Below are 56,611 nucleotides of genomic sequence, written 5' to 3'. Positions count from 1 at the left end.
TCATCAGCACAATTGCTTGCCGCTATGGGCATCAGTTAAGAAGGTTGTTTATGCCTGTGACATAGGTGTGGGGAAACCCCAAGTCGGTACTGGCACCATATGGTAGACGCCCACTGATAGGTACACAGCTAACAGCGGAAAGTAGACCGAAGTACGAACTTCTCCTCCCACAGTCGGATCACCTTGTTGTTTTGCCAGTGCGAAGACGACGAAAAGCAGCGCAAAGATTTGAATAGATACCCATCGCCCCCAATCCGCGCCTAGCAGATACAAAGGCAGCGAAGCTCAACGCCAGGGCAAATACCGCACTGGAGTTAGAAACGTGCTTACGCAAAAGCCAAATCAGCGACCCGAAAAGAAATGAAACCCACAGTGCCGCAAGTCCAAAATTCTTAACTCCACCAAATATTGCTACGAGATTCTGTCCTTCATTGACAACGGATCGAAAGTCCAGTTCCAGCCAGGCGATTGCGCCCCCGCAAATTTCTTGTTTCACACCGGTTGCCACTAAACGCTGGCATATCGGGCTCACATCCGAAACGCTCACATTGAGAAGCGAAAAGATTGTTACGGCGGCGGTTATTAGCCCCAATGTGCCAATCCAGACATAAGCCTTACCACGCTCAAGAAGTAACCAAAGAACGACTGCCGCAGGAACAACAAAGGCGGCGTTGGCTTCGTGGAATGAGATAGCAATGCCAAGCAGCAAGGCTGAGGATGCCAGGCAAATATTTGATGGTGGAGCTCTTCTTGGGAGCAGCAATGGTAAGAAAACCAGGTAACCGAGCCACTCCTTTCGAAACGGTGCATCCGGGTCGGTTACCCAAAAACGACAAGCGCCGGGCTTAGCAACGCAAGCGTTAAGCCATCAGTCAAGCCTCTTGAAACTGCGAGGTAGAGGAGCCCGCACAAAGTAAGACAAGCATTCCGAATTGAGCGAAGCCGAGCAGATAAACGGGACCGATGCCTGTGAGTTCACTAAGAAACAGAAAGGTCTCACCCGAAATACCGCGTCTGACTGGACCAGCGGCAAAGTTTATCAGCCAATCCCCTTGCAGGTAGTAGTGACCACCATCTCGAATAGTTTTGTAGTGCCGCCACGCAATGTAAACAAAGGATGAGATATATACGCCAAACAGTAGCAGGGCATTGAGTGCTGGCTTTTTCATCTCACACCTTAAAAGGCTTTTCGCCAAGCGCATTTGGGAAAAACCTAAACCAAATCAAACTGGACGTAACAAAAGCTTGGCTAGTCAAATTGTCAAGTTAGGTCGGATAGTCTGGGGCATTCGAAGTTCGTTGAGACAACAACAGCTTAGATAGTGCATCATTGTTCAAGGAAGTGCGGTATTTCCCGGTATTGATCGGCTTCCAGAAACTCAGATTTGGGCATGACTCCCTGCTAAATCCACTCGATGGAGTTTGGCATGAAGCTCCGTGTGAGGTGGTCAAAATTGACGTGCAATAGAACTGAGAAACATGTTGCCGATGACCGAAGAAGCTCAATCTGGTACCGTATCGACAGGAATCTTTGGTTAATCGATGGACTATTGGACAGATACAATGGAACAGTGGGCTGGAGCCACAATAGGTTTGATTTCAGTTCTTGGCTTGGCATCAACTTCACTCGCGGAAAATGTAACGCTAGACCAACTGCATGTGTCGGACCTGCCCTTGTATCGTATTCTTGGGGTCCCATGCTGGCCCGATGCCCGAGGGAAATAGTGTTCTGAGCTTATCTGATATGATGGTCCGCTCAGTTGGCGTCGATGTTTGGTATGGGCAATCCCATGACTTGGTCATTATTTCGGGCAGAATAAATTCACAAACTGATAGCGCAATAGAATTTAGCGTCCCCCTTGATACAGGCGAAGACTTCTCCACTCATTTGACGGCGTCAACGTCCAGATTGATATCAACGAAGAAACTCGAACTTGCGGGCCGAGTATTGACCCAAAATTACTTGAACCCAGTGATTTCGAGTTTGCAACGGCCCGAGTTACGACAGACACAGGAATAGCAACAGATTTGCGTATTGGTCCACTGTTGGTTGCGCCATTGGGTTCAAGCATCGATCCGGCTTGTAGTCCCTAGCTGTGCACGGTCATCTCGACTTCTATTCTGGATACGCGGGAACTGGCATCGATATTGTTGGGTATTCAGGGGCTAACTACACTCTGCCAGATTCACGCCCCTGCATGCTCCACTTGCCGTGCCAGTGCTATCAGCCGCTTACGCTCAGCCAATAGTGCTTTTGCACCCTCAGATTACCGAGCATAAGAACCGCAGAGGCAAGGTGATCAAGCGCACGCACTCGATCCCTAACTCGTTGCCCGAAGTCCAAAATAACAATTTAGTGGATTAAGGCTTCAACTGGCATAGTCCACACAAATCTGAACTGGAACCCTTGCTCTAAGCGCATGATGCATACCTTCTACATCTTTGAAACTTGCCCGTTCTGTGTGCGTACCCGCATTTTGGCTGGCTGGAAACGGCTGTCGCCTGAGCTCATCTATGTTTCACCGGGCCGTATTCCGCCCGAACTGGAGGGCCGAGTCGATAGGCTGACTGTTCCCATTCTGGTCGATGGTGAAACGCTGATCCAGGACAGCAACGAAATCATTCGTCACTTTGACACGATGGGAACCCGGATACTGCCCTCATATGGCACAAGTCCGGAACTGGAAGAATGGCGCGCATCCTTTGCTGCGCCACTCAACGCGCTCTGTTATCCACGGATGCCACACTTGAACCTGCCGGAGCTGACATCCCCTGAAGTTAAGGCCTTCTTTGAAAGAGCTATGCCAGAGCGGATTGGAATGACGTTTTCGGATGCGTTCGCGGAGACACAGCGGTTCGTGTGTGAAGTCGAGACCGCATTGCCAGAGGCAGAATCTTTTTTGACAGGCATCAACATAAGTTTTGACACTGTGGGGTCGACTCCGGCTCAGTGCAGAATAGGGCGCTAAGAGCTTCTAGCCCCGTTGACCCTTCGCTGCACGATGCTCGAACTTGTGAGATGCGGACAAAGGGTGCTTTCGCGATTGCGGCCCAAAAGGCTGCTTTGAGTTTTCTGGCACTCAGAGATGAGAGTCAGAACGTTCCTTTAACCAAGTCATAACTTCGGCAACGGCCCGGTTCGTTCTCACGGTTCGCGGCATGAGGACGTAGAAGTCTCTTCCACCGGCTTCCCATGTCTTGCCCACCTCTACGAGGCGACTGGTTTCGAGGTCATGAGCCACCAGAAAGCGGCTTACCAACGCTACACCTTGCCCGGCGATGGCCGCATCAACTGCGAGTGACGTCTGGCTCAGGCGAAGGCTACGCGGTGCCTGTTCACTCATCCCCAAATACTCAAGATACCTCGGCCAAAGATGATGGGTGTCATGTATTTTCGGCAGCTTGGGCAGAGCTTCTGGATCGGGAGGGTTGCGTCCATCGCCTGCGAGTGATGGCGCAGCCACTGCGACCAGAGATTGCTTGAACAACAATGTAGCGTCCAGCGACGCGCCAAATGGCGGCGATCCTTGACGCACCGCAAGGTCGATCCCGTCGCTGTGGAAGCTGGACACCTTCTCCGTGGCCAATATCCGCAAATCAATGCTCGGATGAGTTTCAGTGAAGTCCGGAAGATTGGGGATCAGCCATTTCGCCGCAAAGGTAGGGGTGACACTGATGATAACCTTGTGCGGCTCCGGCTTCAGTTCGGCTGTTGCGGATCTCAGGTCCGCGAACACTGCCGCAATCCGGCTGTGAAAGCTGCGCCCGACCGACGTGAACGCCAGACCCTTCGGCACCCGCTCAAACAGGGTTAGTTCCAGATGCGCTTCGAGCTGGCGAACATGCTGCGCAACAGCCCCTTGCGTCACGCCCAACTCATCGGCGGCAGCACGAAAGCTAAGACGACGGCCAGCAGCATCAAAGGCACGTAAACCATTGAGAGGAGGGAGTTCGGTCATATCGCAATAGTATTTCTATTGTCATAAAGCATCAATTCTCAATCGCACTCCAGCCAGTTGTCCACAATAATGGCTCCAAACATAGAAGGATTCCAGAGATGTCAGTAGAAAAAGTAGCTCTCATTACGGCAGGTGGCAGCGGCATGGGAGCAGATGCAGCACGCAAATTGGCGCAGGACGGGTTTAAGGTCGGTATCTTGTCGTCTTCCGGAAAGGGGGAGGCTCTCGGCGTTGAACTCGGCGGCTTTGGCGTTACGGGTTCCAATCTCGACAGCGATGCGCTGACTGCGTTGGTCGAGGGGCGACGGATCGCTGGGGCCGCGTCGACGTCTTGGTGAACTCTGCTGGTCACGGACCAAAGGTCCGGTCCTGGAGATAAGCGACGAGGATTGGCACCAAGGCATGGAAGTCTACCTTATGAATGTGATCCGCCCGACCAGGCTGGTCACACCCGTGATGCAAGCGCAGGGCAGCGGGGCAATCATCAACATTTCGACCTTTGCGGCGTTCGAACCTGATCCGCTCTTTCCTACATCTGGTGTCTTCAGGGCCGGGCTTGCTGCATTCACCAAGCTGTATTCTGACAAATATGCGGCAGAAAACATCCGTATAAACAATGTTCTTCCAGGCTTCATCGACAGCCTGCCGGAAACCGAAGATCGCAAAGCGCGTATCCCAATGGGGCGCTATGGATATGCCGCTGAAGTTTCCTCCCTGATTTCATGGCTCGCCTCGGAACAAGGCGGTTACATGACCGGTCAAAACCTGCGCGTCGATGGAGGATTGACCCGTGCCGTCTGACACCATTGTCATTGCGACATCCCGTGAACGCCTCATCTTTGCGGTCAAATGGGGCGCATCGGCCATTCAAATCCTGGGATATACCGCCACAGGATTTGGATGGACGCCTTGGAACCTTTACCTTTTCCTTGTCGGTGTTCTGGGATGGTTTGCCGTTGGCGCACTATGGAATGACAAGGCATTGATGTTGGTTCACCTTGTGGCTCTTGGCGCAATGTTTGCGGGCATGACAAGCAGCTGACGTAGCATAGCGGCCATTGGTTCCCGGCGCAGCATCGGTAAAATGGCTCTCTGGCCGATTTCGCCGCATGCTGGATGAATGTCCGGTGTTGCCGCCGCGCCAGGTTTCATGGGTTTTCCGCTTTCATCTTCCGCCATCTGTATTCGCCGGTCAGGATAATATGCGCCCATCCAAGGGGTGAGATGTGCGCAAGGAGATAGGCGGGTGTTTCCAATCCGGCTTTTTCCCGTGCGATGACCGCAGACCCGAGTTGCTTGGTGTTCCAGTAGATGATGATGGCGGTGAGCAGGTTCAATCCGGCGATCCGGAAGTGTTGGCCCTCTGTGGTGCGATCTCTGATTTCTCCCTGCCTGCCGATCCGAAGAGCACTTTTCAAGGCATGATGCGCCTCGCCTTTGTTAAGGCCAATATTGGCGCGACGCTGCATATCGGTATCGAGCGACCATTCGATGATGAACAGTGTGCGCTCGATACGCCCGATCTCCCGAAGGGCGATGGCCAGATCATGTTGCCGTGGCCGTGCCGCCAGTTTCTTCAAAAGTTGGCTTGGCTGCATCCTGCCAGAGAGCATGGTCGCAATGCAGCGCAGCACATCTGGCCAGTTTGCGATAATCGTATTTTCTCGGATTTTGTCGCCCACCAAGCCCTTCAGCTCAGTCGGGACACTGCGCCGATCAAAGACATGCAACCGTTTAGACGGTAAATCCCTGATGCGCGGGATAAACAGATACCCGAGAAGCGAGGTCGCAGCAAAAACAAGATCTGTGAAGCCGCCCGTGTCGGCATATTGCTCTTTGATCTGTTTTCCCGTTGGGTTCATCAGCAAGCCATCCAGGATGTAGGGTGCTTCGTTCACCGTTGCCGGGATGACCTGCGTGGCGAAGGGGCCATATTGATCTGATACATGGGTATAGGCTTTCAGGCCAGGTTCGTGACCGTACTTCGCATTGATCAGATTCATCGCTTCGCCCTGTCGCGTGGTGGGGAAGAATTGCCCATCACTGGAAGCGGTTTCACCGGCACCCCAGTATTTGGCCATTGGCAACTGTGCCTGCGCTTCGATCACAATGGCCAATGCCCGATTGATGGCCTCGCTTTCCACATGCCAGTTCGAGAGCCGTGCCAACTGAGTAAAGCTGTGCGTGCTGCTGGCCCCGGCCATTTTGCTCAAGCCGAGATTCAGGCCCTCTGCCAGAATGACATTCAAAAGGCCAAGCCTGTCTTTGCACGGTGCCCCGGTGCGCAGATGGGTGAAGGCATCAGTGAACCCGTGTCATTGTCCACGTCCATAAGGATGTCCGTGATCCGCACCTCCGGCAGGCGGCGATAAAGATCAAGGATGAGGCTATCGGCCTCAGCGGGTACATCAGCTTCAAGCCGGTCAACGCGCAATCTGCCATCCTCGATAACACCGCCGGGAAGGCTTCCGTTTTTGACTGCCATCGCAAGCCTGTGCAGCCCGTCTTCCAGGCGTTGTTTTCGATCTGCGATCCAGACTTCCGGTTCCAATGGCATCGACAAGCCCATGGTCTGCGCGGCCTCGACCGGAACCAAAGCCTGTTTCATATCAGAATAGCGGCGCGAGTGGGCAAGCCAAACATCCCCGGATCTGAAGGCTTCGCGCAGATGGAACAATACCGCAACGACCCATAGTCGGTCTCGATTGCTTTCTGGATTCCGCAAGTGACTTCGCCATTTCGACTGTGGCTGAAGAAAGGGCGCAGAGCGGCTTGGAATATCGCGCTTGGCGCGGATCACATCGGTCGCCGCCAGCAACGGCTCAGCCACACTGGCCCCCGCGATGTCCAATGCTGCCAGCATGCGTGGGGCATAGAGCTTGAACCGATGATAGCCCTGCTCGACATAGCCCAGTGCATCCGCCTTGACGGTCTTACCGAGTGCCCCCGCCGTTGCGACGAGGCGTTCCAGAGCATCCCAGCCACAGGATGCATCTACGGCACTGGCGACAGCCACCTCATCACCTTTGGTCAACAACAATGTCGTGCCCAAAGCCTCAAACCCGGCCAAGGTCGCTGCGATCTCCGATTGCGCGTCGGTAACACGGGCGTCGCAAATTCTCTTTGCTTCCCGCCAGATTGATCCAACGATCCGGTCATGGGTTTCGACTACGGTATCAGCGATGGCGGCTGACCATTCCACAATGCAGGTGGCAAGAATGGCCAAACGGCGATCACTGGTGATGTCCCGCAGCCCATCTGTAAAATAGCGCTCCCCCTGACGACGCAATTGCGCGACCCGGTGCGCCGGAATGTCGTCCAGGACAGCTGGTGGCAACCCAATCCGTTGAAGAAACTCCAGCCGGTCAAGCTGACGGTTGATGTCGGCAGAATTTTTTCCGACCTCGAACTGCCGCAGCCAGATGAAACGGCTGACTCGCGCATCCACCTCTTCGCTGAGCAAACAATCAAGGCGTGCGCGCATTTCTGCGTCGAGCTGAGCCGTAATGCGAGCCTCTACCCTGCGTTCAGCTGCAACCAACGCATCCGCGCAGTAACGCTCTATGACCGATATACCGGGCAGAATGATCTGCCGTCTGCGGCATTCTTCCACGAACTCTCTCACCAGAAACTCGCTGGACTGCGCCGCTTCAGCATTCTGATCCAGCCATTTCCGCATTTTCTTGGCGCGCTTGCCGGAGAACATCTTGAACCCGTACATCTTGCGCAGAGCTTCCAGATGTTCCCGGCGGGTCTTCTCCCGTGCGGCATATGGCAGGAGATCATCCGGCTTCAGTCCGAGTTGCGCGGCCACAAAACGGGAAACCGGCTCCGGGATCACCTCGCCAGACTTGAGCAAGCGACCTGGATACCGGAAGGCACAAAGTTGAAGCGCAAAGCCAACTTGGTTTTCTGGCCGTCGCCGTGTGCGGATGTGCTCAATGTCTTCATCATCCAGGGTGTAATGCCGAAGCAACGCCATCTCGTCTGTTGGAAGATCAAAAAGCGCCGCGCGTTGTCGCGCGGTCAGAACCGCTCGGTGTGCCATCGGATTGTACTTTCTTTATGAAATGGGGTCTTTGAAAGTAGACATATTGAGACCGTCCGCTTGCCATGTCTTTTTCAATGTCTCAATATGGCGGTCGCACAATTCCTTAACTTATATGAGACCCAATGGCCAAAGTCGGATATGCCCGTGTCAGCTCAGTCGGACAATCCCTGGACGTGCAGCGGGAAAAGCTGAGTGACTGCGACAAACTGTTTGAAGAAAAGCGCAGCGGCACCACCGACGCCCGACCTCAGCTCAAAGAATGCCTGAATTACGTCCGCGATGGTGACCAGCTCATCGTGACCCGGATCGACCGTCTGGCTCGATCCACCTTGCATCTCTGCCAGATTGCCGAGACCTTGCGGGATAAAGGCGTCGATCTCGTCGTCCTTGATCAGAACATCGACACATCCGATGCCACTGGACGGCTTTTGTTCAATATGCTTGGGGCCATCGGCCAGTTTGAGACCGAGATCCGCGCAGAGCGGCAAATGGACGGGATCAAGAAGGCGAAGGATCGAGGTGTTCAGTTCGGAAAGCGCCCCGCGCTTACTGATGATCAGATCATAGAACTGCGCGACAAACGCGCAAGTGGCACTCTGATCAAGGACCTCATGGCGGAATACAGCCTCTCGAAGGCCACCATCTACCGCTATCTCACCGAAAACGAAGGCTGAGCGCGACGACAGTACCCCGATCCGGGTTTTTCGCCTGTGAGCAAGATGTGCGCCCACCCGAGCGGCGAGATGTGGGCTAGAAGCTCTTAGCGCCCTATTCTGCACTGAGCCGGAGTCGACCCCAACTTGGGTGCAACCGCGATCAAAGATTGCGGATCAGGTATCTCTGAATTGGCTAAAACGTGCTGCTTCGTCTTTGACAAGACCTCAGGCGTAAGTTTCACATAATTTCAACTACGCGCCATTTGGTGGCTGACTTGCAAGCTTCAAGTTAGGTTGAAGCGGATGCGAGTTTCGAAATTGTTTTGCATGTGTGCCGCAAAACAGGATTATGCATGATTTATTTGAAAGGCTGCCACTTCTCGAAAAAAGCGGTTTTTACGCTGTCTACTTCCAATTCCGATATACGGTGTCTTACTGAAGCCTAGAGGAGATTAAAGAATCCAATTCTCAGTATCTCAGCAAAAGCTACCCAATCTTTGATCTAGACTTTGCTCGCCACAAATGCCTGGGCGATGGTGCACATCTTTTCCCTGGCCGCCATTCGGTCCATGTCATTTGGAAAGCTTTGTTCAATCACAGTTTCAATCTGAGTCATTGCTTCGTCCCGGTTGAGCCCGCCAATCTGCAAACCGCAGCGCATCCATAACCCGTCAATCAGCAAGCTGACTGTATGCGCGGTAACATGGGCCTTTGCCGCTTCTGCCCCGGTCTCCTTCAGCGCTGAATAGAGGTTGCTGTGCAGGCGGTGATAAATCGCGTTTTGCAGGCGTTGAAATTGGGGGTTGTGCGGAACCTCGGCACACATGGCAATCCATCCATGCGCGACCTCTGGTCTGAAGGTGGTAGGAGAGAAATTCGCTTCGATAATTGCATAGAAGCGTTCCCAGGGCGTCGCTGCCAAAGACAGGAAGGCGACCGCCTCTTTGCGCAGCGTAGCATTAGCACGGCGCATGGCGGTTTCGATGAGGGCCTGTTTGTTCGAAAAATAGTGCAGCACGCTGGCCTTGGAGGCGCCGGTATGTTCGGCGACACGCTGCAAGGTCGTGCCTTGCATACCGTGTAAGGACAGCACTTCGAATGCTGCGGCAGCGAATTCTTCACGGCGAATTTCGGCAATGCTTTTACGTCCCATTGGGCCCTCTTTTTGACCGAGAATAGATTTAGTTGACTCTGCGGTCAATTTAAACGTATGGTCTGTTTATTGACTATAGGGTCAGTATAAAGACCACTGGGAGGAATTACGAATGCAAATGACACTCCGCAGCGCAACCATGGCCTCCGTACTGGCCGTTTGCGCCCATCAAGCCGCCGCCAATTGTGACACTGTGCGTATGGCCGAGCCAGGCTGGACCGATCTGGCCCTGACAACCGGTGTCGCGAGTACCGTGCTGGAGGGTTTGGGATATACGCCGGAAAGCGATGTTCTGGGTATTCCAGTGATCTATGAATCAATGGTCGGCAAGGATCTGGATGTATTCCTGGGCTACTGGGACCCGGCGATGGAAACCTATTATCAGGCCTATCGCGATACCGGCGACATCGAGACGGTGCACCAGAATCTGGAAGGCGCGAAATTCACCTTTGCGGTACCGAAATACGTCTACGAAGCGGGCGTGACCGATTTTTCACATCTGGTGGAAAACGCCGACAAGTTCGACAGCCAGATGTACGGGATCGAACCCGGTTCGAACGACATCATGCTGGACATCGTAGGCAAGGACGCCTTCGGTCTGGGCAGCTGGAAAGTCGTCGAAAGCTCGGAACAGGGCATGCTGGCACAGGTCAAGAAGAACCAGCGCAAAGAAGACTGGATCGTGTTCCTGGCATGGGCGCCGCACCCGATGAACACCCAGTTTGAAATCGAGTACCTGACCGGTGGCGACGAATTCTATGGCCCGAACTTCGGTGGCGCAACCGTGCATACCCAAGTGCGTAAGGGCTATCTGGAAGAGTGCCCGAATATCGGCAAGCTGGTAACCCAGATGACCTTCGACATCCCGATGGAAAGCGAAGGCATGGGCTATATCCTGGAAGATGGCATGGACCCGAACGAGGCTGGTGCCGCGCTTCTGAAGGCGCATCCCGAGTATCTGGACGCTTGGCTTGATGGCGTGACCACCTTGGATGGCAGCAGCGGTCTGGACGCAGTCCGGGCGCATCTGGGCCTGTAATCAAAGCGGGGTGAGCGATGCCTATCCAACAGACAATCGCCGGAAACTGCCCCATCTATGTCGAGATGCACGGCGACAAAGCCGCGCCGTGCATCGTGATGATCCTCGGGCTGGGAATGCAGCTGCCGGAATGGCCCCAGGGCCTGATTGACAGCCTGGCCCGGGACTTTCACGTCGTTTGCGTCGAAAACCGCGATATGGGGCGGTCTGGTCGGGCAGGGCCGGATATCGACCCCGAAGCCTTCAGACTGCTGGAATCGCAGCCAACCGTACACCGCTCCCCCTACACGCTGTTCGACATGCGCGACGATGTCCTGCGCTGCGTCGATGCCCTGGGCGTTGATCAATTTGCCGCGGTTGGGTTTTCCATGGGGGGCATGATCGCCCAGCTGGTCGCAGCCAAGCTTGGTTCGCGCGTCACCGGGTTGGCACAGATCTGCAGCAGCGCAGGCGAGGCAGAAATCCCAGCGCCGCCCGGTGCATGGGACCGTTTTAAGCGCACCGCGCGCCCGTTCGTATCTGAAACCGAATTTGTCGATTGGCTGACCGATGACCTCATCTGGTGGTCCGATCCGACACCGCTGACCAAAGAAGACGCCCGCGCGACGGCGCTGGACATGATCCAGGGCGGGTTCTCGTCCGGGGGATATGCCCGGCAGTTGCTTGCGCTCAATGGGTCCGGCGACCGGACGCCCGAACTAAAGTCGATCACGGCACCAACCCTGATCGTCGCCGGTGCGCAGGACCGCTGCGTGATGCCCGAAAGCTCGTATCAGGCGCATGCGCTTATCGCCAATTCCGAATTCGTACTGTGCGAAGACATGGGCCATGCCCTGGATCCGCAGGCCATCAAATATCTCGAAAACTGGCTGAGGAAGACACTTGACCCTCAGGACCAGCAAACAACGGCACATGCAGGAGGGAGGACCTGAAATGGAGTGGTTGGAATCCTATAAAATTCCGATTGGGAAATGGGCAAAGATCTTTGTCGAATGGCTGACCGATAACTTTTTCTGGTTTTTCGATGGCCTTTCCGCAGTTCTTGAGGGGATCATCCTCGCCCTGCTCTGGTTGCTGCAAGCACCAAACACCTTTGTGGTGATCGCGGTTATAACCGCGCTGTCCTGGCTGGTTCGGAAATCCATCGGCTTTACCCTGTTCACGGCGCTTGGGCTGCTGCTGATCGTCAACCAGGGATACTGGGTCGAAACGACTGAAACTCTGGCGTTGGTCTTTGCTGCTGCCGTGGTCTGCATGGGGCTGGGCGTGCCGCTTGGCATTGCCGCCGCTCGCAAACCCTGGCTGTACCGGATCATGGAACCCATCCTGGACCTGATGCAGACGATCCCCACATTCGTCTACCTGATCCCGGCGCTGATCCTGTTCGGTCTGGGTATGGTGCCCGGCCTGATCGCCACGGTGATCTTTGCCATACCCGCTCCGATCCGTCTGACCCATCTGGGGATCACCTCGACGCCCACGTCACTGATCGAAGCCGGCAAGGCCTTTGGGTCGACCCCGCTGCAGCTGATGTGGAAGGTGGAACTGCCTTATGCGCTGCCACAGATCATGGCCGGTCTGACGCAGACCATCATGCTGTCACTGTCCATGGTGGTGATCGCCGCCCTTGTGGGAGCCGACGGCTTGGGTGTTCCGACGCTGCGGGCGCTGAATTCGGTCAATATCGCCAAAGGGTTCGAAGTCGGCATCGCAATCGTTCTGGTCGCCATCATCTTCGACCGGATGTTCAAAAGAGGGAGCCCGTGACCGATGACTGACACAATGGTACGTTTCGACAACGTGAACATCGTCTTTGGCAATGAACCGAAGACCGCCCTGCCGATGATGGACAAGGGGATGTCGCGCGCGGAAATTCAGGAACAGACCGGACAGGTTCTGGGCGTTCATGATTGCTCAATCGATATCAAGAACGGCGAGATTCTGGTGCTTATGGGCCTGTCGGGATCCGGTAAATCAACCCTGCTGCGGGCGGTAAACGGGTTGAACCCGGTGGTGCGCGGCAAAGTTGAGGTCAACACCGGAAACGGCCTGGTGGATATCGTGCAGGCCAACGAAAAGGCTCTGCGCGGAATTCGCCGGGATCGCGTTGCCATGGTCTTTCAGCAATTCGGGCTGCTGCCCTGGCGCACTGTGATCGACAATGTCGCCTATGGGCTTGAGGTCGCTGGTGTCGACAAAGACGAGCGTCTGCGACGCGCCCGCGAACAGCTGGAACTGGTGCATCTTGAGGATTGGGCCGACCGCAAGGTTCAGGAACTGTCCGGCGGCATGCAACAGCGTGTGGGCCTGGCCCGCGCCTTTGCCACCGAAGCGCCGATCCTGCTGATGGACGAGCCGTTCTCGGCCCTTGATCCGCTGATCCGCAACAAGCTTCAGGATGAATTGCTGGAGTTTCAGCAAAAGCTGGGCCGTACGATTGTTTTCGTCAGCCACGATCTGGATGAGGCGCTGAAAATTGGGTCTCGCATTGCCATCATGGAAGGCGGTCGCATCGTGCAATGTGCGGAACCTCAGGACATCGTCCTGAATCCCGCGACGCCGTATGTCGCCGAGTTTGTGGCCCATATGAACCCGCTGAACGTCTTGCGCGCGATGGAGATCATGATTGAGCATTCCGGCCCCGTTCCTGCGGACGCCCGGGTTATCGCTGACACGACGCCCCTAAAGGACATCATTTCGATGCTCATAGAAGAGCAAAGCGAAATCATTGTTCTGGGGGCGGACGGGCCAATCGGCAAGATTGACGTCAAGGCCGCGCTGAGCTGCCTGTTGCGCACACAACAGGCCGAAGTCGCGGCGTAACAACCGGCGCCGGGGGCTATCTCTCTGGCGTCGCTGACCAATTTGCATCGGAGGTGTCGACCATGATCGCGCAACCCACTGCCAGCCATTTCGTCAATGGGGCTTATGTCGAGGACGAAAGCGGAGAGGCGCTGGATGTCATCTATCCGGCAACCGGCGGGGTGATTGCCAATCTGCACGAAGCATCGGCCGAACTCGTTGATCGCACCATTGCACAGGCGCGGGCAGCACAAAGGACTGGGCTGCGATGTCCGGCGCCGAGCGCGGGCGCATCCTGCGCCGGGCCGCCGACATCATGCGCACGCGCAATCACGAATTGTCAGTGCTAGAAACCTATGACACTGGCAAGCCGCTGCAGGAAACCACTGTCGCAGATGCCACGTCGGGGGCCGATGCGCTGGAATACTTCGGCGGGCTGGCCGCCAGCCTGACCGGCGAACATATCCAGCTGGGCGAAGACTGGGTCTATACGCGGCGCGAGCCGCTGGGCCTGTGCGTTGGTATCGGCGCCTGGAACTACCCCACCCAGATCGCCTGCTGGAAAGCCGCGCCCGCGCTGGCCTGTGGCAATGCGGTGATCTTCAAACCGTCCGAGGAAACCCCGCTATGCGCGCTGAAAGTGGCCGAAATCCTGATCGAGGCGGGCCTGCCCGCTGGCCTGTTCAACGTGTTGCAGGGCCGGGGCGAGATCGGCGCGGCGCTGGTCACGGATCCCAGGGTGGACAAGGTCTCGCTGACCGGGTCGGTCCCGACCGGGCGCAAAGTCTATGCCGCCGCCGCCGAAGGCATGAAACATGTCACCATGGAGCTGGGCGGCAAGTCACCGATGATCGTTTTCGACGACGCTGATCTGGAAGAGGCCGTCAGCGGTGCCATTCTGGGGAATTTCTATTCCTCAGGTCAGGTCTGTTCCAACGGCACCCGCGTGTTCGTGCAGAACGGCATCAAAGAGGCGTTTCTGGCCCGCCTGCAAGAACGGCTGGCCGGTGCCATCATCGGCGACCCGCAGGATGAGGCGACGAATTTCGGCCCTCTGGTCAGCGCCCGTCAGCTTGAGATTTCGCTCAGCTACATTGCCTCGGGCAAGGAAGAAGGCGCACGGCTGGTCTGTGGCGGCGAGCGGATCGACAAACCGGGCAACTGGATCACGCCTGCGGTTTTCGCCGATGTCAAAGACGACATGAAAATCGCCCGGGAAGAGATTTTCGGACCCGTGATGGCAGTGCTGGATTTCGACACCGAAGACGAGGTGATCACCCGCGCCAACGCCACCGATTTCGGTCTGGCCGCCGGGGTGTTCACCAATGACCTCAAGCGCGGTCACCGTGTGATCGCCCAGCTTGAAGCCGGCAGCTGCTTTCTCAATTCCTATAACGATGCCCCGGTCGAAGCGCCGTTTGGCGGCGTCAAGCAATCAGGCGTGGGCCGGGAAAACTCGAAGGCCGCGATCGAACATTACAGCCAGGTCAAGTCGGTCTATGTCCGCATGACCTCGCTCGAAGCACCGTTCTAAGGAGGATTCCATGGAGGCAGATTTTGTCATAGTTGGTGCAGGGTCGGCGGGATGCGCCATGGCGTACCGCCTGTCCGAGGCCGGATCATCCGTGATCGTCATCGAATATGGTGGCACCGATGCGGGCCCGTTCATCCAGATGCCCGCGGCCCTGTCTTATCCGATGAACATGTCGATCTATGATTGGGGCTTTTCGTCCGAGCCCGAGCCACATCTTGGCGGGCGCGAACTGGCCTGCCCGCGCGGCAAGGTGATCGGGGGATCGTCGTCGATCAACGGGATGGTCTATGTCCGGGGCCATGCCAAGGATTTTGATCACTGGGCCGACAGCGGCGCTGCGGGCTGGAGCTATGCCGACGTCCTGCCCTATTTCAAGCGGATGGAAAACTGGCATGACGGCGGCCATGGCGGCGACCCAGAATGGCGCGGCAATGACGGCCCCTTGCATGTCACCCGCGGCCCGCGAAAGAACCCGCTGTTCCACGCCTTTGTCGATGCCGGGAAGCAGGCCGGGTATCAGGTCACCGGCGACTATAACGGGGAACAACAAGAAGGCTTTGGCCCGATGGAGCAGACCGTCTGGAAAGGACGGCGCTGGTCGGTGGCAAATGCCTATCTGAAACCTGCCCTGCAACGCCCGAACTGCACGCTGGTCAAGGGGCTGGCAAACCGGGTGATCATCGAAGACGGCCGGGCAACCGGTGCCGAGCTGCAACGCGGATCGAAAACCGAGACCATCCGCGCCAAACGCGAGGTGATCATCTCGGCCTCGTCCATCAATTCGCCAAAACTGCTGATGCTGTCGGGCATCGGACCGGCGGCGCATCTGGCCGAACACGGGATTGATGTCGTCGCGGACCGCCCCGGCGTGGGACAGAACCTGCAGGATCATCTGGAACTGTATCTGCAGATGGCGGCCAGCCAACCGATCACGCTGTACAAATACTGGAACTTGTTCTGGAAAGGTGCGCTGGGTGCGCAGTGGTTGTTCACAAAGACTGGCCTGGGGGCATCAAACCAGTTCGAAAGCGCGGCCTTCATCCGGTCGGCAGCGGGCGTCGATTATCCAGATATCCAGTACCACTTCCTGCCGATGGCGGTACGCTATGACGGTCAGGCCGCTGCCGAAGGGCACGGTTTCCAGGCGCATGTGGGGCCCATGCGATCGAAATCGCGCGGCACTGTCACCCTGCGCAGCGCCGACCCCAAAGAGGCCCCCAAGATCCTGTTCAACTACATGAGTCATGAGGATGACTGGGCAGAGTTCCGGACCTGCATCCGTCTGACCAGGGAAATCTTCGCGCAGGACGCGTTCAAGCCTTATGTGAAACACGAGATCCAGCCCGGAAACGCGGTCCAGAGCGACGACGAACTGGACGATTTCATCCGCCATGAGGTCGAAAGCGCCTACCACCCCTGCGGTACCTGCAAAATGGGGGCTGCAGATGATCCGATGGCCGTTGTCGACCCGGATTGCCGCGTGATCGGCGTCGAGGGGCTGCGCGTGGCCGACAGTTCGATCTTCCCGCGCATTACCAACGGCAACCTGAATGCCCCATCGATCATGACCGGTGAAAAAGCGGCGGACCACATCCTTGGCAAGCGTCTGGCACCGTCCAATGCCAAACCCTGGACCCATCCGGATTGGGAGAGCAATCAGCGTTGATCTGGCCTCTCCTGCGGCGCGTCTGATGCTCCTCCCCACATTGCAGGCGCGCCGTTTTTTGGCTCACAGTACACAGTACGCCTGAGGACGGAGGATGTGGGTCCAAAAGCTGGTCGCCCTATGCGATCGGATTTACCTGCGCTCAGAACCACGTATGGTCGGGAACCGACCGGGCCAACACATGGCAAGCCCGGTCCGAGGGATCAGAAATTGAACATCACACCGAATGTAGCGCTGTAGATATTGTCTTCATCCACGATCGGGCTGTTCGAAACATCGCTGGGCAGGAAGTCGGCGCGCAGACCGCCCATCAGGGACCAGCTTTCGTTGATCGGCCGCACCATGCGGGCTTCGACAAACGGGATGATCACATCGCCGGGCGCATATTCCGGGCGCCCCGGGCGTGCCTCATCCGCGGAAACCCCCCAGACATAGCCGCTCAGATCTTCGCTCTGCCAGCCGGCACCGGCGCGCAGTTGCAGCATCGACTTGCCGATCTGCGTGCCATACCCGAAATCAAAGATCACTTCCTGACCATCATGCTCGCCCGTGACTTCCTGACGGAAGCGCAGGCCGGTATTGAAGCCTGCACCAAGATCATAACCAAGGATAAGTGCCAGATCCCCGGTAATCTCACGGTCAATCCCGTCAAGCTCGTCGGCATCGGTGTTGAACAAACCCGAGAAGCGAGGCAACAGGCCGACGGACAGTGTATAGCCGTTGCCCTTGTAAGCTTCATATTCAAGACCCAACGTACCGATGGACAGCGGACCTGTCTTATATGTCACCAGCGGATAGGGTTGGACCTGCGTTCCTTCACCGATATAGGGGTTGTTTGCGACACCGGCGATTACACCGATCTGCCAACCATCTGGCGGACCGCTGTCCTGCGCGGCACCGGAAGAGGCCAAGGCGGCAACGGCCAACGGGGATAGGAACACTGCTCGACAGTTGATCACGGAATCTTTCCTCTGCGTGGGATTCAATTTTTGGGCGTTTGTGTTGACCGATCTTCTGTGCCGGCATCGAACGTGGTCCAGACTCAAGCAATCGGTCGAGGGGTAGAGAACTCTAAAGTGGTGGGTTTGGCGACATAAATGACAAACGGTCAGATCCAAGTTGAACCACCCGATAAATGCAAAAACTCAGCCCGGGTATTCGAAGACTAATTTTCATCTAGATTAACCTTGTTTTGGCACAAAGACCTGCGAGTGCGCGTCGTCAGCCATCGCCGCGTTGAGTTGTTTAGTTCTTGGCGTCAGCTAGTTGCATCAAATACTCAGTGCACGTGCAAGTTCGTCAAAACGCGCCAAATATACGCGAATGGTCTGTGGTATTCGTAAGCGGTATGTGTGCAACCGTTGGCGATTAGGTGCGTTGTTTTCCTGTTTCGCAACACTTAAATTTTCACGCTGAGACTCTTGATCCAGATCCAGCGATTCCATGACAAAACCCGTTCAACTCTACGGCACTTTACTTCAGACCGTTCAAAACGCGTTGATTTCAATCGTGTCGTTTGAGGGTTTGACAATTTGGAAGCTCATCCACTTCGTGGGCTGGTTCGTGGGCAGCATGGGTCTTCTTTTGACAGTGTTCGAGACTGGGCCCTATTCAGATTTGCCGATGTGGGCGGCATTCCTGATGTGGTCGGCGCTGCTGTTTGCAGGCAGTGCAATTTTGATCGGGGTCGCCGTTGCCAGCATCCTTGCCGGCCTTAGCATGCCCTGGCCTTTAATCTGTGCGGTGCTTTTTCTACCTTTGTTGCTGGCCCCCTTTTCTCTGCTGATTGGTCTCATGTCGGGAACAGATCGGCTTTCCGGCTCTCTTTCCAATGGTATTGTGATCAGCCTGCTTGACGAAGCCACCAATCTGGCGCTGCCATCAGTATTCCTGTCCTCAGCGCTTTGTGTGTTTGCTGTCTGGTTCGGCAAACTTCTGCAGGCCAATAGTGACAATAGCGGTGAGAAGTCAGAGGAAATCGTCCAACGACCGCGTCTCAGAGAAGCAATCCCGACTTTGCCAACCCGCCTTGGTGAAGATATTGTTCGGGTCGAAGCGCAGGACCACTATATCAGCGTGTTCACATCATCCGGACAAGCGACGTTAAAAATGTCGTTCTCCGATTGTGTTGACCGATTGCAGGATTTCAGCGGTGCGCAATGTCACAGATCGCATTGGGTCAGTTTCAGCCATATCCAGGAAATCCACCGCTCAGGAAGCGCTTATACCTGTATCCTACGCGACGGAACCAGCATACCGGTCAGCCGCAGACGCCGATCTGCACTAAATGTTTCGCCTTAATTTTGTAAGCTCTCAAAACATCTGTTGTTTGTCGGGCTTGTATGCCGCTTTCTGCGCGGATCCAGGCAGCCCGGTGTGGATTCTGCATCTGGCGCAGGCCGTCGCCATCATCCTCTTTGAAACTCTCTTTCCTTATCGTATGTTGATAGGTAACTACCCACGCTTTGAAAGAAGACAGCGAAGAATGCGAATTTCGCCAGATATACGGACGAAATATCTCCAATCGCTTCGTCGCATTGAAGTAGGCAAAAAGAAACTCTTCTTTTGGGGGAAATTAGCAATCTTGCCTACATCGTTGAAGAAGGGTGCCTACGTATTTGGCATAACAATGATGGGACGGATGTTACGCTTCAGTTCTTCTTTGAGAATGATATTGTTTCTTCGCTTGAAAGCTTTTTTCACGGTCGCCCGAGCAAATTCGGGATCGAGGCCGTTACGCCGACGGTTGTCAGAGCTATTGAGCGAACCACATTTAATAAACTGATGGCCCACTCGACAGAGTTCAGAGAGTTCATGTTCCGCGCGCTCGTTGATCGCCTTACTGACTACCAAAACCTTTTCCTCAATCGGATTATGGATAACCCAGAAAACCGATATCGCCACCTTTTGGAACACTCTCCTGAGCTTTTGGAAACGGTGCCGCTGCACTATTTGGCATCGTATCTGGGGATCACTCCAGTATCACTCAGCAGAATCAGAAAAAAGGTTGGCTTTCCTTAACAAATGATAACGCGGGTCGGGTTGAAATTTGGCATATTCCCTTAGTCGGAGATTTTAGATCTGACTATTTGGACTTGCACTCACTTGTAAACTGAAGAGCAAAACATGCATGAGCCCATTCAGCATGCGAAGCAGCTAAAGTTCCCGGAAAGAGGCATCTCATTCAGTGCGACAATTAGGATCGTCGCCTGTAGCGCATCGAAGTTGTTCACACGGTATCGCACCGGGGGGCGGGGATACTTGGTATGGTCAGCCTTTTCCTCTGTTTCTCGCGTGAAGCCTGAATCCGTCTCGTGCCAAACGTCATAAAAAATCACACGTGAACTTTCTTGTAGGAGACTTCATAGCATGAACACCATGCATGCATGGGTTGCCCGTTCTTACGGCGAGCCAAAAAATGTTCTTAACCTCGAAGAGGTGACAATACCCGAACCTAAGGGGAACCAGGTTCTTGTGCGAATTCTGGCATCCTCGCTAAACCCTATCGACCTGAGAATGGTACAGGGTTACGGATCACGGTTGCGGCGCCTGGCCGCGCCGGAAGAATTTCCCTTTATCGCCGGTCGTGACATCGTGGGAGAAATCGTTGCCATGGGTCCGGAAGCAATCAAGTTCAAAGTCGGTGACAAGGTCGCTGGGGTAAATGATATCAAGGAATCCGGCGCCCACGCCCAGTTCTCTGCAATCACCGAAACTTGTTTGGCGGCGGCACCGTCCAATGTTTCTCCTACCGAACTGGCTTCAATTCCGTATGTTGCCATGACAACCTGGAGTGCCTTGGTGGATCGGCTGAAACTCGATCCCCAAAACGCATCCGATAAACATCTGTTTGTCCACGCGGGTTCAGGTGGCGTTGGTAGCTTTGCAATACAATGGGGAAAATCCCTTGGAATGAAAGTTTCGACGACTTGTGGACCCTCCAACATTGGCTGGGTCAAAGGCCTGGGCGCGGACGTTGTTGTTAACTATCGCACGCAGGACTATCGCGAAATCGTCAAAGACGTAGACTTTGCCTATGACACGCTCGGCGGGTCATATGAAAAGGACACAGCAGCCCTGGTTAAGGAAGGTGGCGGTTATGTTTCCATCGTACACCAGCTTATGCCCTATACAGACCGCAGCGGGCTCGTTATCGGCGGGCTGCATGCTCTAGGGCGAGTTTTGAGCAAGAAAGTTCGCTATGGCCTGTCAGGTAAAAAATACGCTTGGTCCATCGCGCAGCCCAATGAAGAAGGTATCGAGCATATAATGACTAAGGTAGCTAGCGGCCAAATAAAGCCTGTAATTGATCGCGAATTATCGATGGCGGATATCATTGACGGCTACGAGCACCTTGGCACTGGTCGCGCCAAAGGAAAAACCGTTTTGAAATGGCAGTGTGCCTGACGCGGTCCGCTCTGAGCTGACACTCTTTACGCTGCGGACAATGGCTCTTCTCTTCCGCGCGGCCATTCCTATACCGGTGGTCTCCATTCGATGGATAATCCCACCCACCAAAAAGTTTCAGAATGAGCAGTCAAACCCTTAAGGAGCAAAAGACCACCAACTGGTCTTCGTACACCATTGCATAAAAACGGGGATCACTTTCGATACTATTTGATCTTGAAATGATCTCGGTGCCGGAGCCATCGACCGAAGTGAAATCGTCAATGCATCGCGATACGTGGACTGCGATATTTGGCAACGATGGATCGGATAAGACCGCCGACGCCGTGTCGTGCGCCAGATAGACTGTACCATGTCACTCAGGCAGTCGCTTCCGGCGAGAGGCTTTGAAAGGTAAGTTGCAGAAACCCAGATTCGGGATACCCTCATAAACAATTCCCTGATCTTTGGTAAACCTGTCACCTTGGTTTTCGTCTGAGGAAAGAGGCAGTCGGCCGGTCAACGGCTTCGCGCAACAAAGCCGTTTCAGTTGAAAACTCAAGAAATTTACAATTGTTAATGTTGCACTCTTTCATCTCTGCTAGCGCAGTTTTCGAACTGCGACGTTTCAATGCGCTGAAGCGGCCGGGTGAATGCAGCCTGCCCTAATAGAACTTACCGGAGCAGAACAACTGCAACTGCTCACTTACAACACTCAACAAGGGATCACTCATAAAATGGTGCGCTACCTCAAACTTGTACCCATTCTCACCCTTGCCGTTCTGTCTGCCTGTAAAGAAGAGGAAGTGGACCAAAGCGCCATTGTTCGCGGGGTAAAGACCTTTCTGGTCACCGACACACAGTCAACAACCGCACGCCACTATCCCGGTGTTCTCGAACCCGCCACGATCACGACCCTGTCCTTCGAGGTCAGCGGAACGCTTGAAGAGATGAACCTGTCGATCGGTCAAGCGGTCGAAACAGGCGATGTGCTGGTCGAACTGGATCCGACCCTGCTGCGCATTCGGCTTGAAAACGCACAAGCCGCCGTCGAGCAGGCCGAGGCGCAGTTCACCAATGCCGAACGGACACTGAAAAGGCAGCGCAGCCTGCTGGACCGTGGGGCAGTAACGCAGGTCTCGGTGGACAATGCCGAAACTGATTTCCTGGCCTCAAAAGCCTCGCTGGCACAGGCGAAGAAGGTTGTCGAGGCGGCGCAGGAAGACCTGACCAAAACCACGATTCACGCCCCCTATTCCGGGAACGTCAACTCGGTCGACGCGGATTCCTTTGCCACAGTCAGCGCGGGAACACCGGTCGCGTCGATCTATGCTAGCGACAGTTTCGAGGTCTCGTTCTCGGTCAATTTCGATGCTGCCAGCCAGATCGAAATTGGCGGGCCCGCAATCGTCAAACTGGTGGACCGTCCCCGGGTCAAGCTTGAGGCCGTCGTGACAGAAATCGGCAGCAGGGCCGACGTTGTTTCGGCCTATCCGGTCGTCGTTTCCGTGACCGACAATAACCCGATCCTCAAGGCCGGTATGGCCGTTGAAACAACGCTTGAATTCCCGCTGCCCGAAGCCGTTGGATATCTGGTTCCGCTGACGGCGGTCAGCACGGACCTGACCAACCTTGATCACGACGCAAACGAACAGACCGAAACGCTGGTCGCTTTCGTCTATGACGAAGACAGCGGCACGATCCGGCAACAGGAAATCGTTGTTGCGGGCCTTCGGGATAACTCTCTGATCGTCATTTCAGGGCTGCAGCCCGGTGATCGGGTGGCCTCGGCCGGGGTGTCCTTCCTGCGCGACGGGCAGCCCGTCAAACTTATTGACAGCAAAAATTAATTGTAAGGCGAGGGTTTTCCCATGGGGTTCCTGACTCGGTTCGGCATTAAAAAGTCGCGACTGACCGTACTGGTCATGATCGGGGTGCTTTTGCTTGGGGCAATTTCGTATATTCAACTTCCCAAACGCGAAGACCCCGAAATCTCTCTGCGCACGGCGATTGCGGTGGCCCAGTATCCCGGCATGTCGCCGGAACGGGTCGAAGAGCTGATCGCAGAACCGCTGGAACGCGCGGGCCGTGAGATCGAAGAAGTCGAAACCATCGTCACGCTGATCACCCGTGGCCAAGCCGAGCTGAAGTTCGAGGTCTACGACTCGGTCCCCAATTCCGAGCTTGAGCGGGTCTATCAGGACATCCGCAACAAGATGAACGACTCGATGGGTCAGTTGCCGCAAGGCACAATTGGCCCGTTTGTGAACACCGATTTCGACGCGGTGGCCATCGCCACAATCGCCGTTACTGGCGAAGGGTTCACCTATGAAGAGATTTGGGATGCGGTGGAAGACCTGCAAAAGCAGATCTATACCCTTAGCGGGATCACCAAAGTTGCCATTGAAGGCCGTCAGGAAGAACGCATCTGGCTGGAGATTGACACCCGCAAGCTTGCCTCGGTCGGGGTACAACTGGATCGCCTATTGTCGGACCTGAGCGCCCAGAACGTCATCGTTCCTGCGGGCAATCTGGATGCAAATGGCGTCAACATCATGCTTGAGGCCAATGGCGATCTGAAAACCGTTCAGGACATCCGCGAGGTTCTGACCAAGGTTCCTGGGTTAAGCGGGCTGGTCCGTTTGCAGGACCTGCTGACCGTTCGGCGCGGCTATGTCGATCCGCCGGATGCTCCGATCTATTTCAACGGTGAACCGGCGCTATTGCTGTCGGTCGAGATGGATAACAGCCGCGATATCCAGACCATTGGCGATGACCTAAAGCAGCGCCTGCCCGAGTTCGAAGCGACGCAACCCATCGGAATTCAGTTCTCGATCTCGACTTTTCAGGAAACCAACGTCACCCAGGCCATCAACGGCGCGCTGACAAATGTTGGGCAAACCTTTCTGACCGTCTTTGTGGTCATGCTGGTGTTCCTCGGGCTGCGCCCGGCATTTGTGGTGTCCTGCATCGTGCCCTTTTCGGTGATGTTCTCGCTGATCCTGATGTCACAGGCCGGAATTCCGATCGAGCAGGTCTCGATCGCGGCGGTCATCATTTCGTTGGGTCTGCTGGTTGATAACGGCCTTGTCGTGGTCGAAGAGATCCAAAGCAGGCTGGACGCGGGTGAGACCCCAAGAGCCGCCGCTGAACAAGCTGGCAGCCAGTTCTTTATCCCGCTGGCCGTGGCCTCGGTCACCACAGCGTCGGCCTTTATCCCGATGCTGATCCTTGAAGGCGCCGAGGGCGATTACGCCTTCTCGCTGGGTGCCGTCGTCGCCTTTATGCTGCTGGGGTCGTGGATCACCGCCCACTACATCCTGCCCTATCTGGCGACCTATCTTCTGCGCCCGTCGAAAAAGGCGCAGGCCACGGAAGAAACCTGGTTGATCCGCTCCTACGGCAATCTGACCCGTTTCCTGCTGCATAAAGGCCTTTTGGTAGCAGGCGTGATCTACGGGATCATCCTTGCGGGCACGACTGTCTTTGGTTCGCTCAAAGGTGAGATGTTCCCTCTGGCCGAACGGGCCGAGTACCTGATCTATCTTGAGATGCCACGCGGCACAGCGGTCACTGCCACGCGGGATGAGGCGCTGGCGGTCGATGCATGGCTGCGCGACCCGGAACAGAACCCCGAAGTCGTCAGCACCACGCTGTTTGTGGCCAGCGGCGGCCCCAGGTTTTCCTGACGCTGGACCCGGCGGATTCTGACCCGGCCAATGCCTTCTTCGTGGTCAACACCAAGGATTTCGAAAGCGCCGTCGCTGCGGCCGAACGCGCGCGCAACTATCTGGTCACCCAGCGCCCTGCCGCCAGCTATCGCATCACGCGCCTTGCCATGGGCGGCGAGGAATCGGGCATTGTGGATGTTGAAATCACCGGCCCTAACGCCGATGTTCTGGTCGGCCTTGCGCGCAAGGTTCAGGATGCGTTCGACACGGTGCCCGGCGCAATTCTGAACAAGAATGACTGGGGCAACAAAACCCTCAAATTCACTGTTGAGATCGCCCAGGACAAAGCGCGTGAATTTGGCGTGACCTCTAAAGATGTCTCGGAAGTCATGGAGGTCTATTTCTCGGGCGTTCCCTATTCCGAGTACCGCGATGGCGCCGATTCCATCCCGATTGTTGTACGTGCGCAAGAACCGTTCCGGGACAGTCTGGAAGACCTGGAAAACCTGTCGATCCCGGCGGATGGTCGGTTGATTTCATTGGCGCAGATCGCGGATTTCGCGCCCAAGTTCGAATTCTCTCAGCTGCGCCGGGAAAATCAGATGCGCAAGATCACGGTATCGGGCAAAAGCGCCTATCTGTCCGCCGCCGAGGTCGAAGCATGGGTGGCCGAGGATCTTTCGGAGCTATCACTACCGCCGGGATATCGTCTCAACCTGGGTGGGGAGACAGAGCGTAGCGCCGAGATCAACGGGCTGCTGCTGGCGGGCATGCCTGCGGCTTTGCTTGTGATGCTTGCTGCACTTATGTTCCAGTTCAATTCGGTCCGACGAGTTACGCTGACGTTTCTGACAGTTCCAATGATCCTGATCGGTGCACCTACAGCTTTATTTCTAGCTTCACAGCCGCTGTCATTTTTTGCGATTCTGGGGCTGATCTCTTTGATGGGCATAATAATCAACAACGCAATTGTGTTGATCGACCAGATCGACATTGAACGCGAAACATTGGCTCTGGACGACGCGATTGTGGTCGCTGCAAAGAAAAGGGTCACGCCGGTGATGCTGACATCGCTGACCACAACCCTCGGTCTCGTGCCGATGGCGCTCAATGGCGGCGCCCTGTTCGAACCGATGGCAACACTGATGATCGGCGGCTTGATCGTCGCTTCACCACTGACCCTGATGTTTGTTCCATCTGTCTACCGATTAATGTTCATCATGGATGAGCGGAAAAGTGTAGCCGCAGACAGGTCCACCATTTCCTAAAGGCTCTCCAGATTTATGGCACGACTGCGCTCCTTCATAAGTCGCGGAACCTGTCCGTTTCGTCAGTTCGCGGAACCAACTGCTTAGGTTCTGGACCTAATAATTTGGTTGCCGCCATCTCGGCTGCGTGATTCAAGCCCCTGAGTTTCAGGGGTATATCATGAGCAATCTATTCTGGCTGAGTGACGAACAGATGGCGCACCTTCTGTCTTACTTTCCGAAGAGCCATGGCAAGCCGAGGGTTGATGATCGACGTGTTTTGAGCGGGATTATCTGGTTCCGTTGCAAACTTTTGGCCATTGACGCTTTCGGAATTAACGAGTGAATGACTCGTCGGTCCTATCAAGTCGAAAGCCAGCCCATGATCTCTTTTAAAGGTGCACAGTACCCGAAAGATGTGATCCTATTCGCAGTATTCTTCTACGTTCGATACGGCGTTTCCTACCGCGATCTGGAAGAGATCATGGCAGAGCGAGGTGTTTCCGTCGATCACACCACTCTGAACCGCTGGGTGACACGGTACTCTTGCGCAATCGCTGAAACAGCACGCCGCCGCAAAGGCCCATGCGACCGCTCCTGGCGAATGGACGAAACATATATTAAAGTAAAGGGATCATGGGTTTACCTCTACCGAGCGGTCGACAAACACGGCAAAACTCTCGATTTCATGCGTTCACACCGTCGGAACAAGCCTGCCGCCACTAAATTCTTTGCTCGAATGCTGGAGGTCAACGGCCTTCCACGCAAGATGGGGTCACTGCATAAAAGTGACTATATTGTCCGGCTCGCGCGAACTTTACATGAAAAATGGCGTTTTCAGCCTGTTTTCTGGACCCCGAGGACGATCCGGCTCGCGACATCGATGGCCACCGTCAGATAGGGGCGCGCAAGTGGACGTCGATTGACGTGATCGACCAAGGTGATGTCCGAAGTCGTATGATCGATCTGAACGACTTCCAGCGGGGCTGAAACTTCAAGGCGGCCCGGACGCGCAGCAAAGACCTTGTCAGCCTCCTCTGCCCCGCGCCGTTTCCGGAAGACCTCTCGCTGATCCATAGCATCTAGACGGGCCTTGACCGTTCTCCGGGTCGGGGGCTGAAACCCCTTCGCCACGCACTCGGCACGAATCTCGCGCCAGATGCGAAGAAAGCTCGAGCGCTCGCGGATCAGATAGTATTTTCGCAAGCTCTCATAGATGATGATTTCGACGCCTTCGGCAATCCGTTTCGACCCTGGTTTCGGCCCGCGACGGTCCAACTCCAACGCCGTGGCACGTGCATCGTTCTCTCTCAGACGCCGGTAAAGCAACCATGTGTGGCTTTTCGCCAAGCCCAGTTCCCAAGCGGCATCTCCGATCGCCGCGCTGATCGGCTCACCTCTCTTCTCAAGCACCAGGATCGGCCGAAGAACCGCTGCAAGGTGTTTCGCAAGGCGCTCATTTACCACGCAAATCCCCCGCCCCAATAGGCCGACACTCATCCACAGTTCCGACAGTAAGGCAATTAAGGGTACAGTATGGTGGGAGTGGAAAAACCTTGGGGACCTAAATTGATCTCGGTCTATCCTGATGTCTTTGTCGCAGGAGGATTTGGTGTGAAAGTTCGGATCAGGATTGAAACGGAGTTTGGGTGGGGCGAGTGCCGGTCCCATGATATTGGCGTCATTGAGCGGTGTTCTATCGATCCGTCGGAAGACGGCCTTGGTATCAGCCTCGCTGAGGGCAAATCGATCTTGAAAGAAGAACAGCGTGCTGTTCTCCAGGATCAAGTGGAAGAAATCAGCGAAGTCGCGCGGGTATGCCGTCACTGCCATTCGTATTTGCCTGTGCATGATCGTCGCAAGCGACGTGTCGATACTCATTTCGGTCGTGTGACTGTCGAAGCGCCTCGGGTCCGGATGTGTATGTGCGGCTTCCCGGGCTTTCCCGCCTTCAAGGCAGCGTATTCTCCGCTCACGCGGATTTTGAAAGACAATGCCACACCCGAATTTAGGAGGCTTCAAGCCGAGCTGGGTGCCCGGCATAGTTTTCGGGAAGCCGCGCGTCTGTTGAACGAGCTCACACCTTGCGCCACCCAGAACCACGCAACGATCCGGATCCGGCTTGCGTCGGTTGCCAAGGCCCTGGAAGATCGCTGTTGCGAGGAACCGACGGATACGGCCATTCTAGCAAAACCTACCGAGGTTACGGTCTTTCTGGACAGCGCATATCCTGCTCACAGGCGAATACAGATGGAAAACCAGGTGATCTCCGGCCTTAGGGTGTCATTCTGCACTCAGCCGTAGCGGACCCCCACGAGATCGAGGAAAGCTCGTCAGGAAAAGTCTCTGGATTGAACAATTGGAGCGCACGGATAGGGCTCGCACAAATTTATCATAATTTAGATTATTAGCCTTGACCGACGGTCTTCAAACCCTGTCGCTGAGGGCTCGGTATATTTCATCGATACCTCGGCCAGCAGCTGTTCTGACTGCACCCTGATTATTTGACGACCGGTCCACATCCTCAAAAGTGTCTCGCGCATCACGCAGCGCACCTTCCAAGAGATCAATTCTGAGCTGAGCTTTCTCAGCCCAGATATGGACCTCCTCAGGGCTCATGTCCGAACTGTAGGCCTTGATCTCATCACTAGAGCTATCTTGATCAGAAATGAAATCAGGAGGTGACCCAACCGCTCCATCCAGCAGACCTATTTGGAATTTCTTGTTTTTCTGGTCAGACATCTTATTGCTTCTACTTTCAAGTTTTCGACTACAATATTGGCCGCTCAGGACGCTGCCTCGACCAGTTCTGCAAACGTATACAGTGCTTTAGCATGCTCCTCGTTGTCAGGGAGCACTGGAAATTCAACCCGTAGGCGACCATACTTGTTTTTACTGATGCATGAGCGCCGACTGCTTTGGCCATGATTTCCATCGCCTCGGTCATTTCATCCCAGTCCAGGCCACTTTCACTCATCTTATTACCCCATGAAAAGCAATTTTAAGGACCAAAGCTCACTTTTTTGACACTAAGAGGTGAGCTACATGTTCTTCAAGAAATACCCTAAATCAATCAGCTTGGTCGTCATACTGGCGATTTTTGTAGCCTTGCTGCATCGCCTTACACCGCCTGAGATAAGGCAAATGATAGTCGAGCCTGAGGTCTTTCTCGCGTGTATCTGTGGTGCCATCATTGGCTTCGTCGGCACCTGTAACACCGCTTACCGTCACAAGTTATTTGCCAATCATGTCATGTGTCTCCTGCCTGAACAGCCAGACACCGTGATCGAGAAACTTAGCACGTTATTCTTAGGGTACTTTCTTCCTGTGCTTCTCCCTGGCTCGTACCTAGCTTTCGCTTGCTACTCGATCTCAGTGACAAAAGTAGAACAGCTCGCCAATGGCGGCTTTGCTGTGAACCGGCATGCAAAATTGACCCCTGTACTGGGGTAATCGGCGTCCAAAGTTGACCCCCCTGGTATTTGGTTTCGTTAGCTTCCTCGCAGATTTGAGGGAGCGATTTGGGGATGTTGGTTGTGGAGACGATTGCGAAGATCAGGCGGGCGTATTTCATCCAGAGGAAGTCGATCAAGCAGATTAGCCGGGAGCTTCGGGTATCGCGGAATACGGTGCGCAAAGTGGTGCGATCCGGAGCGACGGAATTCAGTTATGACCGGTCCACGCAGCCCCGCCCCAAGATTGATCCCTGGCGTTCCGATCTGGATGAGATCTTGGCCGAGAACGCCCGGCAACCGAAACGCCAACGTCTGACCCTTGTTCGGATTTACGAGGACCTGCGCAACCGCGGTTATGATGGCAGCTATGATGCGGTGCGGCGCTATGCGGCCCGTTGGTCGAAGGCAACGCGGGAAGCGTCTGCGGCGGCCTATGTGCCGCTCAGCTTCGATCCCGGCGAAGCTTATCAGTTCGACTGGAGCCATGAGATTGTCATACTCGACGGCGCGACCGTGACGGTGAAGGTTGCGCATGTCCGCCTGAGCCACAGCCGGATGCCGTTTGTGCGGGCCTATCCCAGAGAGACACAAGAGATGGTCTTTGATGCCCATGACAAGGCCTTCGCCTTCTTCGGCGGGGCCTGTGCGCGGGGCATCTATGACAACATGAAGACTGCGGTGGATGCGATCTTTGTCGGCAAGGACCGGGCCTATAACCGGCGGTTCCAGAAAATGTGTGGGCATTATCTGGTCGATCCGGTCGCCTGCACCCCGGCTTCAGGCTGGGAGAAGGGACAGGTCGAGAACCAGGTGGGCGTGATCCGGCGGCGCTTCTTCGTGCCGCGCCCAAAGTTCAAATCCTACACCGAGCTGAATGCTTGGCTGGAGGACCGGTGCCTGGCCTATGCCAAGGCAAACAAACACCCGGAGATGCGCGACAAGACCATCTGGGAGGTGTTCAAAGAGGAGCGTCCCAGCCTCGTTCCTTATGTCGGCCCGTTCGATGGATTCCACGCGGTTCCGGCCTCCGTCTCCAAGACCTGCCTCGTGCGCTTCGACAAGAACAGATACTCGGTCGATGCGCGTGCGGTCGGCCGACCTGTCGAGATCCGCGCCTATGCTGATCGGCTGGAATGCTGGCAGGATGGACGGATTGTCGGCCAACACGAGCGTACCTTCGGGCGCGACCACACAGTCTACGATCCCCTGCATTACATACCAGTTCTCGCCCGCAAGCCGGGGGCATTGCGTAATGGTGCACCGTTCAAGGAGTGGGACCTGCCGATTGCGATCCGCCGCGTGCGGCGCAAGCTCGAACGCCAGCCTGGCGGGGATCGGCAGATGGTCGATATCCTGAGTGCTGTGCTGACAGATGGGATCGAAGCGGTAGAGGCGGCCTGCGCCGAGGCGTTATCGCACAACGTTCATTCCGCCGGTGTTGTCCTGAACATCCTGGCTCGACACCGCGAACCGCCACCGCCCCTGACAATTGCGACGCCAGATGCGTTGAAGCTGGCCAGCGAGCCAATTGCCGACTGCAACCGATATGACAGCTTGAGGAGACGGACAAATGGAACGATCAGACGTGATCGACGCGATGGGAAAGCTAAAGCTCTACGGAATGAGAGCCGCCTATGACGAGGTTCTGACGACCGCCGTCAAACGGCAGCACGAGCCGCAGCAGATCATCGGTGACCTGCTGACCGCCGAGATCCGCGAGAAGCAGGCGCGGTCTGTCAAATACCAAATGACTATCGCCAAACTGCCCCTGGCAAAGGAACTGGAAGAGTTCGACTTCGAGACCGCCGAGGCGAACGAGACCCTGATCCGCGACCTGGCCACCGGAGACTTCCTGGATCACCAGCGCAACCTTGTGCTGATCGGCGGCACCGGAACTGGCAAAACCCATCTCGCCGTCAGCATCGCCAGGGCGTGCATCCGGGCCGGACGCCGGGGCCGGTTCTTCAACGTGGTCGATCTGGTGAACAAATTGGACGCTGAGGCCCGCGCAGAACGCCAGGGGCGCACCGCCGATCTGATCTCACGGCTCGACTTCCTGATCTTGGATGAACTGGGTTATCTCCCCTTCGCCCAGACCGGTGGTCAACTCCTATTCCATCTTGTCAGCAAGCTCTACGAACGCACCTCGATCATTGTCACAACAAACCTGGCATTCGGCGAATGGCCAAGTGTCTTCGGTGATGCCAAGATGACCACCGCACTCCTCGACAGGCTCACACACCACTGCGAGATCGTCGAAACCGGAAACGAAAGCTGGCGCTTCAAGAACCGGGCATAACGCCAATCTCAAACCCCGCAGGCCCGTCGCCGCTGCGTTAAATGGAGACTACGCAGCGCCGGGCCTGCTCATCACAAAAGGGGTCAAAGTTGGATGCCGATAGGGGGTTAAAGTTCAATGCCGATTGACATCGTAAGTGCGGCCTAGGCGCATCGGGACAATTTCGAAATCGCAGTTGCAGATCGACTGCGCTGTCAGCTGTTGCCTGATATTTTTTCTGGGTTTGGCCTGAATCCCACAATGACAGCTTCTCACGTGGAATTCACTAGTTTGAATGAAGTCTACAATATAAGTCGCAGGAAAATGGAGCAGTACAAACATGCGCACAACACATAATATCAATGGCGTTACCCCCTTCGCCAATTCCAATCCTGGCAGCGGTCGAGCGCTTGCGGCGACAATCAGTGCTGGTGTTTGGCCGGAACATGATCCTGACATCGACACTCAACTGAACGGCCAAATCGAAGAGAAGGCCTACGAACTACTAGAGGCTCGAGAGATCGAGGCATTTGCCGATTTCAACAGTGACGGTGATCGCACATATTACCAGCTCGAGAACGGAGAAGTCGGGGTTCACTGGGTCGCCGCTCAATTCGTTGAAGCTGGCACGGTCGAAGACCTCGCTGAGCAGGTCGTTAGTGAATTCCGTCGGTGGGCCGAAGAAAATAAAGAGGTTTCCGGCCTGACAATGTGAAAAGACATCCAAGTTTTCACCGAAATCCCGTCACACCCGGCGGGTTTTTTGTTTTTGGCTCCAATCATTAATTGGCTTGAGGGAGCTTTGACTGATAACGCCCTGCCCTTCTCAGATCGCATAAGTCCATTGTTCATTGGCATCTCACATCTGGATTCATGTGAAAAAATATTTTTTATCAGTTAGTTAGTCGCATAGTAACCGAAGTAACGACGCGTCCCAGCATCCTGCCCCGCCTCCTCAAGTTCCATTTTTGGACGCGGCGCGTTGGCCCGTTCAACCGCTAGCGCTCTTTCTTTTGGGTTCTCTACTTAATTAGACAAGATCATCCCACACGACTTATCCACAGGACACTCCGTCCGGGAATTAAGGGCACAGTGACATCTGTAGAAGCGCTTATCTTGTTTTTTGCGCCTTGCAAGAAAGAACACCCCCGCGCAGTGTGTCGCCATAGACTTGTCCTTTCGGCCCTATGAAGACCAGACGCGTGTGTGGATCTGTCTCTGTCCAACAGTCGCCCTCTCGCATGCTCCATCTGGAACCGACTCTTTGGAAGATCAAACGCTGATCCGGCTTTTGGGCAATGAAAACGAATCCCTTTGCCCTGAGTATCGTATCAGGCAGATCAGAGAAGAATTGCTGCAAAGCTTTTTCGTCGAGCGCGTCGTTGGTTTCCACACTGACGGTTTCAAAACCGTGTCCGGCTACGGGCGCAGGGGATTCATAAGCGGAGACGTCCTGATCTGTGTCTATACCAAGCGCCACATCTGTCGGTATCCGGCCTTCAATAGCCTCAAGTATTGGCGTATCCGCATACAGAGCCCCGACGCGCGACTTTGCTCGAGCGCGGCTTTCATCGGAAAGCAAATCAAGTTTGCTCAGCAAAATCATGTCCGCTGACACGAGTTGGGCGTTGAATAATTCGCGTGTCGCAGGGTCGCTCGCACGTGCTTCAAGTGTTTCCGCGTCGACAACTGTGATGATACCGTCAAGCCGGATCGCTTCATTTGCAAGCGCGATCTGAGCAATCGAGCCGGGTTCGGAAATGCCGCTACATTCCAGAACGATGGCATCTGGGCGATCTCTACGCTGTGCAATGTCGACGAGTGATTTGGACAGGTCACTCGCAACAGCACAACAGGCGCACCCGTTGGTCAAAGTAATCGTGTCGTCGGTTTGTTCGGCAATAAGTTCCGCATCGATGTTGATCTTGCCGAAGTCGTTCACCAAAACAGCGATTTTGCGGCCTTGCGGGTCCGCCAGTAACCGATTGAGTAGAGTGGTTTTCCCCGCGCCGAGAAATCCTCCGATGATTGTTAAAGGCAGCGACCTTGCAGGGGCCGCCAATTCGCGAGGCATCGACATGGCGGCAAAGATCAAGCCAGCAATTGTTTGCCTCTGGTCAAGCGCTCGCATGAATTGATCATGCCGCGACGCGGTGTTTTGAGCATGCGGGCGCTCAGTCATTCGGCGCCTCAATAACGCGTCCACCCAAGACTGTGCCCCAAATACCAATGTCTTTGATTTTATCTGGTTCGACTTCCATCGGGTCTTCCTCCAAGACGCAAAAATCCGCGAACTTGCCAACTTCAAGGCTTCCAATTTCGTTTTCGAGATTGAGAATGTAGGCGGCATCAATAGTAACAGCGCGCAATGCCCGCTCCACACTGATCCGCTCGCCAGGTGCGACGACTGTCTTTTCGTCTTCGGCCAGACGAGTGACGGCTGCATACACGGCTGTCAAAGGATGCATTGGCACGACGACCTGCGGGTAATCGGAGTGCAGCGCAAAAATCACGCCCTCTTTTTCCAAACTTCCAAGGCGGGCTTCGGTCTGCGCGCGGTCTGGGCCATAGGCATTTTCAGAATGCAGGAGAGCGCGGAAATGCGAGAAGTAATTGTTCACACTGGCGTTACCGCCAAGGGCCTTAAGGCGGCGCGCCTGCATCGGGTTGCTCATGGCATAGTGCTCGATGGTAAACCGATGATCGAACCGAGGATGTTCTGCCTGTAATCGAGCAAGCAAGTCCAAAGTAAAGTCTACCGCCTGATCGCCATTGGCATGGCAGTGGATCTGGTGGCCACCTTTCCAAAACGGCACCATGCCTTCATAAGTGGCGTCGCCCGGGAAACCATTTCCACCGTCCAGGTAGCCGGGAAAGTTCAACAGCGCTCCCATGAGTGGGAACGACCCGTCGCTCAGGAATTTAACACCGCCAATAAACAGGTTGTCCTTTTCGTGCTTGGCGAGCTCCCAAACAACGTCCGATGCCTTGTCCCCATGCGCCCCCACAAAGGACATGGCATGCGGTTTCAGACAGAACCGGATAGGCAGGTTCGGGTCTTCTGTTGCAGTTACGTGGTCATTCAGTTCGGCGTCAATGTTCATCACGCCGAACATAAGGTCGGCGACTGTCGTAATGCCTGCCTTTAGAGCAATTTGACCAAAAAACTTCAAGCCGTCCACGCCACCCAATTGGGCGATAATTGGCATGATCGGGGCGATGCCAATCGAAACACCTTCCACCTCCGTGAAAACGCCGTTCAAGCGCCCGTCCGGATACTGCAAAATGTGGGTCGGGTTTGCACCATCCGCCACGTTGGCCATTTCGATGGCAGCTGAGTTCAGATAGGCGAAATGCGGTGCAAAACCCAAAATGTAAATGGGCCGCGTGGCCGTGATCTTGTCGAGCGTGTCACGATCAATCGACCCGCCTTGGTTCGCGGGGTCAAAGCCCCATGCGATGATGGGTTCACCTTCCTTTTTCGTCTCGTGGAGTTCGCCAAGATATTCGATCACATCGTCAAAGTGCGGATGCGCAGGGTTCATGCCCTCGCGTCCCGGCCAAGGCAGCGGCCCGATGTAGTCGACCGCCATGAAGCCTGCGGACATCCAGCAATGCGAATGCGGCTCGATCAAGCCTGGCAAGACGATTTTGTCTTTCAGAGTTTCATCGACCGTCACGTCGTAGCGCGACAGCCAAGGCTGCATCTGATCTATCGTTCCGAGCGAAAGGATACGGCCGTTCAAAACCGCGACGGCATCAGCCTCAGGTCGGCCCGGGTCCATCGTGCAAAATTTCTTAGCGGTGAAAACCGTGACTTTTTCCTTGGTCATCCCAAACTCCTAAAATATCTCCATAACAAGGTTAATGCTCGGGATCGGGCAATCAAAGTAAATTGTGGAGAGTCGGACAATGCACACAACCGCAATCCTCGCCTAAAACGAAAAATAAGCATATTGAGTTACGTGAGTGGGAGGATCCGTGTCAGCATCGTGTATGAGACTGGACACAGATTCTTATGAGCCACTTCGGGCTTATCCCTCGTGATTATGGAAACAAGGATTCTAAAATGTCGTTTTGGACACTTCTCATGATAAAAGTGCCTGCGGAGAAGGCAAAGCAAACCGCAGAAGCATTCATTCACCGCAACATTATCGAGGAATGCGCCGATGCCATTCCAGGCTTTCGCCACGGCGAGTTGATGGTGTCGCATGAAGGCGATGGGCAGCTTTGCGTTATGTGCAACTGGACGGATAAAGCCGCCTACGAGCAATGGGTCGCAAGCCCCATTCGTGACAAGCAGAATGTGGACGCCCTCGGCTTCCTAACAGAAAAAGGTTACGAAGCGACTGACATGCATACACTCATGTTCGACAGTCTGCACACCGTCGCACAAAAATAGCAACAAAATCGCTTTTGCTTCTTGGTTTTTCCCTGCGCCTGAGGGCAGACGCAGGACTCCGTTTTTAGTGCGTCATTTGTAAGACTGCGCCGCTGGGCAGTCATTCCGGCTCTTTCGATGGGTTGAACCGATGCAAAATTTCGCCACTGGCCGGCACCCCGTCACACCCGGCGGGTTTTTTGTTTTTAGCTCCAATCATTTATTGGCTTGAGAGAGCTTTGACTGATACCGCCCTGCCCTTCTCAGATAGCATAAGTCCATTTTTCATTGGCATCTCACATATGCATTTGTATGAAAAGTTTTTTAATCATGCAGTTAGCCGCATAGTCGCCGAAGTCTCAACGCGTTCCAGAAAGCGACCCCAAGCCGGAAAATTTTCGGCCCTCTAAGTTGAGGTTCGCCGCTGCGGTAGTTCGCTGGGTTCGGAACCATAGGACTCTTCCGCGGTCACGGAATCTGGGATTTCATCCCGCTTGAACTTTGTAATTCCAATACCAATCAAAACGACGGGTGTGATCCAGAGCAGGACGGCGTAAGGCGCTATCGAAAGAACGCCTATGCCCATTGTGCCCGCCACAAAGGCGCCATGAACGTTCCACGGAATCAATGGTGAAAAATGGACCCTGATCCCGCTATTGCTGCTGAGGCGACATATGGTTCCAGACGAGCCTTTATATAGCGTTCTCGATAGGTCGCTGAATTTAGTATTATCGACATGTAAGGATCTGCCGTAGCCGCGTTCAAGCCAATTCCAGTTACTGCTGTAGCGACAATCAGACGTGCGCCGCCAGTGGCCCATGCCAGCAGCGGAGCAAGCAAGCGCCTAAGCATCCCGGTAAACTCGACCAGCGCTCCAAATGCAGCCGCAACGAGTATCAACCAAATAGTCGGCAACATGGACACAACGCCACCGCCTACGAACGTGGAATCGAGTGTTGCACTCCCGCTGTTTAGTGAAAAACCGTTGCCCAATACTTCAAGTGAAAGCTTACCCCAGCCTCCTAACGCTCCAAGGCCCTCGTCGATCATTAATGCGTCAATCAGATCCTGCTGTGTAAATGCAGCGAGTACTGCCGCAGTTATTGCTCCTGCCATCAGCGACAAGAACGCGGTCGTCCGCGCCGACAGCACGAGAACCAAGATGAGTGGCAAGAATGAGATGAAAGACACGGTAAAATGCTCGTCAATAGCCTGGAGTATTTGAGCACTGTCATAATTGTCAGACATACCGTGTCGCCAACCAAGAAAAAGGAAAAGCACTGCGCTAGCAATCCAGCCAGGCGCAAGGACAGTACGTAGCGCGCGTGCGTGGTCCTTAGCTTCGGCACCCACCACCGATGCCGTGAGAATGAAGGTATCCGAAATTCGACCTAGGCTATCACCCGTAAACGCTCCACAAACGGCAGCGGCTGCTGTGACCAGTGGAGAAACTTGCATAGCTGGTGCGAGAGCCACAAACGGCAAACCCACAGCGGCTATCGTGGTGAATGAACTTCCAATTGCATACGAAAGACCAGATGCGACCACAAAGACGATTATGTACAGAAAGCGCGGCGAACCGTATTGAGCTCCGAAATAAATCACTGAAGCAATCGTCCCAGACATAAAAAGTGCTCCAATTAGAGCACCCACCGCAATCAGCACAAAAATTGTTCCCAGAGCTGAATTGATACTATCGGACATGACCGCCGCGAGGTCTTCGGCGGAATTGCCAGTCGTGATGGCGATCACAAGTGCAAGTGTGAGACCAAGTGTCATGGCAATCTGTAATGGACCATCTTCGGCCTTTTCACCGAACAGTAAAACTGATGCGAATATCAGTGCCACCATTCCGCCGACGGTTACGAGCGAGGCGATCAAAGAACTGGTGGTGCGAGATTCCACGTCATCGCTCATAACATCAATCTCCTGAGCCGATTATTTGAAGGTTCAATTGGTTTCCGGTTGTTTGTAGCTAAGTTCCTGAGACCAAATGGGAGTTTGAAAGTAGGACTTCCCACGGCGCTCGTTCATGAGGGTTTGTCATCTCGCGTTTGAGGGAGTGGGCTATTTTCTTCATCGTTAGGTGCACTATCCTCGCCGTTGCTTGTCTCTTCAGCTTCAGGCTCTTCAACGGACAACGGTTCCTCAACACTGCTCTTCTCATCATCCGGGCCATCAAATTCCGGAGATCCTCTTGGGGGGTAACGTAACGTGCCCTCAAGCCTGTCGCGTTCGGCAGTTGAAAAATCCGGGAATGGAAGATCACGTCGGCCGCGCCACTGTTCAACCTGTTCAACAGCATGCTTCGACTTTGCCGCATCAAGCCCTCCGTCCTGAGACATGTAAACAGTTTGGCTGGGAAACGCGAAGCCAGTACCCGAAGCTTCGACAATTTCCTTCGTTCTGAACAAGACATCTTCCTGAATTGCATAAAATGCGTTCCACTCGCGGGTTTGAGCGTAAACACGGATTTCAATATTCAGAGATGAGTCTCCATAACCAATAAACCTTACCCGCGCTGTATCTGAAGTGATACGTGGGTGTGCATACATCATTGAACGAATTTCGGCGAGAACGTACCTCAACTGGTCGGTATCCGTTTCAAGTCGCAAGCCGAGCGTTGTCCGGATCATCATTTCATCACAACGGGCCCAGTTGACGAGCTCCATATTAACAAACTTTGAATTCGGAATGGCTATCGTGGTTCGGTCCAAGCCACGAACGTGGGTTGATCGTACTCCAATGCTTTCAATTGTTCCTTCCTTGTCGAGGAACGAGCAATAATCACCAACCTTCACAGCCTTTTCCATATAGATCACAAAGCCGCTGATCAGGTTCTCAAGGGTCGGGCGGATCGCGAGCGCGACTGCAAGCCCGCCAACGCCAAGTCCTGCGATAATGCTTAAGAGCGGGAACCCGAGGGTTTGCGCACCATAGGCGAGAATCCATGTGGCTCCAACAAGAGCGATAATATGGTTGAGCAACCGCATCATACTTTCATCATACTGACGCACGATGGACGTTTTTTTCTCGGCTACCCTGTCGCTTAAGAGCGACATAAACCGCCAGAAGGTTAAGGCCGCAGCTGCATAGATCGTGATTGTAGCAAAGAAGGTCTCCGTTAGAGCGAAAGAACCTGTCAAAAAGAGTTGGTTGTTAAAGAAATTGTTTAGCGCGAGTAAGATCACAAGAACAGCGCCAGCAAAAACGAACTTCCGTGTCGACTCTGGCATTTGTCCCGAAGCAACGCGACGGTTAAGCAGAAATCTAAGCCCGTAAAGAAGTGCCAGAGAGATCATTAAGAAGAAGAAAGTGAAACCAATCTTCCAAATTGGGGTTCCCCAAAAGATCTTTCGAGAAGCCGGGGGAAGGGCGTTTTCGACAAACAAAGGGATAAACGGACCACTCAGTTGAAGAAAACGAGTGCTCCACAACTCCGCGACGCGATGCGGTGATTGCATTGCAATTTCACGCAAGTAGCGTGGAGCGATTTGCGACGAACTCGCCGAGAAAAGAAACTCACCCTCCCGGTTTCCCGCGTTAACCCTTTGGATTATTAGTGGGGTATTGGGCACCAAAAAAGTTGTTCGATCCTCCAAGTACACCGTCTCATCGTCGGGCAGAGCTTCCGCTTCTTCCGTTCCAACTTCACCAATGATGTCGATGAGAGCCAGGGCAGTTCTAATGCTCGCATCACGTCTCTCCGCAACGTTTTCTTCCGTTAGATCAAGAAGTGAAATTAGCGCATCACCGATTAGAACCAGTTGCTCCCACTGTTGAGCTGATTTCCCAACCTGGTACTCCAAGTAGATGCCAATGAGAGCTTCGCGCAAGTTTTCCAATGACTGCAACGTGTCTCGTGGCGAATGCGTCAAAACTGGCGGTAGGCTTTCGAATGGCTCAATATCTTCCGTAATTGCCTGCGCAATCACTTGCTGACCGACAAATATCCAGCAAAGAAATGCGGCGATGACCTTTGTCCAGCGGCGTAAACCAAGAACACTCAGCACTGACGTGCCAACAGAACATCTTTTTGCAACACACTTCGCGCGAGAATCTTCTTGCTTTAGGGTGATGCGTAGCTCGTGATCTTGGATTGGTGGAACGATGATCATGCGCTCATTTTTTCCTCAAACCCCTTGATCCAATGCTTCCCGGAGATCATTCGTCCAATCAGCATCCCCAGGCCAATCGCGAGGAGGTTGCCGAACAGTGGCATGAGGTCTGCAACTCCTGTCATCTCACCATGAGAAATCCACGTTTCGATTTCACGAACACCGTGAGATCCGGGTGACAACGCAAAAACGACCGGCACCATGAGCACAAAAGTCGGAATAGCGCGTGGTTTTTGTGAAATCCACAAGCTTACGTACATACACACCGCTGCTGAAACCAACGTCCCAAAGATACCGTTTGTGCCTATCGCTACAGCCTGCGCTGTAGCCGTTGAGAGCAACAAGACGCCCAGTGCAGTCAGGAAATGGTCCTTGTCCATCTGAAATGCCCACATGATACCAAGGAGGAATGGAATTCGAGCTAAATAGATGGCCCACCATGGAAATTCCTCGCCGTCTGGCGCAACAGGGAGAAGAGCTGAGATCGGTGTCGAAGTAACAACCGCAGCGAAGTATGCACCAGAAGCCAACAGCACCAGTATGAAGACACTGTAGAAAAATCGATCTACCGCAGGCGACCACCTACCCTGCGCCAGCTCGTAAGCCTGCATACTGATGGAGTCTCCTGGGATGAAGACAAAAGTGGATGCGATCAGCAAAAGTCCCGGTGCAGCTAAGGCATAACCCGTTTGCCAACCGACCATAGCAATCAGGCCACTCGCAAATGCTGCAATTAAGGGACCAAGCCTCGCCAAAGCCGGGTTCTTGTCCACGGCCAAAAACACAGCACCAGTTGCCATGCCCGTCAAAATACCGAAAAAGATACCTTCCCACGTACCGACGACTTCAACAGCAAAAGCCGCCGACACCGAGACGACGCCAAGCCAAACGAGCAATGGCGAATAAGGAGGTTTACTCGACTTCAGATCAGAAAGATTTTTGCAGGCTTCTTCCGGAGTCAGCTTGCCTTCAAAGACATCTGCGAGGTGGTTCTTTAGTTTTTGAGTGTTCGTGAGCGCCGGGAACCCAGGCATATCTACCTTCACGAGAACCGTCTGACCTTTGTACTCCAATATTGCAGACTCTGCACCATAGACGACCGTGACATCCTTTACACCAAAAGAGGCCGCAGCCTTTTCTACGACTTCCTCATGGCCTACGACGCCTTCCCAACTCCACGATAGAAGGAGCTGCATTAGATCGACCAAGTATTCCCTGATTTGTGCGTCGGGTTTCGCCGGGTCTGGTGTTTTGTTAGTCACTCGTTTTCCCTCTCATACGCTGGTCAAAGAAATCGTGTTGCACGCTTGGCCTACTATTCCATCTCCAGGAATTCGACTGTGATGCCGTCTGAGTTACGGACCCAAGCAACGGCATTAACCGGGCTGGAAAAATGATCGCTGTCCACCTCAATGAAGTCACCCAGAAGCGCAAAGCCGTGCCCGGTGGCTTTGGCAACCGCAGCCTTGGCATCATCAACGTAAACTCCGATGTGGACGGACCCCGTATCTACTGGCGTTGAGGAAATGACCGTGCGATTGGGCGGCGACTGGTAACAAAGCAACTCGATACGACTTCCGTTACCGGTCAGAAAAGCCTGCTCTGCCGTCGCATCTGCCACACCGATAAGGCGTCCGATCACCCCCGGCACCTGCTGCCGGAGCTCTACTTGGTAACCGAGACATTCCTCGAAAAACTGAATAGTCTTTCCAATATCGGTGACCGTAAAGCATGTATGATTCAGACTAACACAGTCGCTTTGTTCCACGAGCCTCTATCTCCGGTCCTAGAATAGTGCGATGTGGGCCGCGCGAAAGCATACGAGCGGCCCATCGATATTCAACCGCCTGCCAACTGCTTTGCCGCTGCGCGCATATAGCCGGGGTTGAGGTCCGGCGCAAGATTGACAGGCGACGTCGAGAAGAACACGCCCACGACATCGCGAGCCGGATCGGTGTAAATGCCCTGATACAAGTTACCGTGCTTGAAAAGCGCTCCGTCTTCCCACACTGCATCCCACTGGTGCGAGTTGAAGATTGGCATATCATTACCAAAGCACATCTTTACCCACGAATGGTCGGTAAAATCACCCGCCAGGTAGGCCTCTTTGCTGCTGGCGGTCTGCATCTTGCGCAGCACATCCGGCGACACTACGGGCTCTGCCGAAACCTTGCGCCAGCTTGGCGTAAATATCAGCGCATAGCGCGCTAGGTCTTCAAGCGTGGAATTCAATAAACCATAGCCAATGGCCAAACCGGCAGGAGAAATATTGATCGCCAATGGCGACCGCGCGCCGATTTTCGACCAGATACGCTCGCCAAGATAGGCGGTGTAGGTTTGTCCGGTCACGCTTTCCACTGCTGCGCACAATACTTTGGTGATAACGGAGCTATAGCGCGCAACTTTGCCCGGCGACTCGCCTGCTATGGGGGCTACGTCGCGCAGCACCTCATATTCATCTTCCTTTACCCCATCCGCATTCGGGATCCCAAAATCAGCCGCCAGCATCCGTTGAAACACAGAATGGGGGTCCATCGTGGCCTTGGCATCCTCGGAGATATCGAGACCTGACGCCATGTTCATCGCATCGATGAGCGCGACCTTGTCCCACTCGGACCCTTTTAGCATAGCCGCAAAATCAGTAACTGGCTTGGATGTGTCGACCTTGCCTTCAAGCTCTAGCATCGTAAGCAGAGTGCCCACGGCCGACTTAGCGACTGAAGCCCAGATGTGCATCTGTTCAGGATGCATGCCCGGAAAGGCTTCGTAGACGACCTCGCCTTTGTGCAGGATCATCACGCCTTGAAGCCTCGTGTCAAAATCCGCGATGTGGTCATCCAAGGTTGCACTTTCACTGCCGTCACCCAGCATGTAGGTTAAGTCCCCCAGCGATGGGTTTGGTCGACGAGCTAGTTCACTGACCGGACCTTTGGAATAGGTAAAGGCAGCCGGCACGAATTCGGTCATGTTTGTGGTGTAATACAGCGCGTGGTCGCCACCCAACTGCATGTGCGTGTTGCTAAAGTTTTTTCGGGCTGCGGCGACGAACTCGAGGTCGAACCCATCGTGTACGGCACCTACTGGCAGCGTTACTTTAGCGCCTGGTACGCTCATTGGATCGTCTGGTGCATGAACAATACGATGGCCTAAGGGCAGAAAAATACCAGAAATCTCTGACAGAGGCGTTCGTGGTTTCATTTCAGTTTTTCCTTTTCACAGTGCTTTAGTTTTGTTCAGTCAAAAAGCCCCGACGTCGCGATGGGCCTCAGGTATTGCATGATCGAATCGTCCGCCGCGTTCACCGAAAAATGCACGATAACCAAATCGCGAGACGACGACGCATAGATTGCCTGCCGTTGGAAGCCAGCCTTGAACATGTCGCCGTCCGGCCAGAGTGATTGTGCCGAAATTCTTGGGTTCAGTCGCGATTTTACCGATTTCCGGGTTGATGGGCTTCGGCAGGGCAGCTGGTGGCAACGGGTTCGGGGCGGGACCACTGGTCATAATTGCTTACTCCTATTGAAAAATCAGATCGGAGGAGGCAGAATCTTCTCACCTTTTTGGCTATTCACAATTCGGCTGGGTTGAGCACTGATCCGCCGCGCAACCACGCCAGTTCTTTTGATGGATTGAAACAGTCCGAAACCTCTCCCGTTGCTCGAATGTCCTTCTTAAGATCGAACATTACGACCGGCGCTCCGTCGCTCAGGTTGAGCTTGTGCAAATCTATCCAAGCGACTGTCGGATTCTGAGTGAACTCGAAATAATACCTTCCATTGGTCAGATCACTGATCGTGCGCCAGCGGGTGGGAGAGACGTTGGGCCGGGTTGGATCACTAATACCCCAAGGCGTTGACATGTTCCGAATGACGGCCAGTACATTTGCGACAGCCTCATGGTAGTCAGCCGGCTCCTCAGGCAGCGCACTGAGATAATAGGCGCCGCGCACAAAACGTTCGTCGGCCTGCGAGCCGCCCGGAAGCGGTTGATCCCCGCCAAGACCAACATACTTCTTCATGTTTTCAAGCTGTTGTTCGTAAGGTGGCGAGTTCGTCATGATTGTAACATCACGGCCTTTGTGAACGCTGAACTTTCCGTCCAACACCTCGATTACCGCCGAGTTGCCGGTCTTGTCGGCAATTGAGTAGTGGAAGGGTGACTGCACCTTGTCATCAAAATGCATCATGTAGATCGGCACGATCTGAATGCTGTCTAGCGCAGCGAGCACTTCGTCCACCGTCGCGAAGTTGTCGAGCATCCATTGCGCAAAAATCGAAACTGACAGACCGCCCTTTGAGGTATCGCGAGGGCCAAAGTCCGACTCCGCGAGATACAACAGGTTGGCGTTCAATCCCGCTTCGTTCATGCCATCAGTAATTGCCGCGCCGTAGCAGGCCCCGACGATACTTCCGTACTTCGATGTCCAGGTCTCAGGATTGTCGTCTACCGCGCCCTCACGCTTCATCCCTTTGGGAAACGCGTAAACTTTGGTTTGCAAGCTCTCGAACCAATCCTCATTCCGGCCTACCAGCATTGGTTGGCCATCCTTGTTGAAAAAAATGCGCGAACACATGGTCTTCACCCTTTCTCATACTCTACTGATGATCTTGGCCTGACTGTCGCTTCAAAACTTTGAAGGTTACCTAGGCAGCGGATTACCGTTGATTGCCCGAACGATAGCACGCGCCATGCCTTCTTCCTGGTTTTCCCCATCACTGGTGCTGAAGAATGCCACGACGGTGTCGGTCTCGGGTGAGATGTAAATCCCCTGCCCGCCCACTCCGGCCTTGAACAGGTCGCCGTCTGAAAAGACAGCATCCCACTGGTAACGGTTAGAGATCGCGCCGGCATCATCCCAGAAGGTGATGCTGTTCTTCTTGCCGATCCAGCCCTTGTCGTACATGTCGAGATACGTCCGGTCATAGATCTTGGCCATGACCGCGTCAGGGATCAGTTGCTCACCAGCCAGCTTTGTACAGCTTGGCGAAAAGGCCATGCCGAACCTGGCCAGATCGCGCAGCGTAGAGTTCATGCCAAAAAATCCGAGTGTATTTCCGGTCGGGCTGACCACGTAAAAAGCGTCATGCTCCATGCCAAGCTTAGACCACAACCGTTCTGAGAACTGCGCGTAGAGCGGTTTGTCGGCGATCCGCTCATTAATCCGGTTCATGACAAAGGTGTCGATGGAGTTGTATTCAAACTTCTGATGCGGTGGAGAATGCCGCTCCATATCGCGCAAGACATCAACCCATGTTTCATTGCGACCGCGCACATCAGGCAACATGCCGACCGCGCTCGTCGCCGCCCAGCGAAACCAGATTTGGTCAGGATCGGTGCGCGAGTTTGGCTCCGGCTCATCGTGCTCTGTGCCGTTGAGGCCCGTGGCCATGTCCATGGCTTCGACGACTTTCACCGTGTCCCATACCGATCCTTGCAATTCTGTCAGGTAGGAACTGACCGGCGCGTCCACATCGACATTCCCCTCATGTTCATGCATCGCCATCATGGTTGACCCGGTGACTTTGGTCACGGACATCCACAGATGCTTCTCATGCGGTTTCATCGTGCGATAGCGTTCGTAAACGATCTCACCACCTTTCACGACCATCATGGCGTCGATTGGTTTGGTGGCAAAATGTTCATCCACGCTGACCCAGTCACCATGCTTGTTCCGGTATTCGATATTCCCGATTGACGGGTCGACTGCGTAGGGCAGGTCGACCACGGGTCCACCGCGCATCACCTGCGCCGTTGGTCTGATTTTTGAGAAGTTCACATAAGAGTACTGCGTTTCCGGTGATGGAAACTGAACCTTGACCATGTTCTCAGGCGCGTTCAGGTAGGCGCTGATTTCAAGCACCCGGTCAAGCGGTACGTTTGTACTGATATCTTCGGGTTTCGCGAGGATAGGTCCATTGGTAGATGTATTCGCCACTTTTTTGCTCCCAACTGTAATGAAACTTCCGTTTGTCCAATATCACAATGAAATCAAACAAGATCATGAATCGAGATAGATGCAACTGTTTTCTGGTCAAACTTTTGGATTATTCGCTTGGGCCCCTATCTTGACCAGAGGTGCCTTACCAAAGACGTGGAAAGTAACCTTCCCCCGGTCTTTCGCGTGATGGGATACAGCCCGCCAGACCGGATCAAAGTCAGTGAATTCCTTGGTATCGAGGCGGAAGCCTAAAGTTACCCCTGAAGCTTGCGAGTCGCCGTTGAAAAAAGCTGCCCACAAGTAGGCACTTCGACAGATTTTTCTTTTTTCGCACCTTCACCAGTCGAGAGATGCACGTGCACCTCGCGACCTGTTTGATCAACAGCAAGACAATACACAATCGATTGAGGAACCGATCCAGTGGCGGCAAGAAGTCTTTTCAGGGCACTATGGCCAGAATGACGAGTCCGACGACGATAAATGTCAAGCTGGATACAGCGCCGGGTAAGCCAAAGGCAACAGCCGGTGCGGAACTCTTGGCATCCTTGCAGACCTCAGCGATTGCGACGCCTGTCATAACGCCAGTCGTGGCACCGGCGTTCTCAGCAACGTTCAACCTCATGATGAAGTGCCCGAAGAAGAAACAAGAAATCGTGCAAACCGTCGTCACAAATGCTCCGGCAATCAGAAGGTTTACCCCAAAAGCCTGCATGGTCGAAATCAACGAACCACCTGCGCCAATTGCGACAGCCGCGATAAAGAGTGACAACCCTAGGTCAGAGAGCGCCGTTGCCGCGGGTGCGGATACCGACCCCATGCTGGGGCTGCGGGTCCTCAACCAACCGAGAATAGCCCCGCCAAACATGGCACCCATTGCGGACCCCCCGAGGGGTGGGATTTCAATCCCGGCTACGGTCACTGTAATCGTACCCAAGGCTGCAAATACGGCGATGAAAAACGAAGTATTCATCAAATCAGTCGTCATCTGGTTTGTGACCTCGTAACCGACTTCGTCGGCAAATATCGACACACACCGTGCTGAACCAAACACAAACAGCACGTCCCCAGCGATCAGCTCAAAATCCTCGTCGTCTATTGGCATTTCTGTACCAAGCCGCACTACGCGCTCCAGGCTGATGCCATACCCATGCTCGTTTAGCAGTTCCGAGAGTCTTCTGCCGACGTGTGCATTGTTGGTGAGAACGAGTTCTGCCGATGCCATATCCACGGCCAAAGCGTCAGTTTCCGCAACTTCCGGCCCCAGGGTCTCATTACCCCTCATGAGCAAATGGCTGGGCGCAAGGAAGGTCAGGATATCATCTTTCGCAAGGACCAGGTCATCAGTGACGTTCAAACGTTCTCCATTGCGAATTACCTGCTCAAGTGAAGGTAGAGCTCCTTCTTCTCGCCGCTTTTCAACGTTTTTGACAAGCTCGCCAGCTGTACTTCCGATGTACTTCGGTAATTCCAGCCTCCAGGCACGCACGGATGGCGCTATGCGCTTCTGGGGCACACTCCCGACTGCGTCAAGTTTCGCGGCTTCTTTAGCTATGTCTGCTCCCACAAGCGTTGGGCACAACTTAATAAGGATAATTAGTCCAAATGTGCCATACAGATAAGTGATGGCGTAGGCGCTGGCGAGGATGTTGCCCGCATCTGACGGCGCCAAACCCTCTGGAAGCTGGACCGATCCGGAAAACACGGCGCCTTGAGCGGCAGCTAGGACCGCAGATGTTGTGACCGCGCCGGCAGTCAGCCCACCGGCGACAATGTTGTTCAAGCCAAACACCAAAGCCATGAGATAAACCGAGACCCCAGCGACCACGGCAGTAAAAACGCACATTACCAAGTATTTGAAAGCCGACTTACTTGTTAAGACACGCACCAGGCCAGGTCCAACCATCGTTCCCAAAACAAAAAGGTAAATTGTAAACGTCAACCCTTTGATTATTTCCGGAACTTCGATTTGTGCCAATCCGATAACCAACCCGACAATCAGTATTCCTGTAGTTGGTCCAAGCCCGATACCGGCAATCTTCAGCTTGCCGACCAGATACCCCAATCCGATGACAACAAAGAGAAGAATGACAACATTTTCTCGAGCAAAAGAAATCAAAGCTTCCACGCGTCTCTCCCGATCAGGCTAGTTCTTCAACTGCAATATTGCGGCACACTAATCGATGTCCAAGGCCAAGTATTCTGTCTCAAACACCACCGTCTCTGGCTGCTTTAGGCAAGTTATTCAACAAAATATGACTTGTCATCAAGCGTTTTCAACAGCTTCACAATGTAGGCGACCAATCTGTGACACGCGGCTGTCACACAGGGCAAGGCTAGCCAAGGAGGAGAGTGAACGCGCCATTTCAGCCTGTTTAGGATTGCAATTGGAAAACTCATAAGATCAAAATACATTTCGATTTATGCATTCCAACGATCCCATCAAACGATGCCCTGACCATGGATTTCTTGCGCCTTAAATCTGCTATCAAATTAGCGTTGGCTTTGGTGCTTGCGTATTGGATAGCCTTGTCGATGGATTGGGCCAAGCCTTACTGGGCCGGTCTCTCAATAGTTGCATGTTCGTTGACAACATTTGGCGAGTCCTTTCACAAAGGACTACTCCGGCTGGGTGGCACGTTCTTGGCAATTGTCGTTGCGATTGCTCTGCTGTCGCTGTTCCCGCAGGATCGTTGGCTATTTATCGCAGCACTCAGTTTATGGCTGGCATTCTGTTGTTTCAATATGTTCCGAACGTCTCGCTCATACTTCTGGATGACTGCCGGATTTGTGGTGCCCATATTGGTCATTGGAGGCGGCGAAAACCCGGTCAATGATTTTACTGTTGTGGTTCTTCGCGCTCAGCAAACCGTTCTTGGTATTGTGTGCTTCAGTGTCGTCTACTCACTGCTATGGCCCCACAGCAGTCGGGAACAGTTCGAAGAAGAAGTACGCAAAGCACTTGCTTTGAAACGACGTCTTCTCATGGCGACCTTGGACATCTTGTCTGGAAATGAGCGCAAGGAAGACCTGCCAAAGCTCCGGATGCAGATTGCTCAATTGCACTCAACCGTCGAGAGGCTTTTAGATGCCGCAATTATTGATAGTTATGATGTCTGGGATAGACGCATTGTCTGGCGGCAATTCGTGGCAAATATGGAATCACTGGACCGAGAGCTTCAGCGCCTATATTTAAACGCAAGAGACTTGGAGGACTCCCGTGACACAGCCCAAGTCCAATCGCTTTGTTCCGCGATACTGAGTACCGAGCAATATCTTGTTGAAGCGGAGAAAACTCTGTCCGGAACAGCATCGCAAGTTGGGGATCACACCGAAAACCAGGTTAACCAAGAAATGGTCAACAGCGGGCTAGGACACTTCCAACTTGCTGCCATGACTGCTACCGGCCACAATGTCCAACGGTCGCTAGAATACAGTCAGTCTTTGTCAGGATTGATGGCCGACATCAAAGATGCAAGCCGGAAGGCAAACACCCGGTATTTGGCCTCATCCCAACAACCTAAACCCACATCCGAATTCCTAGATCGGGATATGTGGAGCGCTCTAATCCGTGTTCAGGTAATATTTCTTGCGACAGTGGCATGTGTCCTGTTTGTTCCAGGCTTTCCCAATCCGGCTCTTGTAATCTGCATAGGCGTTTCTCTCGCTCTGAACCTTGTGTTCCATCCGCAGGCGTCTGTCTCCATCGCGCTGCCTTTCGCAGCGATTCTACTGTTGATCGTTGGAACTGTTCACCTTCTTCTATTACCGCTATTGGCCACATTCTGGCAGTTGGCCTTGTTAATCTTCGGCACCACAGTCCTGGTGGCTTACTTAACTTCCCGCCCAGAACAAATGATTGTTCGAAGTTTTTTCCTGAACTTGTTTCTGGTCGGCCTTCAGATCGATAATCAGCAGCAATACAGTTTCCTCTTCTTTGCAACCATGTTCATCGGTTTGTTCTGTGTAATTGTGATCATCGAATGCACTCGTTTTTTCCCGGTTTCTTTAAGGCCGGAAATCCGTGTGGAAGCTCTGATAAAGCGTTTCTTTTCTAGCGCGGATTATATGGTCCGACACAGCCTTACCGACCAAAGTGAGCAACCAAACTGGTTTAATCGGATGCGCCTTTCGCTACATGTCAGCGAGATAGATAGCATTCCGACCAAACTTGTTCCTTGGCTATCTGCATTGTCGGAACCAGCACTGGGCAATACCAAAAGGACGGATGCGCTTCAAATCGCGGCAAGTTTGGAAGCGCTGAGCAGCAAGCTAATTGAATTTGCCGCAACCCGAAGACTGTCACAGGCAGCTTCACTGAGAGAAGGCGGTGGCGCAGCAATGAAGCAGTGGCGCTTGGCCGTTGCGGATGTAATGTTGGATATTGAACGCGACCCAGGGGGGATTGACCCTGAATATCTGAAAAACAGGCTTCAAAGCGCTACTGTAGCCCTTGAGAAGACTGTAGAAGTCTTAATTAACAAAGAGCCTAGTTCAAATTTGAATACCGCTGACTACGAAAACATGTATCGTCTTCTTGGCGCGTATCGCGGTCTTGCGGAGGGTGTTTTGGGGTACACCGGCCGAGCAGCATTCGTTGACTGGCCCGCACTACGAGAGTCCCGTTTCTGAAGTCGAGGAAAAAATGCTACCAGTTCCAAGCGAATTCGACTTTTTTGGCGTCTACCTCTCACCACTTTTCGTATCTTCCCTACTGGCAGTCGTTCTAACTATGATGACGGCGCGTGTTTTGAACCGTTTCCGAATGTCGCGTTTCATCTCTCATCCGGCGTTGGTTTTTGTTGCACTTGTAGCAATCTATACGTCCGTCATCGGAACCTTTCTTATCCCGGCTTAGTCAAATGAACCGAAACATCAAGTTGATCGTCACAGTTGCAATCGTACTCGTCGCTTTGGGCGCCGTGTTCTTGAAATATGCCAATTACGTGTCCAACCCGTGGACGCGCAACGGGCAGGTCCGCGCAAATGTTCTGGAAGTTGCACCGCGCGTTTCCGGGCCAATTGTCAACCTTCCGATACGAGACAACCAGTTTGTAAAGGCTGGGGATCTTCTCTTCGAAATCGATCCTCGCACTTTCGAAGCAGCACTGTCGCAAGCACAAGCGAGATTCGACAAAACCGTCGAAGATCTGGCTTCTTTGGATAAGCAAATTGAGGCCGCCCGTGCGAGTGTTCAGCAATATGAATCGTCTATCCAACAAGCCGAGTCTCAATTGTCATCCGCAAAAGCCCAGCAGACAGAGGCACAACGTCAATTTGACCGGGCCTCTGTTTTGGTAAGCGATGGTCGAATCCCCGAGTCACAATTCGACGAATTACAAAGAGATTTGGACGTTGCTCAAGCAAACACCGCCAGAGCACAGGGCGGAGTGGTTCAGGCCAAAGCCGCGCTCGCCCAAGCGCAAGCTTCGCTGGAGGGCTCAATTGCAAGCCGCGGCGTAACTGGTGAGGAAAACTCAAGCCTCCGCGAGGCCAAAGCTGCTCTAGAAGCTGCGCGCCTCAACCTTGAATTTACTAAAGTACATGCCTCGGTTGACGGATATGTGGCAAATCTGACATTGCGTCTCGGCAGCCAGGCTGTCGCTAATCAACCGATCCTTGCACTCATTGATGCCCAAAGCTTTTGGGTCGACGCTTATTTCCGCGAAAACTATGTGGGCGATATATCCCCTGGTAACCGCGCCGCCATAACGCTCATGTCTAACCCCGATATCGTAATTCCTGGGGTGGTGGATAGCATCGGGCGAGGAATCGCAAAAAGTGATGGGAGTGTTGGGGTCAATCTCTTGCCAAATGTGAGTCCAACGTTTGAATGGATCCGACTGGCACAGCGTATTCCGGTAAGAGTAGAAATTGACCAACTCGCCGAGGGAGTCGAATTGCTTGTAGGCACAACGGCGTCGGTTCTCGTCATGATTGGCACCGATCCAACGGAAACAGATGAAGCCCTACCACCGCCGGCACCGACAATTCTACAATAGTCACGCATAGCCAACGACGCTCTTTGCTCTGCTACTAAGCTTGTTGAGTCGCCCCAACGGTTGCCTTCTGCTCTTCCGGCAAATGCTCGGCCTCATCCAAACCCGGGATCGCAACGCGCACCTCGCGGCGGGCGAAGTCGATGCCGTTTTCCTTGAACGCAGCCTTTACCCGGTTGAATATTTCCTTGCGCAGGGTGAACTGCTTGCCCGGCTTGGCCATGAACTTGCCGCGGATGATCATGCCGACATCGTCAAAGTCGAACACGCCTTGCGACTTGAACGGCTGCAGGAAGCCATCCTTGTGGGTCTCGTCCTCCATCATCTCGGCACCGATTTTCTTGAAGATCTTCTTTACCTTGTTGGGATCGGTGTCGAAGGGCACGGTGAATTTCAGCTTCATGATGACCCAGTCGCGGCTGTAATTGGTCAGCTTCTGAATCTCACCATAAGGGATGGTGTGAACAGGTCCGCGATGGTGGCGCAGCTGCATCGACCGGATCGAGATTTTCTCGACCGTCCCCGTGGTGCCGCCAACATCGACATACTCGCCTACGCGGAACGCATCGTCGATGAGGAAGAAGATGCCGCCAACGATGTCCGAGACCAGTTTCTGAGCGCCGAAACCGATGGCCAGGCCCAGGATGCCTGCACCAGCCAGCAGCGGTGTGATGTCCAGGCCCAAGGCCCCCAATGCAAGCAGCACGAAGATCACAGAGATAGCAACCTGAGCGGTGACCCGCAGCAGCGGCAGAACCGTGGCGAGACGCGAGCCACCTGCGCCACCGCCTTCGCCAGCCTCTTCATCCGGGCTTTGATCCGCCGTCATCTCTTTTGCAAGACGACGGTTGATCCAAAGCGAGACGAGCTCATTCAGGATATAGCCAATCGCGATGATGATGAAGAATTGGATCAAGCGGCTGCCATCTTCTTCACGGCCCCCCGCAATTTCCTGCAGATCAAGGTTCCAGGCTTTGGCGATCATCAGGATCACCAGAATGCCCGCCAGCACCCGCCCAATGCGGATGTAGCTGCGTTTGGTCGATTTATAGGCTTGCTCGGCCACCGGACCTTCGCCCAGCATCGGGGGTTGCAGGTGACGCACCAGACCTCGGATCAAGGTGTCCAGCGCCGGGGCGATCAGCAGCCAGAACATGGTGGTGAAATGCGCACCTTGCAGCAGGATGGCCCGGATCGCGGGATCACGCTGTGCGGCCAGGAATTCAACCAGCAGCCAGATCACGGCAGACACGGCAATCGCAAAGTAGGGGTAGTAATGCGCGATCTCTTCATCGAACTTGGTATGATCCGGGTCGGTGCCCAGCATCATCTGTGACAAACCTTCGCGCGCGGTCCAGGCGATAACGCCGATATAGATGTGGATCGCGGCATTGAGCCAGAAGCCAATGCGTGTTTCACCGCCGGTGATGCCGTTCAGCCGGTTAAAGTGCAGCAGGAACAGCGTAAACCCAATCAGGATCAACAGGCCGATCAGGTTGCGATGCAGGTATTTCGCCCAGTGATCGTCGATGTTGACCAGGCGGTATTCCGGCTTGTTCGGGGCAAGAATAAACCGCGACGCCGCCGCACCCAAACGGGGAATCCAGATGAGGTAGAACACAAACGGCGCGGCGTAGATGACCTGTTCAGGCGCCAAAAGTCCGCGACCGATGGCTCTGATAACGACATAGAAGACCACCAGGCCTGCGATCTCGTGGCAAAAACGGATAAACAGGTACCTTGCAGCGCCCCACAGATCGTTTTCGTCTGCGACACTGACCTTGGCGTGCCAATTTCGCGTCAGCAGGCCGAACAGCTTTTCAGCAATGAAACCAACGACAAGAACGCTGAAAATCAGACCTACAAGCAACAAGGCGCCATTACCGCCGAATTTCGTTATGAAGTTGTCTGCCGCTTGTGCCTGAGCGCTGAAAATATTGGGGATCGTAACAACGACATGGGTCCAAGACGCCACCATCTCGGCCCAGATTTCGTTGATTTCCGTGATCGGATCTTCCCGTTCCTCGGCGGCTGCTGCGTTTTGTTCAGCGAAGGCATCCAGCCGCTCCAACAGGATGGAACGGACCTGATCATCAGACATGCGTGCAACCAGATCGTCGACTTGCTCGGGCGTCAGGTCTTCGGGAATTGAGACCGCCGCGGGTGAATCCGTTGATGACGTGGTCGGAACCTGCGCGTGCAGCGGCCCGACCAAAAGCAAGAAGCCAATCAGGGTAACACTAGAGAATAGCCGAAACATATGCCCCACTTTGCCTATGAGTTGAGATTGAAAAGCTGGCCGCATCTGGTCAGGCTTGAACACTCAGAACCTGACCAGATCGACGATCTTACGCTAAAGCATTCCAACGACTTGAAACGCTGCAATTGTTTCAGTGCAAGCCGCCACCGCGTTGGGCGTTTATTACAGTTTGCTCCAACGGGTTGTAGCCTTCGGGCACCGGGACGAGATTGACCTCTTCGGCGTATTCATCAAAGAACGCCTGCATTTCTGCGACGAGGTCCGGCATGTCTGCAGCCAGGTTGTTGATCTCGGACGGATCGGCGATGGTATCGTAGAGCTCCCATTCTCCTGTGCCTTTTGGCGGTGGATTTTGGGACAGCTTATAGCGCCCTTTGAACACAGCACTGGAACCGGCCAGCTCATAGCCGACTGGGTTGTCTTCGTCGCGTACCGTATCGAGCGCGCCTGTTAGGACCGGCACCATGCTGATCCCACTGGGTGGGTTGATCTCGCGACCGTTATAGGTCGTGCCTGGTGTCTCAACGCCTGCCAGCTCAAGCAGAGTTGGGACAACGTCCAGGACAAACGCGAAGCTTTCAACCTTCGTGCCTGCGGCCACCATTTCGGGGTAACGCACAATCAGTGGGACACGCAGGCCCCCTTCTGTCGAGAACGTTTTGTAATAACTGGCCGGTGTCGCTGCAGCTGCTGCCCAACTCGGACCGTAGTCCGCGTAGACACCTTTCTGTCCCATCGACGAAAAATCTCCTTGGTAATCCTCCATCCATACAGTGTCATAGTTGGCCTCATACCACTCACGATAGTCGGGTGAGAGCGTCAGTTGGTTAGGATCTGGGCCGTTATCAGACAGAAACAGGATGACGGTGTTGTCCAGTTCACCCTTTTCCTCGAGATAGGCGAAAATCTCTCCTATGTTTTCATCCATGTTGTCGAGCATGCCCGCATAGGTCTGCATCCGGCGGGCATGGAAAGCCTGCTCTTCGCCGGACAGCGCGTCCCAATCCTCAAGCCGCCAAGGGTCGTAGCTGGTTTTGTCCATTGCCGCATCGAGCGCTACGTCCTGAGAAACAACGCCAAGTTCCACTTGGCGCGCCAGCCGTTTATCACGTAAATCGGCAAACCCACTGTCATAGACACCGTCATATTTATCGATGTAGGGCTTTGGGGCCTGGTGGGGATAGTGCACCGCTTGATAGCCCACCCAAGCCAGGAATGGCTTTCCATCATCTATGTTGCTGTCGATATAGTCGATAATGGTGTCGGTGTAGTGCTCAGTCGAAAAATAGTCTTCAGTGGGCAAAGACACGAGTTCGTTGTCTTCGTAGTAGTGAACGCGCTCGTAGAAAGGCGCATAGGGCTGTTCAACCCAATTGTCCGCCCCACTTTCGCCTAGCATAAAGGAACGATCAAATCCACGCGCATAGGCGATGGTCTCCTCGTCATGCCCCAGATGCCATTTCCCGGCCATATAGGTGTGGTAGCCGGCATCGCGCAGCAACGTGGCAACCGTCACCACGCTGTCATTGAGGTGTCCTTCATACCCCGGCTTACCAAATTGGTTGTCGGCTTGGATCTCAAGCATGTTGCCCAGACCCGCCAGGTGGTTGTCTACCCCACTTATGAGCATGGTTCGCGTGGGCGAACAGGATGCGCCAACATGGAAGTTGGTGAACAACATTCCCTGAGCCGCGAGCTGGTCGATATTTGGTGTCTCAATTTCGCTGCCAAATGCACCAACGTCAGAGAAACCCATGTCGTCAGCGATCAAGATCAGGAAATTGGGGCGTGTATCTTCTTGCGCTGCCGCGGCAGAAAAGCCAAGCGCCGCCAAAGCGGAAAAAAGGGGAAGAAAACGTCTCATACTAAACTCACCGAAGTTGCTGTTTTAGCCGCGCTTGCAAAAGCGCAGTACAGCTTATCGTTGCGCATTAGAGCTTTCGTTGCGATAGCTTGCAGCCAAGGTTTCACTTTTCGGAACGAATGTATAAACTTTTGAAATCGAGTTTGCGGCCCCGGAT

At 54.2% G+C, this 56,611-nt stretch carries 42 protein-coding genes and 6 pseudogenes; 27 read left to right on the top strand and 21 right to left on the bottom strand.

Translation table 11 applies throughout. The annotated features are described in order from the left end of the window. Positions 1-178 precede the first annotated feature (178 nt). Together ACR3E4_RS22295 and ACR3E4_RS22290 are read right to left on the bottom strand one after the other, a co-directional pair. Positions 179-709 (bottom strand): hypothetical protein, encoded by a 531-nt coding sequence (locus tag ACR3E4_RS22295; protein ID WP_480567340.1) that lies wholly within the window; start codon positions 707-709, stop codon positions 179-181. 163 nt (positions 710-872) lie between these two features. After that, positions 873-1,169, bottom strand: coding sequence for a hypothetical protein (locus ACR3E4_RS22290; protein ID WP_480567337.1), 297 nt, complete (start codon positions 1,167-1,169; stop codon positions 873-875). Between the two features lie 1,251 nt (positions 1,170-2,420). On the opposite strand from ACR3E4_RS22290, the gene ACR3E4_RS22285 reads away from it, so the two are divergent. Beyond that, the gene (locus ACR3E4_RS22285) at positions 2,421-2,969 is read left to right on the top strand and encodes a glutathione S-transferase N-terminal domain-containing protein (protein WP_480535143.1); all 549 of its coding nucleotides are present in this window, start codon (positions 2,421-2,423) and stop codon (positions 2,967-2,969) included. A gap of 111 nt (positions 2,970-3,080) precedes the next feature. Here the strand turns inward: ACR3E4_RS22285 and ACR3E4_RS22280 are convergent, their stop codons facing one another. Next, on the bottom strand, positions 3,081-3,959 hold the full coding sequence (locus ACR3E4_RS22280) for a LysR substrate-binding domain-containing protein (RefSeq protein ID WP_480535144.1): 879 nt from the start codon (positions 3,957-3,959) through the stop codon (positions 3,081-3,083). 98 nt (positions 3,960-4,057) lie between these two features. On the opposite strand from ACR3E4_RS22280, the pseudogene ACR3E4_RS22275 reads away from it, so the two are divergent. Beyond that, positions 4,058-4,760, top strand: a pseudogene (locus ACR3E4_RS22275) (SDR family oxidoreductase). Beyond that, positions 4,750-5,001: a DUF6552 family protein gene (locus tag ACR3E4_RS22270; protein ID WP_480535146.1), complete on the top strand. Its 252-nt coding sequence runs from the start codon at positions 4,750-4,752 to the stop codon at positions 4,999-5,001. Before ACR3E4_RS22275 ends, ACR3E4_RS22270 begins: the two are co-directional and overlap by 11 nt. A gap of 106 nt (positions 5,002-5,107) precedes the next feature. On the opposite strand, the pseudogene ACR3E4_RS22265 reads toward ACR3E4_RS22270, so the two are convergent. After that, positions 5,108-8,007, bottom strand: a pseudogene (locus ACR3E4_RS22265) (Tn3 family transposase). Positions 8,008-8,132: 125 nt separating this feature from the next. Between ACR3E4_RS22265 and ACR3E4_RS22260 the strand changes: the two are divergent. Beyond that, positions 8,133-8,684, top strand: coding sequence for a recombinase family protein (locus tag ACR3E4_RS22260; protein ID WP_480535148.1), 552 nt, complete (start codon positions 8,133-8,135; stop codon positions 8,682-8,684). Positions 8,685-9,168: 484 nt separating this feature from the next. On the opposite strand, the gene betI is transcribed toward ACR3E4_RS22260, so the two are convergent. Then, positions 9,169-9,867, bottom strand: a complete 699-nt coding sequence (betI, locus tag ACR3E4_RS22255) for a transcriptional regulator BetI (RefSeq protein ID WP_480567335.1) — start codon at positions 9,865-9,867, stop codon at positions 9,169-9,171. A 64-nt stretch (positions 9,868-9,931) separates the two neighbouring features. Between betI and choX the strand changes: the two genes are divergently transcribed. From choX to betA, 6 genes and pseudogenes are all read left to right on the top strand, one after another. Beyond that, positions 9,932-10,858: a choline ABC transporter substrate-binding protein gene (gene choX / locus ACR3E4_RS22250; protein ID WP_480535150.1), complete on the top strand. Its 927-nt coding sequence runs from the start codon at positions 9,932-9,934 to the stop codon at positions 10,856-10,858. A gap of 17 nt (positions 10,859-10,875) precedes the next feature. Beyond that, positions 10,876-11,790 carry an alpha/beta fold hydrolase gene (locus tag ACR3E4_RS22245; RefSeq protein WP_480535151.1) on the top strand — a complete coding sequence of 305 codons (915 nt, stop codon included), beginning with the start codon at positions 10,876-10,878 and terminating at the stop codon, positions 11,788-11,790. A gap of 1 nt (position 11,791) precedes the next feature. After that, a complete protein-coding gene (gene choW / locus ACR3E4_RS22240) occupies positions 11,792-12,625 on the top strand; it encodes a choline ABC transporter permease subunit (protein WP_480535152.1) in 834 nt (277 codons plus the stop codon). Between the two features lie 3 nt (positions 12,626-12,628). Beyond that, the gene (choV, locus tag ACR3E4_RS22235) at positions 12,629-13,681 is read left to right on the top strand and encodes a choline ABC transporter ATP-binding protein (RefSeq protein WP_480535153.1); all 1,053 of its coding nucleotides are present in this window, start codon (positions 12,629-12,631) and stop codon (positions 13,679-13,681) included. Between the two features lie 62 nt (positions 13,682-13,743). Then, a pseudogene (gene betB, locus ACR3E4_RS22230) lies at positions 13,744-15,194 on the top strand (betaine-aldehyde dehydrogenase). 10 nt (positions 15,195-15,204) lie between these two features. Further along, positions 15,205-16,860, top strand: a complete 1,656-nt coding sequence (gene betA / locus ACR3E4_RS22225; protein WP_480535155.1) for a choline dehydrogenase — start codon at positions 15,205-15,207, stop codon at positions 16,858-16,860. A gap of 203 nt (positions 16,861-17,063) precedes the next feature. Here betA and ACR3E4_RS22220 read toward each other — a convergent pair whose 3' ends face one another. Further along, positions 17,064-17,819 (bottom strand): MipA/OmpV family protein, encoded by a 756-nt coding sequence (locus ACR3E4_RS22220; RefSeq protein WP_480535156.1) that lies wholly within the window; start codon positions 17,817-17,819, stop codon positions 17,064-17,066. A 484-nt stretch (positions 17,820-18,303) separates the two neighbouring features. Between ACR3E4_RS22220 and ACR3E4_RS22215 the strand changes: the two genes are divergently transcribed. The 8 genes and pseudogenes from ACR3E4_RS22215 to ACR3E4_RS22180 form a co-directional block, all read left to right on the top strand. After that, positions 18,304-19,161, top strand: coding sequence for a LytTR family DNA-binding domain-containing protein (locus tag ACR3E4_RS22215; RefSeq protein ID WP_480535157.1), 858 nt, complete (start codon positions 18,304-18,306; stop codon positions 19,159-19,161). Positions 19,162-19,425: 264 nt separating this feature from the next. Continuing rightward, positions 19,426-19,881: a Crp/Fnr family transcriptional regulator gene (locus tag ACR3E4_RS22210; RefSeq protein WP_480567333.1), complete on the top strand. Its 456-nt coding sequence runs from the start codon at positions 19,426-19,428 to the stop codon at positions 19,879-19,881. Positions 19,882-20,229: 348 nt separating this feature from the next. Further along, the gene (locus ACR3E4_RS22205) at positions 20,230-21,267 is read left to right on the top strand and encodes a zinc-binding dehydrogenase (protein ID WP_480535159.1); all 1,038 of its coding nucleotides are present in this window, start codon (positions 20,230-20,232) and stop codon (positions 21,265-21,267) included. A gap of 632 nt (positions 21,268-21,899) precedes the next feature. Beyond that, positions 21,900-23,096, top strand: a complete 1,197-nt coding sequence (locus ACR3E4_RS22200) for an efflux RND transporter periplasmic adaptor subunit (protein WP_480535160.1) — start codon at positions 21,900-21,902, stop codon at positions 23,094-23,096. A 21-nt stretch (positions 23,097-23,117) separates the two neighbouring features. Next, a complete protein-coding gene (locus ACR3E4_RS22195) occupies positions 23,118-24,935 on the top strand; it encodes an efflux RND transporter permease subunit (RefSeq protein WP_480567330.1) in 1,818 nt (605 codons plus the stop codon). Next, positions 24,854-26,185, top strand: a complete 1,332-nt coding sequence (locus ACR3E4_RS22190; protein WP_480567328.1) for an efflux RND transporter permease subunit — start codon at positions 24,854-24,856, stop codon at positions 26,183-26,185. Before ACR3E4_RS22195 ends, ACR3E4_RS22190 begins: the two co-directional genes overlap by 82 nt. Before the next feature lie 160 nt (positions 26,186-26,345). Then, a pseudogene (locus ACR3E4_RS22185) lies at positions 26,346-26,462 on the top strand (IS5/IS1182 family transposase); the annotation flags it as partial. Between the two features lie 84 nt (positions 26,463-26,546). After that, positions 26,547-26,936: pseudogene (locus ACR3E4_RS22180) on the top strand (IS6 family transposase); the annotation flags it as partial. Positions 26,937-27,001: 65 nt separating this feature from the next. Here ACR3E4_RS22180 and ACR3E4_RS22175 read toward each other — a convergent pair. Continuing rightward, on the bottom strand, positions 27,002-27,577 hold the full coding sequence (locus ACR3E4_RS22175; protein ID WP_480535162.1) for a hypothetical protein: 576 nt from the start codon (positions 27,575-27,577) through the stop codon (positions 27,002-27,004). Between the two features lie 201 nt (positions 27,578-27,778). Between ACR3E4_RS22175 and ACR3E4_RS22170 the strand changes: the two are divergent. After that, positions 27,779-28,405, top strand: a pseudogene (locus tag ACR3E4_RS22170) (ISKra4 family transposase); the annotation flags it as partial. Between the two features lie 186 nt (positions 28,406-28,591). Here ACR3E4_RS22170 and ACR3E4_RS22165 read toward each other — a convergent pair. Then, the gene (locus ACR3E4_RS22165) at positions 28,592-28,906 is read right to left on the bottom strand and encodes a hypothetical protein (protein WP_480535163.1); all 315 of its coding nucleotides are present in this window, start codon (positions 28,904-28,906) and stop codon (positions 28,592-28,594) included. A gap of 303 nt (positions 28,907-29,209) precedes the next feature. Between ACR3E4_RS22165 and ACR3E4_RS22160 the strand changes: the two genes are divergently transcribed. The 4 genes from ACR3E4_RS22160 (at position 29,210) to ACR3E4_RS22145 (ending at position 32,612) form a co-directional block, all read left to right on the top strand. Continuing rightward, entirely contained in the window at positions 29,210-29,617 is a 408-nt protein-coding gene (locus ACR3E4_RS22160) for a hypothetical protein (protein WP_480535164.1), read from the top strand. Positions 29,618-29,691: 74 nt separating this feature from the next. Beyond that, the gene (gene istA, locus ACR3E4_RS22155) at positions 29,692-31,257 is read left to right on the top strand and encodes an IS21 family transposase (RefSeq protein WP_480535165.1); all 1,566 of its coding nucleotides are present in this window, start codon (positions 29,692-29,694) and stop codon (positions 31,255-31,257) included. Continuing rightward, a complete protein-coding gene (gene istB, locus ACR3E4_RS22150; RefSeq protein WP_480535166.1) occupies positions 31,190-31,918 on the top strand; it encodes an IS21-like element helper ATPase IstB in 729 nt (242 codons plus the stop codon). The genes istA and istB overlap by 68 nt, the downstream gene beginning before the upstream one ends. Positions 31,919-32,237: 319 nt before the next feature. After that, positions 32,238-32,612, top strand: coding sequence for a hypothetical protein (locus ACR3E4_RS22145; protein WP_480535167.1), 375 nt, complete (start codon positions 32,238-32,240; stop codon positions 32,610-32,612). A 396-nt stretch (positions 32,613-33,008) separates the two neighbouring features. On the opposite strand, the gene ACR3E4_RS22140 is transcribed toward ACR3E4_RS22145, so the two are convergent. After that, positions 33,009-34,079, bottom strand: coding sequence for a CobW family GTP-binding protein (locus ACR3E4_RS22140; RefSeq protein ID WP_480535168.1), 1,071 nt, complete (start codon positions 34,077-34,079; stop codon positions 33,009-33,011). Next, positions 34,072-35,730 (bottom strand): amidohydrolase, encoded by a 1,659-nt coding sequence (locus ACR3E4_RS22135; RefSeq protein ID WP_480535169.1) that lies wholly within the window; start codon positions 35,728-35,730, stop codon positions 34,072-34,074. The genes ACR3E4_RS22140 and ACR3E4_RS22135 overlap by 8 nt, the downstream gene beginning before the upstream one ends. A gap of 257 nt (positions 35,731-35,987) precedes the next feature. On the opposite strand from ACR3E4_RS22135, the gene ACR3E4_RS22130 reads away from it, so the two are divergent. After that, positions 35,988-36,299 (top strand): antibiotic biosynthesis monooxygenase family protein, encoded by a 312-nt coding sequence (locus ACR3E4_RS22130; RefSeq protein WP_353392269.1) that lies wholly within the window; start codon positions 35,988-35,990, stop codon positions 36,297-36,299. Between the two features lie 603 nt (positions 36,300-36,902). Here ACR3E4_RS22130 and ACR3E4_RS22125 read toward each other — a convergent pair. The 9 genes from ACR3E4_RS22125 to ACR3E4_RS22085 form a co-directional block, all read right to left on the bottom strand. Continuing rightward, the gene (locus tag ACR3E4_RS22125; protein ID WP_480567326.1) at positions 36,903-38,195 is read right to left on the bottom strand and encodes a Na+/H+ antiporter NhaC family protein; all 1,293 of its coding nucleotides are present in this window, start codon (positions 38,193-38,195) and stop codon (positions 36,903-36,905) included. A gap of 113 nt (positions 38,196-38,308) precedes the next feature. Beyond that, positions 38,309-40,396 carry a mechanosensitive ion channel family protein gene (locus ACR3E4_RS22120; protein WP_480567324.1) on the bottom strand — a complete coding sequence of 696 codons (2,088 nt, stop codon included), beginning with the start codon at positions 40,394-40,396 and terminating at the stop codon, positions 38,309-38,311. Then, positions 40,393-41,658, bottom strand: coding sequence for a threonine/serine exporter family protein (locus tag ACR3E4_RS22115; RefSeq protein ID WP_480535075.1), 1,266 nt, complete (start codon positions 41,656-41,658; stop codon positions 40,393-40,395). The genes ACR3E4_RS22120 and ACR3E4_RS22115 overlap by 4 nt, the downstream gene beginning before the upstream one ends. A gap of 53 nt (positions 41,659-41,711) precedes the next feature. Beyond that, entirely contained in the window at positions 41,712-42,164 is a 453-nt protein-coding gene (locus ACR3E4_RS22110; protein WP_171127162.1) for a VOC family protein, read from the bottom strand. Between the two features lie 71 nt (positions 42,165-42,235). Next, positions 42,236-43,594, bottom strand: a complete 1,359-nt coding sequence (locus ACR3E4_RS22105; RefSeq protein ID WP_170724469.1) for a serine hydrolase domain-containing protein — start codon at positions 43,592-43,594, stop codon at positions 42,236-42,238. A 35-nt stretch (positions 43,595-43,629) separates the two neighbouring features. Continuing rightward, positions 43,630-43,773, bottom strand: coding sequence for a hypothetical protein (locus tag ACR3E4_RS22100; protein ID WP_480535076.1), 144 nt, complete (start codon positions 43,771-43,773; stop codon positions 43,630-43,632). Positions 43,774-43,964: 191 nt separating this feature from the next. Continuing rightward, positions 43,965-44,969, bottom strand: a complete 1,005-nt coding sequence (locus tag ACR3E4_RS22095; RefSeq protein ID WP_480535077.1) for a linear amide C-N hydrolase — start codon at positions 44,967-44,969, stop codon at positions 43,965-43,967. 66 nt (positions 44,970-45,035) lie between these two features. After that, positions 45,036-46,331: a serine hydrolase domain-containing protein gene (locus ACR3E4_RS22090; RefSeq protein WP_480535078.1), complete on the bottom strand. Its 1,296-nt coding sequence runs from the start codon at positions 46,329-46,331 to the stop codon at positions 45,036-45,038. A 442-nt stretch (positions 46,332-46,773) separates the two neighbouring features. Further along, the gene (locus tag ACR3E4_RS22085) at positions 46,774-48,459 is read right to left on the bottom strand and encodes an aspartate-alanine antiporter-like transporter (RefSeq protein WP_480535079.1); all 1,686 of its coding nucleotides are present in this window, start codon (positions 48,457-48,459) and stop codon (positions 46,774-46,776) included. A gap of 332 nt (positions 48,460-48,791) precedes the next feature. On the opposite strand from ACR3E4_RS22085, the gene ACR3E4_RS22080 reads away from it, so the two are divergent. The 3 genes from ACR3E4_RS22080 to ACR3E4_RS22070 are packed head-to-tail and all read left to right on the top strand — an operon-like array spanning position 48,792 to position 52,333. Beyond that, positions 48,792-50,963, top strand: a complete 2,172-nt coding sequence (locus ACR3E4_RS22080) for an FUSC family protein (protein ID WP_480535080.1) — start codon at positions 48,792-48,794, stop codon at positions 50,961-50,963. A gap of 13 nt (positions 50,964-50,976) precedes the next feature. Further along, the gene (locus tag ACR3E4_RS22075; protein ID WP_170782336.1) at positions 50,977-51,189 is read left to right on the top strand and encodes a DUF1656 domain-containing protein; all 213 of its coding nucleotides are present in this window, start codon (positions 50,977-50,979) and stop codon (positions 51,187-51,189) included. Between the two features lie 4 nt (positions 51,190-51,193). Next, positions 51,194-52,333: an HlyD family secretion protein gene (locus tag ACR3E4_RS22070; protein ID WP_480535081.1), complete on the top strand. Its 1,140-nt coding sequence runs from the start codon at positions 51,194-51,196 to the stop codon at positions 52,331-52,333. A gap of 34 nt (positions 52,334-52,367) precedes the next feature. On the opposite strand, the gene ACR3E4_RS22065 is transcribed toward ACR3E4_RS22070, so the two are convergent. Beyond that, positions 52,368-54,590 (bottom strand): mechanosensitive ion channel family protein, encoded by a 2,223-nt coding sequence (locus ACR3E4_RS22065; protein WP_480535082.1) that lies wholly within the window; start codon positions 54,588-54,590, stop codon positions 52,368-52,370. Positions 54,591-54,720: 130 nt separating this feature from the next. Further along, positions 54,721-56,454 carry an arylsulfatase gene (locus tag ACR3E4_RS22060; protein WP_480535083.1) on the bottom strand — a complete coding sequence of 578 codons (1,734 nt, stop codon included), beginning with the start codon at positions 56,452-56,454 and terminating at the stop codon, positions 54,721-54,723. Between the last annotated feature and the right edge of the window lie 157 nt (positions 56,455-56,611).

This window comes from Ruegeria sp. AP11 (assembly GCF_056535865.1).
This window is presented reverse-complemented; position numbering and strand designations above follow the sequence as displayed.

What these genes read in the sequence shown, in the direction of transcription:
- ACR3E4_RS22290 (WP_480567337.1), bottom strand. Translation starts at nt 1,169, where the DNA reads ATGAAAAAGCCAGCACTCAATGCCCTGCTACTGTTTGGCGTATATATC.
- ACR3E4_RS22285 (WP_480535143.1), top strand. Translation starts at nt 2,421, where the DNA reads ATGATGCATACCTTCTACATCTTTGAAACTTGCCCGTTCTGTGTGCGT.
- ACR3E4_RS22280 (WP_480535144.1), bottom strand. Translation starts at nt 3,959, where the DNA reads ATGACCGAACTCCCTCCTCTCAATGGTTTACGTGCCTTTGATGCTGCT.
- ACR3E4_RS22260 (WP_480535148.1), top strand. Translation starts at nt 8,133, where the DNA reads ATGGCCAAAGTCGGATATGCCCGTGTCAGCTCAGTCGGACAATCCCTG.
- choX (WP_480535150.1), top strand. Translation starts at nt 9,932, where the DNA reads ATGCAAATGACACTCCGCAGCGCAACCATGGCCTCCGTACTGGCCGTT.
- ACR3E4_RS22245 (WP_480535151.1), top strand. Translation starts at nt 10,876, where the DNA reads ATGCCTATCCAACAGACAATCGCCGGAAACTGCCCCATCTATGTCGAG.
- choW (WP_480535152.1), top strand. Translation starts at nt 11,792, where the DNA reads ATGGAGTGGTTGGAATCCTATAAAATTCCGATTGGGAAATGGGCAAAG.
- choV (WP_480535153.1), top strand. Translation starts at nt 12,629, where the DNA reads ATGACTGACACAATGGTACGTTTCGACAACGTGAACATCGTCTTTGGC.
- betA (WP_480535155.1), top strand. Translation starts at nt 15,205, where the DNA reads ATGGAGGCAGATTTTGTCATAGTTGGTGCAGGGTCGGCGGGATGCGCC.
- ACR3E4_RS22215 (WP_480535157.1), top strand. Translation starts at nt 18,304, where the DNA reads ATGACAAAACCCGTTCAACTCTACGGCACTTTACTTCAGACCGTTCAA.
- ACR3E4_RS22205 (WP_480535159.1), top strand. Translation starts at nt 20,230, where the DNA reads ATGAACACCATGCATGCATGGGTTGCCCGTTCTTACGGCGAGCCAAAA.
- ACR3E4_RS22200 (WP_480535160.1), top strand. Translation starts at nt 21,900, where the DNA reads ATGCAGCCTGCCCTAATAGAACTTACCGGAGCAGAACAACTGCAACTG.
- ACR3E4_RS22195 (WP_480567330.1), top strand. Translation starts at nt 23,118, where the DNA reads ATGGGGTTCCTGACTCGGTTCGGCATTAAAAAGTCGCGACTGACCGTA.
- ACR3E4_RS22190 (WP_480567328.1), top strand. Translation starts at nt 24,854, where the DNA reads ATGGCTGCGCGACCCGGAACAGAACCCCGAAGTCGTCAGCACCACGCT.
- ACR3E4_RS22165 (WP_480535163.1), bottom strand. Translation starts at nt 28,906, where the DNA reads ATGTCTGACCAGAAAAACAAGAAATTCCAAATAGGTCTGCTGGATGGA.
- ACR3E4_RS22160 (WP_480535164.1), top strand. Translation starts at nt 29,210, where the DNA reads ATGTTCTTCAAGAAATACCCTAAATCAATCAGCTTGGTCGTCATACTG.
- istA (WP_480535165.1), top strand. Translation starts at nt 29,692, where the DNA reads ATGTTGGTTGTGGAGACGATTGCGAAGATCAGGCGGGCGTATTTCATC.
- istB (WP_480535166.1), top strand. Translation starts at nt 31,190, where the DNA reads ATGGAACGATCAGACGTGATCGACGCGATGGGAAAGCTAAAGCTCTAC.
- ACR3E4_RS22145 (WP_480535167.1), top strand. Translation starts at nt 32,238, where the DNA reads ATGCGCACAACACATAATATCAATGGCGTTACCCCCTTCGCCAATTCC.
- ACR3E4_RS22140 (WP_480535168.1), bottom strand. Translation starts at nt 34,079, where the DNA reads ATGACTGAGCGCCCGCATGCTCAAAACACCGCGTCGCGGCATGATCAA.
- ACR3E4_RS22135 (WP_480535169.1), bottom strand. Translation starts at nt 35,730, where the DNA reads ATGACCAAGGAAAAAGTCACGGTTTTCACCGCTAAGAAATTTTGCACG.
- ACR3E4_RS22130 (WP_353392269.1), top strand. Translation starts at nt 35,988, where the DNA reads ATGATAAAAGTGCCTGCGGAGAAGGCAAAGCAAACCGCAGAAGCATTC.
- ACR3E4_RS22125 (WP_480567326.1), bottom strand. Translation starts at nt 38,195, where the DNA reads ATGAGCGATGACGTGGAATCTCGCACCACCAGTTCTTTGATCGCCTCG.
- ACR3E4_RS22120 (WP_480567324.1), bottom strand. Translation starts at nt 40,396, where the DNA reads ATGATCATCGTTCCACCAATCCAAGATCACGAGCTACGCATCACCCTA.
- ACR3E4_RS22105 (WP_170724469.1), bottom strand. Translation starts at nt 43,594, where the DNA reads ATGAAACCACGAACGCCTCTGTCAGAGATTTCTGGTATTTTTCTGCCC.
- ACR3E4_RS22100 (WP_480535076.1), bottom strand. Translation starts at nt 43,773, where the DNA reads ATGTTCAAGGCTGGCTTCCAACGGCAGGCAATCTATGCGTCGTCGTCT.
- ACR3E4_RS22095 (WP_480535077.1), bottom strand. Translation starts at nt 44,969, where the DNA reads ATGTGTTCGCGCATTTTTTTCAACAAGGATGGCCAACCAATGCTGGTA.
- ACR3E4_RS22080 (WP_480535080.1), top strand. Translation starts at nt 48,792, where the DNA reads ATGGATTTCTTGCGCCTTAAATCTGCTATCAAATTAGCGTTGGCTTTG.
- ACR3E4_RS22075 (WP_170782336.1), top strand. Translation starts at nt 50,977, where the DNA reads ATGCTACCAGTTCCAAGCGAATTCGACTTTTTTGGCGTCTACCTCTCA.
- ACR3E4_RS22070 (WP_480535081.1), top strand. Translation starts at nt 51,194, where the DNA reads ATGAACCGAAACATCAAGTTGATCGTCACAGTTGCAATCGTACTCGTC.
- ACR3E4_RS22065 (WP_480535082.1), bottom strand. Translation starts at nt 54,590, where the DNA reads ATGTTTCGGCTATTCTCTAGTGTTACCCTGATTGGCTTCTTGCTTTTG.
- ACR3E4_RS22060 (WP_480535083.1), bottom strand. Translation starts at nt 56,454, where the DNA reads ATGAGACGTTTTCTTCCCCTTTTTTCCGCTTTGGCGGCGCTTGGCTTT.